This window comes from Albidovulum sediminis (assembly GCF_025380365.1).
Taxonomy (GTDB): domain Bacteria; phylum Pseudomonadota; class Alphaproteobacteria; order Rhodobacterales; family Rhodobacteraceae; genus Albidovulum; species Albidovulum sediminis.
Window position 1 is genome coordinate 2,282,210 of sequence record NZ_JAOCQF010000001.1, and the last position, 57,671, is coordinate 2,339,880.

48 protein-coding genes and 1 tRNA gene (2 of these 49 running past the window's edge) are annotated in these 57,671 nt (G+C 66.8%); 14 read left to right on the plus strand and 35 right to left on the minus strand.

Annotation, left to right across the window (positions count from 1 at the left end; translation table 11 throughout):
* Positions 1-254 carry the 3' portion of an ornithine cyclodeaminase family protein gene (locus N5I32_RS11230; RefSeq protein ID WP_261495742.1) on the plus strand. It extends 664 nt beyond the left edge of the window, so the window shows 254 of its 918 coding nt (coding positions 665-918); the start codon falls outside the window, past its left edge; it ends in the stop codon at positions 252-254.
* 28 nt (positions 255-282) lie between these two features.
* Here N5I32_RS11230 and N5I32_RS11235 read toward each other — a convergent pair whose 3' ends face one another.
* Positions 283-1,521, minus strand: coding sequence for an MFS transporter (locus N5I32_RS11235; protein WP_261495743.1), 1,239 nt, complete (start codon positions 1,519-1,521; stop codon positions 283-285).
* A gap of 182 nt (positions 1,522-1,703) precedes the next feature.
* On the opposite strand from N5I32_RS11235, the gene zapE reads away from it, so the two are divergent.
* Positions 1,704-2,795 (plus strand): cell division protein ZapE, encoded by a 1,092-nt coding sequence (gene zapE / locus N5I32_RS11240; RefSeq protein WP_261495747.1) that lies wholly within the window; start codon positions 1,704-1,706, stop codon positions 2,793-2,795.
* A gap of 74 nt (positions 2,796-2,869) precedes the next feature.
* Here zapE and N5I32_RS11245 read toward each other — a convergent pair whose 3' ends face one another.
* From N5I32_RS11245 to N5I32_RS11290, 10 genes are all read right to left on the minus strand, one after another.
* A complete protein-coding gene (locus tag N5I32_RS11245) occupies positions 2,870-3,892 on the minus strand; it encodes an LLM class flavin-dependent oxidoreductase (protein ID WP_261495749.1) in 1,023 nt (340 codons plus the stop codon).
* Positions 3,893-3,992: 100 nt separating this feature from the next.
* Complete coding sequence (locus N5I32_RS11250) at positions 3,993-5,264, minus strand: bifunctional folylpolyglutamate synthase/dihydrofolate synthase (protein ID WP_261495750.1); 1,272 nt, start codon at positions 5,262-5,264, stop codon at positions 3,993-3,995.
* 84 nt (positions 5,265-5,348) lie between these two features.
* Positions 5,349-6,245 carry an acetyl-CoA carboxylase, carboxyltransferase subunit beta gene (gene accD, locus N5I32_RS11255; protein WP_261495753.1) on the minus strand — a complete coding sequence of 299 codons (897 nt, stop codon included), beginning with the start codon at positions 6,243-6,245 and terminating at the stop codon, positions 5,349-5,351.
* A 119-nt stretch (positions 6,246-6,364) separates the two neighbouring features.
* Positions 6,365-7,669: an NAD(P)/FAD-dependent oxidoreductase gene (locus N5I32_RS11260; protein WP_261495755.1), complete on the minus strand. Its 1,305-nt coding sequence runs from the start codon at positions 7,667-7,669 to the stop codon at positions 6,365-6,367.
* 107 nt (positions 7,670-7,776) lie between these two features.
* Positions 7,777-9,375, minus strand: coding sequence for an O-antigen ligase family protein (locus tag N5I32_RS11265; RefSeq protein WP_261495772.1), 1,599 nt, complete (start codon positions 9,373-9,375; stop codon positions 7,777-7,779).
* 46 nt (positions 9,376-9,421) lie between these two features.
* The gene (locus tag N5I32_RS11270) at positions 9,422-10,399 is read right to left on the minus strand and encodes a hypothetical protein (RefSeq protein WP_261495774.1); all 978 of its coding nucleotides are present in this window, start codon (positions 10,397-10,399) and stop codon (positions 9,422-9,424) included.
* Positions 10,399-11,079: a 4'-phosphopantetheinyl transferase family protein gene (locus tag N5I32_RS11275; RefSeq protein WP_261495776.1), complete on the minus strand. Its 681-nt coding sequence runs from the start codon at positions 11,077-11,079 to the stop codon at positions 10,399-10,401. Before N5I32_RS11275 ends, N5I32_RS11270 begins: the two co-directional genes overlap by 1 nt.
* 11 nt (positions 11,080-11,090) lie before the next feature.
* Complete coding sequence (locus N5I32_RS11280; RefSeq protein WP_261495777.1) at positions 11,091-15,680, minus strand: MupA/Atu3671 family FMN-dependent luciferase-like monooxygenase; 4,590 nt, start codon at positions 15,678-15,680, stop codon at positions 11,091-11,093.
* Complete coding sequence (locus N5I32_RS11285; protein WP_261495779.1) at positions 15,677-16,672, minus strand: glycosyltransferase family 2 protein; 996 nt, start codon at positions 16,670-16,672, stop codon at positions 15,677-15,679. The genes N5I32_RS11280 and N5I32_RS11285 overlap by 4 nt, the downstream gene beginning before the upstream one ends.
* Before the next feature lie 3 nt (positions 16,673-16,675).
* Entirely contained in the window at positions 16,676-23,059 is a 6,384-nt protein-coding gene (locus N5I32_RS11290; protein ID WP_261495781.1) for a type I polyketide synthase, read from the minus strand.
* Positions 23,060-23,476: 417 nt separating this feature from the next.
* On the opposite strand from N5I32_RS11290, the gene N5I32_RS11295 reads away from it, so the two are divergent.
* Entirely contained in the window at positions 23,477-24,490 is a 1,014-nt protein-coding gene (locus N5I32_RS11295; protein ID WP_261495782.1) for a glycosyltransferase family 2 protein, read from the plus strand.
* A gap of 33 nt (positions 24,491-24,523) precedes the next feature.
* On the opposite strand, the gene N5I32_RS11300 is transcribed toward N5I32_RS11295, so the two are convergent.
* From N5I32_RS11300 to N5I32_RS11340, 9 genes are all read right to left on the minus strand, one after another.
* The gene (locus N5I32_RS11300; protein ID WP_261495783.1) at positions 24,524-25,669 is read right to left on the minus strand and encodes a hypothetical protein; all 1,146 of its coding nucleotides are present in this window, start codon (positions 25,667-25,669) and stop codon (positions 24,524-24,526) included.
* A 44-nt stretch (positions 25,670-25,713) separates the two neighbouring features.
* Positions 25,714-26,865: a non-hydrolyzing UDP-N-acetylglucosamine 2-epimerase gene (gene wecB / locus N5I32_RS11305; RefSeq protein WP_261495784.1), complete on the minus strand. Its 1,152-nt coding sequence runs from the start codon at positions 26,863-26,865 to the stop codon at positions 25,714-25,716.
* Between the two features lie 13 nt (positions 26,866-26,878).
* A complete protein-coding gene (locus N5I32_RS11310) occupies positions 26,879-27,670 on the minus strand; it encodes a WecB/TagA/CpsF family glycosyltransferase (protein ID WP_261495785.1) in 792 nt (263 codons plus the stop codon).
* Positions 27,671-27,898: 228 nt separating this feature from the next.
* Positions 27,899-29,179, minus strand: coding sequence for a glycosyltransferase family 4 protein (locus N5I32_RS11315; RefSeq protein WP_261495786.1), 1,281 nt, complete (start codon positions 29,177-29,179; stop codon positions 27,899-27,901).
* Entirely contained in the window at positions 29,176-30,024 is an 849-nt protein-coding gene (locus N5I32_RS11320) for a glycosyltransferase family 2 protein (protein WP_261495787.1), read from the minus strand. The genes N5I32_RS11315 and N5I32_RS11320 overlap by 4 nt, the downstream gene beginning before the upstream one ends.
* Before the next feature lie 124 nt (positions 30,025-30,148).
* A complete protein-coding gene (gene xrtD, locus N5I32_RS11325; RefSeq protein ID WP_261495791.1) occupies positions 30,149-31,723 on the minus strand; it encodes a VPLPA-CTERM-specific exosortase XrtD in 1,575 nt (524 codons plus the stop codon).
* A 139-nt stretch (positions 31,724-31,862) separates the two neighbouring features.
* Positions 31,863-33,863 (minus strand): calcium-binding protein, encoded by a 2,001-nt coding sequence (locus N5I32_RS11330; protein WP_261495792.1) that lies wholly within the window; start codon positions 33,861-33,863, stop codon positions 31,863-31,865.
* 121 nt (positions 33,864-33,984) lie between these two features.
* Positions 33,985-34,061, minus strand: a tRNA-Arg gene (locus tag N5I32_RS11335).
* Positions 34,062-34,128: 67 nt separating this feature from the next.
* The gene (locus N5I32_RS11340) at positions 34,129-35,538 is read right to left on the minus strand and encodes a sensor histidine kinase (RefSeq protein WP_261495794.1); all 1,410 of its coding nucleotides are present in this window, start codon (positions 35,536-35,538) and stop codon (positions 34,129-34,131) included.
* 234 nt (positions 35,539-35,772) lie between these two features.
* On the opposite strand from N5I32_RS11340, the gene rpmH reads away from it, so the two are divergent.
* From rpmH to yidD, 3 genes are read left to right on the plus strand one after another with little or no spacing between them, the layout of a single operon-like run.
* On the plus strand, positions 35,773-35,907 hold the full coding sequence (rpmH, locus tag N5I32_RS11345; RefSeq protein ID WP_261495795.1) for a 50S ribosomal protein L34: 135 nt from the start codon (positions 35,773-35,775) through the stop codon (positions 35,905-35,907).
* A gap of 23 nt (positions 35,908-35,930) precedes the next feature.
* Positions 35,931-36,347: a ribonuclease P protein component gene (rnpA, locus tag N5I32_RS11350; RefSeq protein ID WP_261495797.1), complete on the plus strand. Its 417-nt coding sequence runs from the start codon at positions 35,931-35,933 to the stop codon at positions 36,345-36,347.
* Entirely contained in the window at positions 36,344-36,565 is a 222-nt protein-coding gene (yidD, locus tag N5I32_RS11355; RefSeq protein ID WP_261495798.1) for a membrane protein insertion efficiency factor YidD, read from the plus strand. Before rnpA ends, yidD begins: the two co-directional genes overlap by 4 nt.
* An 8-nt stretch (positions 36,566-36,573) precedes the next feature.
* On the opposite strand, the gene N5I32_RS11360 is transcribed toward yidD, so the two are convergent.
* Complete coding sequence (locus N5I32_RS11360; protein WP_261495799.1) at positions 36,574-37,116, minus strand: hypothetical protein; 543 nt, start codon at positions 37,114-37,116, stop codon at positions 36,574-36,576.
* A 127-nt stretch (positions 37,117-37,243) separates the two neighbouring features.
* On the opposite strand from N5I32_RS11360, the gene ttcA reads away from it, so the two are divergent.
* The 5 genes from ttcA (at position 37,244) to yihA (ending at position 43,079) form a co-directional block, all read left to right on the plus strand.
* Positions 37,244-38,113: a tRNA 2-thiocytidine(32) synthetase TtcA gene (ttcA, locus tag N5I32_RS11365; protein WP_261495801.1), complete on the plus strand. Its 870-nt coding sequence runs from the start codon at positions 37,244-37,246 to the stop codon at positions 38,111-38,113.
* A gap of 72 nt (positions 38,114-38,185) precedes the next feature.
* Entirely contained in the window at positions 38,186-39,709 is a 1,524-nt protein-coding gene (locus N5I32_RS11370; protein ID WP_261495802.1) for a putative bifunctional diguanylate cyclase/phosphodiesterase, read from the plus strand.
* A 123-nt stretch (positions 39,710-39,832) separates the two neighbouring features.
* The gene (gene yidC, locus N5I32_RS11375) at positions 39,833-41,677 is read left to right on the plus strand and encodes a membrane protein insertase YidC (RefSeq protein WP_261495803.1); all 1,845 of its coding nucleotides are present in this window, start codon (positions 39,833-39,835) and stop codon (positions 41,675-41,677) included.
* Positions 41,674-42,432, plus strand: coding sequence for an MOSC domain-containing protein (locus N5I32_RS11380; protein ID WP_261495809.1), 759 nt, complete (start codon positions 41,674-41,676; stop codon positions 42,430-42,432). Before yidC ends, N5I32_RS11380 begins: the two co-directional genes overlap by 4 nt.
* On the plus strand, positions 42,429-43,079 hold the full coding sequence (gene yihA / locus N5I32_RS11385; RefSeq protein ID WP_261495813.1) for a ribosome biogenesis GTP-binding protein YihA/YsxC: 651 nt from the start codon (positions 42,429-42,431) through the stop codon (positions 43,077-43,079). Before N5I32_RS11380 ends, yihA begins: the two co-directional genes overlap by 4 nt.
* Before the next feature lie 87 nt (positions 43,080-43,166).
* Here the strand turns inward: yihA and N5I32_RS11390 are convergent, their stop codons facing one another.
* On the minus strand, positions 43,167-43,898 hold the full coding sequence (locus N5I32_RS11390; RefSeq protein ID WP_261495814.1) for an SDR family oxidoreductase: 732 nt from the start codon (positions 43,896-43,898) through the stop codon (positions 43,167-43,169).
* 134 nt (positions 43,899-44,032) lie between these two features.
* Here N5I32_RS11390 and argB point away from each other — a divergent pair, with 134 nt between their 5' ends.
* Genes argB through N5I32_RS11405 form a run of 3 tightly spaced genes read left to right on the plus strand, consistent with a single transcriptional unit; the run spans position 44,033 to position 46,076 of the window.
* Entirely contained in the window at positions 44,033-44,911 is an 879-nt protein-coding gene (argB, locus tag N5I32_RS11395; protein WP_261496010.1) for an acetylglutamate kinase, read from the plus strand.
* The gene (locus tag N5I32_RS11400) at positions 44,908-45,561 is read left to right on the plus strand and encodes a ferredoxin (protein WP_439648188.1); all 654 of its coding nucleotides are present in this window, start codon (positions 44,908-44,910) and stop codon (positions 45,559-45,561) included. The genes argB and N5I32_RS11400 overlap by 4 nt, the downstream gene beginning before the upstream one ends.
* Positions 45,558-46,076, plus strand: a complete 519-nt coding sequence (locus N5I32_RS11405) for a SixA phosphatase family protein (protein WP_261495815.1) — start codon at positions 45,558-45,560, stop codon at positions 46,074-46,076. The genes N5I32_RS11400 and N5I32_RS11405 overlap by 4 nt, the downstream gene beginning before the upstream one ends.
* A 51-nt stretch (positions 46,077-46,127) precedes the next feature.
* Here the strand turns inward: N5I32_RS11405 and N5I32_RS11410 are convergent, their stop codons facing one another.
* From N5I32_RS11410 to N5I32_RS11470, 13 genes are all read right to left on the minus strand, one after another.
* A complete protein-coding gene (locus N5I32_RS11410) occupies positions 46,128-46,922 on the minus strand; it encodes an amino acid ABC transporter ATP-binding protein (protein ID WP_304504771.1) in 795 nt (264 codons plus the stop codon).
* A 10-nt stretch (positions 46,923-46,932) separates the two neighbouring features.
* Positions 46,933-48,411, minus strand: a complete 1,479-nt coding sequence (locus N5I32_RS11415) for an amino acid ABC transporter permease (RefSeq protein ID WP_261495816.1) — start codon at positions 48,409-48,411, stop codon at positions 46,933-46,935.
* A gap of 1 nt (position 48,412) precedes the next feature.
* Entirely contained in the window at positions 48,413-49,690 is a 1,278-nt protein-coding gene (locus N5I32_RS11420; protein WP_261495817.1) for an amino acid ABC transporter permease, read from the minus strand.
* A 137-nt stretch (positions 49,691-49,827) separates the two neighbouring features.
* Positions 49,828-50,844 (minus strand): amino acid ABC transporter substrate-binding protein, encoded by a 1,017-nt coding sequence (locus N5I32_RS11425; protein ID WP_261495818.1) that lies wholly within the window; start codon positions 50,842-50,844, stop codon positions 49,828-49,830.
* A gap of 218 nt (positions 50,845-51,062) precedes the next feature.
* Positions 51,063-51,779 carry an ATP12 family chaperone protein gene (locus N5I32_RS11430; protein ID WP_261495819.1) on the minus strand — a complete coding sequence of 239 codons (717 nt, stop codon included), beginning with the start codon at positions 51,777-51,779 and terminating at the stop codon, positions 51,063-51,065.
* On the minus strand, positions 51,776-52,447 hold the full coding sequence (locus N5I32_RS11435; RefSeq protein ID WP_261495827.1) for an HAD-IA family hydrolase: 672 nt from the start codon (positions 52,445-52,447) through the stop codon (positions 51,776-51,778). Before N5I32_RS11435 ends, N5I32_RS11430 begins: the two co-directional genes overlap by 4 nt.
* Positions 52,444-53,490: an RluA family pseudouridine synthase gene (locus N5I32_RS11440; protein ID WP_261495829.1), complete on the minus strand. Its 1,047-nt coding sequence runs from the start codon at positions 53,488-53,490 to the stop codon at positions 52,444-52,446. Before N5I32_RS11440 ends, N5I32_RS11435 begins: the two co-directional genes overlap by 4 nt.
* Positions 53,487-53,864 (minus strand): fluoride efflux transporter CrcB, encoded by a 378-nt coding sequence (crcB, locus tag N5I32_RS11445; RefSeq protein WP_261495831.1) that lies wholly within the window; start codon positions 53,862-53,864, stop codon positions 53,487-53,489. The genes N5I32_RS11440 and crcB overlap by 4 nt, the downstream gene beginning before the upstream one ends.
* A 111-nt stretch (positions 53,865-53,975) precedes the next feature.
* Entirely contained in the window at positions 53,976-55,286 is a 1,311-nt protein-coding gene (locus N5I32_RS11450) for a replication-associated recombination protein A (protein ID WP_261495833.1), read from the minus strand.
* A gap of 55 nt (positions 55,287-55,341) precedes the next feature.
* A complete protein-coding gene (locus tag N5I32_RS11455) occupies positions 55,342-55,929 on the minus strand; it encodes an acyl-homoserine-lactone synthase (RefSeq protein WP_261495834.1) in 588 nt (195 codons plus the stop codon).
* A gap of 59 nt (positions 55,930-55,988) precedes the next feature.
* Complete coding sequence (locus N5I32_RS11460) at positions 55,989-56,600, minus strand: autoinducer binding domain-containing protein (RefSeq protein ID WP_261496015.1); 612 nt, start codon at positions 56,598-56,600, stop codon at positions 55,989-55,991.
* A gap of 435 nt (positions 56,601-57,035) precedes the next feature.
* Positions 57,036-57,455: a 50S ribosomal protein L17 gene (gene rplQ / locus N5I32_RS11465; RefSeq protein WP_261495835.1), complete on the minus strand. Its 420-nt coding sequence runs from the start codon at positions 57,453-57,455 to the stop codon at positions 57,036-57,038.
* Between the two features lie 118 nt (positions 57,456-57,573).
* A protein-coding gene (locus N5I32_RS11470; RefSeq protein ID WP_261496016.1) for a DNA-directed RNA polymerase subunit alpha crosses the window boundary here: on the minus strand, positions 57,574-57,671 show its 3' portion. 919 nt of this gene lie beyond the right edge of the window; only the last 98 of its 1,017 coding nucleotides appear in the window; the start codon falls outside the window, past its right edge; its stop codon occupies positions 57,574-57,576.

Sequence of the window (57,671 nt, forward strand, 5' to 3'; positions counted from 1 at the left end):
CGGTGATGCGCCGTGCCCGCATCTTCGTCGATGCCCGCGCCACCACGGTTCACCACATCGGGGAAATCATCGACCCCATCGCAGCGGGCGCGATTTCCGAGGGCGACATCCTTGGCGATTTCTACGATCTGGCTGCGGGCGCCTTCACCCGCCGGTCAGACGACGAAATCACGCTGTGCAAGAACGGCGGCGGCGCCCATCTTGACCTGATGACGGCGCGCTACATCCTGAACGCGGTCCACAGCGCCGGCTAGCCACTGGTCTGCCGGCGGTGCCCCGTCCTCAGGCCGCCTGCGGCACCAGCGACCGTTCGCGGATCGGCAGGTGGACGATCGCCGAAAACGCGCCAACCGCCACGCCGATCCACCAGACCGCCGTGTAGGACCCGTAGACGTCATACATCCGCCCGCCCAGCCAGACGCCGAGGAAGCCGCCCAGCTGATGGCTGAAGAACACGATGCCGTAGAGCGTGCCCATGTAGCGCAGGCCGTAGATATGCGCGACAAGCCCCGAGGTCAGCGGCACCGTCGCCAGCCAGAGCGCCCCCATGGCAAGCGAGAACACCACGACCGAGGCGGGCGTGATCGGCAATAGGATGAAGACCGCCGCGACGATGGTGCGGCCCGCATAGATCGCGGAGAGCAGGTATTTCTTGGTGTAGCGCTTGCCCAGCCAGCCCGCAAAGATGGTCCCGCCGATATTGGCCAGCCCGATGAGCGATATCGCCACGGCCCCCAGAGCGGAGGTGGACGACACACCCAGCCCCGCCAGCATCCCGGTGGGGCTGATCGGGCCGCACATCTCGGTGATCATCGCGGGGAAATGCGCCGTGAGGAACGCCAACTGGTAGCCGCAGGAAAAGAAGCCCAGGAAGATCAGCGAATAGGACGGGTCGCGGAACGCCTTCTTCAGGACCGTCCCCATGCTTTCCTCAAGCTCCGCCCGGCTCGCCCGTTCCGGCGCGCGCATCATCGGCAGCGCGAAAAGGCTGGCCAGGATGGCCGCCGCGAAGATCAGGAACACGGTCTGCCAGGGGAAGAAGCCCAGCAGGAATTCAGCCGTCGGTGCGCCGAAGACCTGCCCGGCCGAACCCGCCGCCGTCGCGACGCCCAGCGCGACGGACCGGTTCTCGGGGTGGGCGGCGCGACCGACCACGGCAAGGATGACGCCAAAGCCGGTGCCGGCGATGCCAAAGCCGACGAGGATTTCCAGGATCTGGTGCTGCCCCGGCGTCACCGCGAACGAGGACAGGACCAGCCCCGCTGCATAGGTCAGCGCCCCGATCACGATGGCCCTGCGGTCGCCAAAGCGTTCAGCCAGCGCGCCGAACAGCGGCTGGCCGATGCCCCAGGCCAGGTTCTGCACCGCGATCGCCAGCGAGAAATCCGCGCGAAGCCAGCCGTACTCGGACGCGATGGGGATCTGGAAGACCCCGAAGCTTGCCCGGATCGAAAAGCCGATCATGATGATGATGCAGCCCGCGATCAGGACGGGCGTGAAAAGCGGCGCGCGGGCGGGCATGGGAACTCCGAAGGCAGGAGGGGGGCAGGAGGGACGCGCGAAGATGCCCCGCCGCCGCGCCTTCGTCAAATCGCCAATTGTGATCGGAACAATTCACCTTGGCGATGACATGCGTGTGCGTGCGCGACGATGGCCCTACCCTCCCCCTTTTCACTTCCCGGCCATCCAGCTATCGGATGGGGATGAGCGAGAGCCTGACGGATATCTACGACCGGATGACCCATGCGGGCGCCTTGCGCCAGGATGCGGCGCAGCGCGCCGTCCTGCCGGAGCTTGACCGCATCCGCGCCGCGCTCGAGGCGGGGAACGGCCGGCGGAAAGGTCTTCTCGGCGGGCTCTTCGGCAAGGCGCCCGAGATGGTCAGGGGCCTCTACCTCTGGGGCGGGGTCGGGCGCGGCAAGTCGATGCTGATGGACCTTTTCCACGCCCATGTCGCGATCGAGCCGAAGCGGCGCGTCCATTTCCACGCCTTCATGCAGGAGGTGCAGGCTGCCCTTCACGCAGCGCGCAAGACCGGGGTGGACGACGCGATCCGCCCCGTCGCCGACGACATCGCCGGCAAGCTCCGCCTGCTTTCGTTCGACGAGATGCAGATCACCGACATCGCCGACGCGATGATCGTCGGGCGGCTTTTCCAGATGCTCTTCGACCGTGGGGTGACGGTTGTCACCACCTCGAACCGTGCGCCCGACGATCTCTACAAGGACGGGCTGAACCGCCCGCTGTTCCTGCCGTTCATCCAGCTCCTGAAGGAGCGGATGGCGGTCGTCGAGATCGAAAGCGAAACCGACTATCGCCAGCACAGGCTTCAGGGCGCGCAGGTCTATTTCGCACCCGCCGACCGCACCGCGCGCGAGGCGCTGGGCCGCATCTGGGCCGAACTGACCGGCGGGGGCGGTGACGCGGAACTGAAGCTGACCGTGAAGGGGCGGGAGGTCGTCATCCCCGACTACCACGCTGGCGTGGCGCGCGCCTCGTTCTGGGACCTCTGCGGCCGCGCGCTGGGGCCGGCCGACTACCTTGCCATCGCCGGGGCCGTCCGGGTCCTGATCCTTGAGGACGTGCCGCGGCTGTCGTCCGAGAACTACAACCAGGCGCGGCGATTCGTGACGCTGATCGACGCGCTTTACGAAGCGAAGGTGCGGCTGATCTGTTCGGCGGCGGACGACCCGGAACGTCTTTACACCGAAGGCGAGGGATCGTTCGAGTTCGAGCGCACCGCCAGCCGCCTGCGCGAGATGCAGGCGGCGGACTGGGGAACCGGCCCGCGCTGATGTCCCGCGGCAGCGCCGGGCGTGCCGGGCTCGATGCCCGGACGGCCGGCGGCTCCCCCGGCGCGCGGGGCGCCTTACCCCAGCATGTCGCGCACCAGCGGGATGACACGGGTGCCGTAAAGCTCCACCGACTTCATCAGCAGATCGTGCGGAATCGGGCCGGAGGAATACTTCATCTCGAACCGGTCGAGGCCCAGCGCGCGGACGGTGGCCACGATCTTTCGCGCGACCGTCTCCGGCGCGCCGACATAGAGCGCCCCGTGCGCAATCTCGCGCTCGAACTGGTCGCGGCTTGTCGGCGGCCAGCCGCGCTCTCGGCCTATGCGGTCGTGCAGCGCCCGGTAGCCCGGCCAGATGCCCTCGCGCGCGGCCTCGTCCGTCGCGGCGACGAAGCCGGGGGAATGGACGCCCACCGGCAGCGCGGGCCGCCCCGCCTGCTCCAGCGCCTGGCGGTAAAGCTCGACGAAGGGGCGGAACCGCTGCGCCGCGCCGCCGATGATGGCCAGCATCATCGGCATCTCGTAGTGGACCGCGCGCATGACCGATTCCGGCGTGCCCCCGACCCCGATCCAGGTCTTCAGCGGCTGCGCGAGTGAGGGGTGGACCGCCTGCGCCCTGAGCGGCGGGCGGGTGGTTCCCGACCAGCTGACCTTCCGCTCTCGCAGGAGCCGCGCGAACAGGTCGAGCTTCTCGTTGAACAGCGTCTCGTAATCCCCAAGGTCGAAGCCGAAGAGCGGAAAGCTCTCGGTGAAGGAGCCGCGACCCAGGATCACCTCCGCCCGACCGCCGGACAGCGCATGGAGCGTCGAGAAGCGCTGGAACACCCGGATCGGATCGTCCGAGGACAGAACCGTGACCGCGGTGCCCAGCCTGATGCGCCGGGTGCGCGCGGCGATCGCGGCCAGCACCACCTCTGGTGCCGAAATCGCGAAGTCGTCGCGGTGGTGTTCGCCGAGGCCGAAGAAGTCGACGCCGACCTGATCGGCGAGCACCGCCTCCTCGATCACGTCGCGGATGACCTGGTCCTGCGGCTTCAGTGCGCCATCGGCGCCCAGGGTCACATCGCCGAAGGTATCGAGGGCAAGTTCGAGGGCCATGTCGCGCTCCGCTGATCCGGCCCAAGGCATAGCTGCACGCGGCCGCGCACGGAAGTGCAGCGATGCACAGGGCATCGCCGAACCGGCGCGGTCGGCGGGATCAGCCGTTTTCCCTGAGGACGCCGCCGGCGAGATAGAGCGACCCGCAGATCAGGATGCGTGCCCCGGCATCGCGCGCGGCGATGGCACGGACCGCTTCCAGCACGCTGCCGGCGGTTCCGGCCGCGATCCCCGCGCGCGCGGCGGCGGCCTGGGTTTCCTCGGTGCTGAGCGTGTTCGCCTCGCCGGGGATCGACACCGCGGTCAGGCTTTGCGCCTGCGCCGCGACCGGGCGCAGATACCCCGCGATATCCTTGGTGTTGAGCATGCCGAGGACCAGATGTGTCGGCTTCGCGGGCATCCGCGCCAGCGTCGCCGCCACCGCGACCCCGCCGGCCGGATTGTGGCCGCCGTCGAGCCAAAGCTCGCACGTCCCCGCGGCATCGACAAGCGGCCCCCGCGTCAGGCGCTGCATCCGCGCGGGCCAGAACGCCCGGGTCACCGCCGCCTCGCAGGCGGCCTCATCCGCGCCGAGATGGCGCAGCGCGGCAAGGGCGGCGCCGGCATTGTCGATCTGGTGGGGTCCGGGCAGGTTCGGCAAGGGCAGGTCGAGAAGGCCGTTCTCGTCCTGGAAGACCAGTCGTCCGCGTTCTTCCCAGGCGTGCCAGTGCTGACCGTGGGCAAGGAGCGGCGCGCCGAGACGGGCGGCCCTCTCCTCGATCACGCGAAGGCCCGCCTCCTCCTGCGGGCCGACCACACAGGGCACGCCGCGCTTGAGGATCCCGGCCTTTTCGCCGGCGATCTCGGGCAGGGTTTCGCCGAGATACTGCTGGTGGTCGATGGACACCGGCGTAATGATCGTCAGGCGGGGCTTCTCCACGACATTTGTCGCGTCGAGCCGGCCGCCGAGGCCGACTTCGAGCAGCGTCCAGTCCGCCGGCGTGCGCGCGAAGGCGAGAAGCGCCGCGCAGGTCGTGATCTCGAAATAGGTGATCGGAATGCCGCCGTTCGCCGCCTCGCATTCGGCGAGGATCTCGCTCAGCCGATCCTCCGAGATCAGCTCGCCAGCCAAGCGGATGCGTTCGTGGAAGCGCGCGAGGTGGGGCGAGGTGTAGGCGTGGACGGTGTCGCCCATCGCCTCGAGCCCGGCGCGGATCATCGCCTGGGTTGAGCCCTTGCCGTTGGTGCCGGCGATGTGGATGACTGGGGGAAGGTCGCGTTCGGGATGGCCAAGGGCCGCGAGAAGGCGCCAGACCCGGTCGAGCGTCAGGTCGATGATCTTGGGATGCAGGGCCATCATCCGCGACAGGATGACATCGGAACCCTGGGACATGGCGGCCTCGCTGCGGTTGCTCCGGCCGGGCCGGGGGGCCGTCTGCCCCCCGGACCCCCCGAGGATATTTGGGAAAAGAAGAAGTTATGTCGTCTCGGTCTTGGGCGCGGGCAGGTCGCCCTTGATGGCGGGCGACTGACGGGTGAGCATCCTGATGATCGTGACCAGTTCGTCGCGCAGTTTCGAGCGGTGGGTCACGCGGTCGAGCATGCCGTGGTCAAGAAGGTATTCGGCCCGCTGGAAGCCTTCGGGCAGCTTTTCCCGGATCGTCTGTTCGATGACGCGGGGGCCGGCGAAGCAGATCAGCGCGTTCGGCTCGGCGATCTGCACGTCGCCCAGCATCGCATAGGAGGCGGTGACGCCACCGGTGGTGGGGTGGGTCAGGACGACGATGTAGGGCAGGCCCGCGTCCTTGAGCATCTGCACCGCGACGGTGGTGCGCGGCATCTGCATCAGCGACAGGATCCCTTCCTGCATCCGCGCCCCGCCGGCGGCGGAGAAGAGGACGAGCGGGCGCTTGAGCTTGGTGGCGCGTTCGGCGGCGGCGATGATCGCGTTGCCGACATACATGCCCATCGAGCCGCCCATGAAGGAAAAGTCCTGGGCGGCGGCGACGATCGGCGTGCGGCCGATCTCGCCCTCGGCGACCAGCATCGCCTCCTTCTCGCCCGTCGTCTTCTGCGCGGACTTCATGCGTTCGGGGTATTTCTTCTGGTCGCGGAAGTGGAGCGGGTCGGCGACCGGTTCGGGAACCTTCACCTCGGCGAAGATGCCGCCGTCGAAGAGGGCGGCGAAACGCGCGCGCGGCGTGATCGCCATGTGGTGATCGCAGTTGGTGCAGACGTTCTGGTTGTCGGCCAGTTCGCGGTGGAAGAGCATGGTCCCGCATTCGGAGCACTTGGTCCAGAGGTTCTCGGGCACCTCGCGGCGCGAGAAGAGCGAGTTGATCTTCGGACGGACATAGTTGGTGATCCAGTTCATCTCTCGGGGTCCCGCTCTGTCGTGTCAGGCGTTCCAGATAGTCTGGTCGGGGGTGAAATGCAATCGTGCGGCCAGCGGTGCCACGGGCCAGCGCCGGCCGGTGGCTGGCAGCGGCGGCATCAGATTCCGAACCGGTCGCGGATGCGGTAGGCGGTTACCATCGGTGCGAGGAACCAGGGGTTGCCGGAATAGAGCGGGCGGGTCGGGAACGGCCTGCGCTCATGTCCGCACTCCGCCTCCCCTTGCCCGGCGGCCCGGCGGCCAAGCTTCATGCCGAGGTAGCTCGCCATGCCCACGCCGGAACCGCAGTAGCCCATCGCGTGAAGGATGCCGTCGGTTTCGCCGACATGGGCCAGCGTGTCGAAGGTGTAGCCGACGAACCCCATCCAGGAATGCGAGACGCGGACCTGCGCCAGTTCCGGGAAGAGCCGTGCCAGTTCGGCATGCAGTCGCGGCGCGCTTTTCATCGGGTCGGTCTCCTTGACCGAAACGCGGCCGCCGAAAAGCACGCGCCGGCGGTCGGGCGACGGGCGGTAGTAGTAGACGAGCTTGCGGGTGTCCGTCACCACGCGGTCGGTCGGGAAAAGCCTGTCCATCACCTCGGGCGCGATTGGTTCGGTCGCAATCATGTAGGACCCGATGGGGATGACCCGGCGGCGGTGCCAGGGAGAAAGCGCGCCGCTGTAGCCGTTGGTTGCAAGGATGACGCGGGTGGCGCGGATGCGGCCGCTCGACGTGGTGACGGTGGTGCCGGTCGGCGACGGGTCGAGGCCGGTGGCCGCGCAGTGCGGAATGATGATGGCGCCGGCGGCCCGCGCGAGGTCGAGGAGACCCGCGTGATAGCGCGCCGGGTCGAGGCTGGCGTGATGGGGATAGACGCATCCCCCGTGATAGGCGCGGGTGCAAAGCTCGCGAGCCATGGCGTCCCTTGGAACCATGAAGGCATCGGTCGCGAAAACCGGGTTTCCCGCCGCGCAGTCGTGGGCAAGCTTGTCATAGGACCTGGGCAGATGCGCCCCGTGAAACCTGCCCACGATCCGATAATCACATTCGATCCGCTCGGCCCGGACAAAGTCGCCGATGAAGGCGAGGGACGCCTGCCCGTCGTTCAGGATCGCGCGGGCGGTGTCTTCGCCATGGCGCCGGGAAAGCTCCGCGAAGCCGGGCTTGATGCTGGTGGAGATCTGGCCGCCGTTGCGGCTGGAACAGCCCCAGCCGGCATCCCTTGCGTCAAGGACAACGGTAGAGAGGCCGGCCCGGGCAGTCTGGATGGCGGCATGTAGCCCGGTATAGCCTGATCCGACGATCACCACATCGGCCCTTGCCGGGGGATCGGCGCGGGGTATGTCCGGGCGCGGCGTCCTGTCCCACCAGAAGGGTTCCGCACGGAAATCGGGCGTGAACAGTTGGTCCGAAACCGGCATGCGGCCCTCCTCCGGCGTGTCGCTCGCGGCAACTCTTGCGGATCGGCCCACGCGCGGTCAAGCGCGCCCGTGGCAGGCAGGCGCGTTGGGTCATTCGCATTGGCCTCTCAGCCCCGGGTGCGGGTGAATCGGAGGGGCGCGCGCGCCGCGGCTGGCGACGGCGGAGGTTCAGGTGGCGCAGGCTCGGATTGCGGCGCAGGCTCGGGCACCCGCGCAGCAGGGGAAGGCGACGGCCGTGCGGCATACTCCCGGCAGGCGAATCCCGCCAGCGAACCCGCGATCAGCCAGGTGACGGGCACGATCGTTGCATTGGGAATGGCATCCAGCAGGTTGGCCGCCAGGATCAGGCACAGGCCAGCCGTCACGAAGGTGAGTTGCCCGGCCTTCCTGCGGCGCGCAAGGAAGATCAGCGGCACCGCCAGAAGTCCGTAGCGCGCCAGGTAGCCGAGCCAGCCCGTGACCCCGATCGTGATGATCCAGTCGCCATCGGTCACGCTGTCGTCGTCTCCCGTCACCGGGTCGAAGATCCGGTTTCTGCCCCAGCTTCCCCATCCGAAAAGAGGCTTGAGGTTGGCCCGCGCCAGAAGCTCGTCTTCGTTGTCCAATCGGTACTTGAAGGACGCGGCGCGTTCGGCGTTGAAGGAGTTGACCGTCTCGTAGACATACTGGACGGGCGACAGTCCGCTGCCGCGTAGGACGGGATAGATGATCACCAGCGTTGCGATCACCGCAGCGAAGACCGTGATCGGCCTCTTGCCCGCGGCGATGAGAACGGCACCGAAGCCGATCGCGATCGCAAGCGCCCCGAGAGACTTCGACAGGACAAGGGTCATGAACATCCAGGCCGCCGCCAGGATCCAGTTCGCACTTCCCTTCCGTTCCGCTCTGGCCTGCCGCCAGAGCGCGACGGCGCCGAAGACCGTCACGGCAAGGTACATCGACAGGGCAAGCCCATGGCCCAGAAACACGATCGGTCGGAAACCGCCCTCGCGCATGTGCTGGGAGAACTGGTGCTGAAAGAACCCGTAGATCCAGGTGTTGAGCTGCGGGCTCATCCGCACTTCGAACAGCGCACCCAGCGAATAGACCAGCCCCGATAGGACAAGCAGCATGGTCAGCACATGTTGTTCCCTAGGGCCGGCCATGTAGCGCCAGCCGATCAGGAACGGCAGAAGGTATATTCCCTCGGCCAGGGCCATCGAGAATGCATCGTAGAGCCGCAGCCCGGGCAGGAACCTCGGGCCGAAGACCAGCGGCTCCGGATTGGTGAGCGCGGTGAAGAAAGGGGCGATCAGGGTCAGGACAAACAGCGACAGAAGGATCGCGCGGGCGACCCTGTCCCGGCCGGCCGCTTCAGCGAATTGCCCGCCCTGCGCATCTCGGTTCTGGATCGTGACGCGCTGGCCGGTCCCGTGTTCCGCAATCGGCCGCTGACGTGTCGCCTGAAGCACTGCCGCGCCGCCGCTGCCCGCGCGAAGGGCCCGGTCCGGCATGACAAGGCAAAGGATCCCTGTGAACATGGCGGGGATCAGTGTCTTGTCCACCACCGGCAGGATCGGCAGATCAAAGCCCGCCCGAACCGGCAGGAACAGGTAGCCGCCGATGATCGACAGCGCGATCGCATGCGCCCGGGGAAGAAGCGCGAAGAAGCAGACCATGACCAGAGGCCAGCAGAAAAGCGCGATATAGGCAAAGGAGTTGGGCATCAGCCTTGGCGCGCCCCCGTTGCTCGATCTGTTTGCCCGGCTACCGTCAATTCCGTGCCAGTCCCGTTTCGGGCAAGGTGCCGGCCACCTCGCGTATCATGAGCCACAGGGCGCGCCGGTCCAGGTCGGCCGGAAGGTCGGCCATGGTTCCGTCGGCGCGCCGGATTTCCTGCATCAGTCCCGGCGGCTCGACCCCGTATAGAACCGCATGATGGGTCAGCGCCACCAGAAAACACCCCAGGTCGCCGATGTGGATCGGGTCCAGGTCGCCGTTCGCGGTCCGTGCGAAGAACTCCTCGCGGCTGCGTATGCCGGGAACCGTTCCCGACTCGGCCGCGCGGGCGATCCGGGCCAGGGCCTGCCCCGCGGGGATCAGATAGATGGGCGCGCCACCCTGCCAGGCTGCCGCCCCGCGCATCATCTCTCCGATCCAGTAGCGGGGCAGGTCGCGGTCAAGACGGACCAGCCAGCCGCCCTCGTCGTTCAGCCAGTGCCAGGTTTCGTAGAGATAGACCCGCACGTCGGGGTTTCCCTGCCGGGCGAGCCCTGCCCAAAGCGCCAGATAGGCGGGGCCTGCCTCCTCCTCGATCGAGGTCCGAATCTCGACGCGTTCGGTCAGGATCACCGCGTCGTAATCGCCGCTGGCGAGCGCCTCCTTCGCGGGGCGGAACCGGTCGTGGGCATTGTCCTCGGCATATCCCTCGATCGGGATGTGGTCTTCCCAGTGCGCTCGAAGCGTCGTTCCCCGGCCGATCTGGCTTTCATAGCGGTGCCCCGGACCTGCAAGCTGCGCAAGCATGGCCGGCATGTCGTGGCCGACGAGGCTGTGACCCAGGTGAAAGACGCGCAGCGGACGGGACGGCGGATCAAGCGGGCGGTCATAAGCCCTGTTGAACGCGTCCCAGTCCAACGGGCGCCGGGCCGGTGGCAACGTCGGGTCACGTCTGAGGCGACGCCAGGCGACGGCCCCGGCGGCCAGCGCCCCGGCAGCGACCAGTGCAGCGAAGATCAGCGACCGGCGCATCATCCTTCGCCCGCCGCACCAACCTGCGCCGTCACACAGAAAGCCGCGAGAAGCAGCCCCCCGCTCCGGGCCGCGCGCCCCTCGATCCGGGCACCCGCGGCAAACGGTGCCACCTTTCGCGTGAAGGTGGCTGTCAGACGGTCCCCCGCACCCACCGCGATGTCGAGTGTATCAAACCCGAAGAGCGCTTGCGTTAGCGCATACTGGCATTTGTAGGCCGCTTCCTTGGCCACGAAGATCAGCCGGGCGGCCCGGGCGGGGTGGGCCATGGCCGCGCACCAGCGCCGCTCCTCGGGGTTCAGGACAATCTCTTCCACGCCCGCCGGCAGGGGTTCGTCAGGCTCCGCGTCTATGCCGACCGCAGCAAGGGCCGTCACCGGGGCGACCGCCGCCATTGCCAGGGCGCCGGTATGGGTGATCGAGCCCGTGACCGCTTCCGGCCATTCCGGGGAACGGTCGGCGCGCATCGGTATCGCTGACGGCGGCAAGCCAAGTTCGGCCATCGCGCGGCGCGCGGCACGTCTGCCGGCGGCGAACTCCGCCACACGCGCCGGAACCGCTCGGCCCATGGCGACCTCTTCCGTTGGCCAGAGCCCGTCGGTGTTCCGCACGACAGGGGCCATGGCGACGGCGGCGCCGGCCGGCAGAAGCGTGCGCATCGCGGCGGAGATGTCGGCCACGACCCCCATCCTCATGCGCCGCGACCCGCGCGAAGCGCACGACGCTTCGACATCGCATCCGCCCGCATCGCCGCGCGGTCATTCGGGACGGCCGCCATGTGCAGGCCGGGCGCGTTCGCGGGGCGCGCGTCCAGATGACGGGCCAGAGCCGAAAGGGTCGGGAAGCGGAAGATGTCGGTGATCGACAGTTTCGTGCCGCCGAGCGCGGCGCGGATGTCGCGATGCGCCTGCACCGCCAGCAGCGAATGCCCCCCGAGGGCAAAGAAATTGTCCTCGGCTCCGACCTTGGGCAGGTTCAGGATGCGACACCAGATGCCGGCGATGGTCTCCTCGACCCCGGCGGCAGGTGGCACGAAGTCAGCTGTGGCCACCTCCGCCGCAGCCTGCGAGGGTGCGGGAAGTGCCTTGCGGTCGACCTTTCCGTTGGGCGTCAGCGGCATTTCCGGCAGGCGGACGACATGCGCGGGCACCATGTGGGCCGGAAGCCGGGACTTCAGGTCGGCCGCAAGACCTTCGGCCGCGAATCCCTCCGCCGCGGTCACGTAGACCACCAGACGCAGGTCGCCCGGAACATCCTCGCGCGCGACGACCACGGCCTGCCGCACGAAGGGCGCCGCTTCGGCAGCGGCTTCGATTTCACCCAGTTCAATCCGGTAACCGCGGATCTTTACCTGATGGTCAAGCCGTCCCAGGAAGTCGAAGCGCCCGTCCGCGCGCTGCCGTACCAGATCGCCGGTGCGATACATGCGACCACCGTTGAACGGGTCCGGGCGGAACCGCTCCTCGGTCAGGTCGTCACGCTTCCAGTATCCGCGCGCCACTCCGTCGCCGCCGATCCACAGCTCGCCCGCAACGCCCAGCGGCACCGGAGCGCATTCCGGATCGAGAACGTAAAGCCGGGTGTTGGCCACGGGATGGCCCACCGGGGCGACGGCAGCCCCGGACTCGGCCGGCCCCACGGCAGACCAGATCGTCGTTTCGGTCGGGCCGTACATGTTCATAAGACGCGCCCGCGTCGCCTCGGAAAGATCGGCGACCAGCGCCCCGGGAAGCGCCTCGCCCCCGATCATCAGGTCGGTGAGCCCGCCAAGGGCCAGACGCGACTCAGCGTTCGTCACCAGCATCCGCGCCATTGACGGCGTGCATTGCAGATGCGTGACGCCATGCCGGGCGATCTGCGCGGCGATGGAGTAGTCCTCCGCCTCTGCCGGCGCTGTGTCGTTGGCGCGGCGCAGCACCTCGGCCAGCGGAACCAGACCGTCAAGAACGGTCTGAACCGGAATACCGTAATCGATCAGGCAGGCGATTTCCCCCACCCCGATGCGCTTCAGTTCCTCCACCCGCACGAGGCAATCCTCGACGGTGCCGAAAAGGCCCGAGTCCTCGAAGTAGCGCTGGAAGGCGAAGTCGAGCACACCCTCCAGCTCCTCCTCGCTCAGCGACCGCAGGTCGATGTCCATCGGGTTGGTGACGCCTTGCGGCTTCTTGAAGGCGGGGAAGGCCCAGGCATATTGCTTGATCAGCCCCGCGGCCGAACGCAGGTAATCCTTCATCGGCCCGCGTGCCGTCTCGCGCGCGGCGTCGCGGTCGGCGGCAACATAGGTGTGCAGCATCAGCGTCACGGTGTGACGGGCCGGATCGTGCCCCGCATCGCGCAGCGCCTGGTGGTAAAGCCGGATCTTGCCCGCCACCTCCTCGACCGACTGGCCGAGAAGATGGGTCAGCACGTTCGCGCCGACCGCCCCGGCCTCGCGCCAGGTTTCGGGGTTGCCCGCCGTCGTTACCCAGATCGGCACCTCGCGCGATACCGGGCGCGGCTGCGTCACCACCGCGAAGGGCTTGCCGGACGCCGTGGGAAACTCCACCGCCTCGCCGCGCCACAGGCGGCGGACCTTGTCGATGGCGTCGAACATCGCCGCCTTGTTCGCGGGTGGCGTGTTTTCCGGCCTGAGCACGAAATCGTCGGGTTGCCAGCCCGAGGCGATGGCAAGGCCCGCGCGCCCGCTCGTCAGGTTGTCGATGACTGCCCATTCCTCGGCGATGCGGGCGGGATGGTGCAGCGGCGCGACGCAGGACCCCGCCCGCACCGAGAGGTTCTGCGTCACCGCGGCGACCGCCGCGCCCGTGACCGAAGGGTTGGGATAGGGGCCGCCAAAGGCGTGGAAATGCCGCTCGGGCGTCCAGACGGCGCAAAATCCGTTCCGGTCCGCGAACTTCGCCCCCTCCAGCAGAAGATCGTACTTGGCCGGCCCCACCCCGTCGTCGTTGCCCCAGTAGTAAAGGCTGAACTCCATCCCGCGGAAGGAAGGGGCCGCGGCCCCGCCGGACACCATCGCGCGATCTGCATCGCCCATGATCACCACGCGGAAGCCGCGCGCCAGCGTCCAGAACAGTTCGAGCACCGAGATGTCGAACGACAGCGATGTGACCGCCAGCCATGTGCCGGGCGGGTCGTGGCGCACGTGCGCGTCCATGCCCACAAAAAAGTTCTGGACGTTCCGGTGCTCGATCATCACGCCCTTGGGGCGTCCGGTCGAACCCGAGGTGTAGATCATGTAGGCCAGGTCGGTTCCGGCCACCGGCACCTCGGGGTTCCGCGTCCCCGCCGCACCCAACCGCGGATCGTCGTCGATCGTCAGGACCACGGCGTCGCTGGCGGGCAGGCTGCCGGCCAGCGCGCTTTCCGTCACGATGACCGGGCATCCCGAATCCTCGACGTAAAGCGCGATGCGGTCGGCCGGATAGGCCGGATCGAGCGGGACATAGGCACCGCCTGCCTTCTGGATCGCGAGCGCACCGACCAGCAGGGACGGCGAACGCCGGGCACTCAGCCCCACGAGCGTTCCGGGGCCGACCCCCATGTCACCCAGGACATGGGCGACGCGGTTTGCCCGTTCGTTCAGTTCGCGATAGGTCAGGCTCTCACCCTCATGGATCAGCGCCACCGCATCCGGCGTGCGCGCCACCTGCGCCTCGAACGCGCGATGGATGCAAAGATCGGGGTCGAAATCGGCGTCGGTCCGGTTCCATTCCTTGAGCAGCAGCGCCGCTTCGCTGTCCGGCATCGGTGGCAGCGACGAAAGGCCGGTTCCGGACTGCGCTTCGTCCAGCACTCGGGCCAGATGCGAAATCCGGGCCGCGAACATGGACGCCGTCGCCGGATCGAGACGTTCGGCGTCAAAATGCAGGCCCGCCCCCTCCGCCGAAAGCGACAGCGTGACGACACTGCCCTCGACCGGTGCATCCGCCCCGAGATTGAGCGCGACCGCCGGTGGAGCGGACCTGCCGATGGAGGGATCGCGCAGAACAAGGTCGCAGGCGAAGGCCGGGCACTTCACTGCGCTGGCAAGGTCCGACCTGAAAGCCTGAAGAAAATCGCCGGCGGCAGATTCCGCCCCGGCGCGCAGCGGCACCCAGTCCGACAGGTATCCCTTCGCCTGAGGGCCGCCGGCCAGATGGAAGGCCAGATCCATAGGCTCCCCACCACCATAGGCGCGCGCGAAAAGCGCCAGTGCAACCGCGCCCCGGGCTGCATCGCCGCCGGCGATGTCGCACGCGATCCGGCGCCAGGAAGTTCTGCCGGTAGACGGCCGGGCCAAGGGCAGGTCCACCGGGCGAAGGGACCGCATCCGTTCGCGCCAGTAGCCTTCACCTCGAACGACCGCAGCCAAGGCCTCGGTCAGCGCGGCCGCCTCGTCATCGGCTGGCGCGGACAGCAGCTGCCCCACCAGATCGAGCGTGCGCGGGCTGACCGGCCGGCCATCCATGTCACGCAGACCGCTGAGCATCACGGCGCCCTGTCCGCAGGCAACCGCAAGCCCTTCGTCATCGGCCGAGAGGACCAGCCCCGCCGGTCCCTCCCCCTGTGCCGGTTCGGCGGCCCCGACCGCCAGGACCCTGCCGCCCGCGGCGATCTTCGGCACTGCGAGCGGGTTCCAGTAGCCGCCATGGTCGAGCGCGCGCACGAAACGCGCCACGTTATCGGCGGTAGCGGCAAAGTCTATCACCGCTGCCGCACGGGGCCGGTCGTCACGACCGTGCCAGGTGCGGTGCGTCAGATCCTGCGCGCGCGGCTGCAGCGTGCCCGCCCCGATCGACGCGACCAGAGCGCCGAAGCTTTCGATCGCCGCCTCGAAACACCGGGTGTTGAGCGTCAGTGCCGTTTCCGCGGGGCCGATGTCGAATTCCCGCGCCTCGAGGATGGCGCCTTCGTCAATCCCGCCCTCGATCAGGTGCCAGGCGATACCATGGTGCGTTTCACCCTGAAGCAGCGCCCAGACAGGTGCATTCAGCCCGGCGTGCCGCGGCAGAGGCCCGTCGTGAAAGTTGATCGCCCCATTGCGCGCGGCCGCCACCATGGCCTTCGGCAGGACGTGCAGGTTCGCGACGGAAAAGAGCCAGTCGTAACCCGCCCCTTCAAGCCGGTCTGCGACATCCGCCGATTGCTCATCTGCCCGCAATCCTCGGTCGCGTGCCCAGCGTGCGACATCCGGACTGCGCGTCACGACCGCAACCACGTCGTTGCCCGCCGCGATCCAGAGTTCCGCGCACTGGATGGTCAGGGATTCGCTGCCGACGAAGAGAGCCGAAGGGCGTGTCATGAGTCACTCCGTACCGGGGCGGCACCTGGCGTTGCCAGATCGGCCACGCCGATTCGCCAGCGGGTTCTGAAACCATGCGCAAGCAGATCGCGCAGGAAATGGGGCGGGTTCTGTTGCGCCCTCCGGCTGACAAGCCGACGCAACCCGAGCACGAGGCATCCGGCGGCTCGCGCCATCGTCGCGGCAATGGCATATCCGCGCCCATGGTTCTTTGCGAAATAGAGGAACCGGCTGTCGAACCAGTACCCCGGCAGGCGCCTGAGGTTGGACACGCCGGTCGATACGGAGCCGATGTGGGTCACATCGCTGTCGTGCACATGGTCCGTCGCAAAGCCTGCCCGCGCGGCCCTCAGGCAAAGGTCGGTTTCCTCGAAGTAGAGAAAGAACGCCTCGTCGAAAAGGCCGATGCGGTCCAGCACCGACCGACGGATCAGCATGGAGGCCCCCGAAACCCAGTCGACACGCGTGGTTTCGGACGGTGTCGGCAGGGGCACGATCCGATCGGCCAGAAGGTGCGAGATCGGGCCGGTCTTGGCGGCATCCTCGAACTCCGACCCGAGGCTGAAGAACCGAAAGGCCGAGGCATGCGGGGCGCCGTCCGGGCCATGCACATGGCTGCCCGCGATGGCCGTTTCCGGGTGCCGCCTCATGTGGTCGAGCAATGCCCGTATCGCCCCTCTGGCCGGAAAGGCATCCGGGTTCAGCACGTAGACGAAATCGGGCGCCGACCCGTCGGGCAGGCCCGCCCTGATGGCAACGTTGTTGCCCGCGCCATAGCCGCCGTTGCGGCCGGACTGGATCACGCTGACCCGGAGAAGGCCAAGCCGCGCGACACCGGAGCGCAGCGCCTCCTCCGACCCGTCGCCCGAGGCGTTGTCGACGATGGTGATGGCGCCCTCGATGCCTTCCATCGCCGCTGCGGCGGCCCTTGCCGCCTCAAGCGCCATCTCTGCGGTACGCCAGTTGACGATGCTGACAAGAACGGTCGCCATGGCTCACTCCGCCGCCGAACGCATCGGATGCGCATCTGCGTCGGCACTGTCGAGCACCTGCCGCAACTTCTGCGCCAGAACGCGAACGTTCGGTTCCAGCACCATGGTGTCATGGTCTCCGGGAATTTCGATGACTTCGAGGTTGTCGGCGTAGCGGCCAATCCCGTTGTCGTCATAGACGTAGCACCGGTCCTGATCGACCCAGCGCCCTCCCCACACCTGCCAGTGAAGATCAACCGGCGGGCGCAGGAGCGCGGTGCGGCCACGGCGTGGCGTCATCTCGAACTTCACGACAGCGCGCAGGAAGGCCTTCTCGACCTCGGTCAGCAATGCCTCGCGCCCGGTACCCTGTTCGGCGCCCTCGCGCTGCGCCTGCTTCCACGCCGCGCGGTCCCGATACCATTGGAGAAGATATCCAGGCCCCGCGGCGCGGAACTGGTTCAGCTTGATGCGAAGACGATCAGCCGCGCTCAGGTCCGGACGGGTGGGCAGCGGCGTGTCGAGCAGGACGAGAAGCGACACCTCCTCTCCCTCCTCCTCCAGCTGGCGGGCCATCTCCCAGGCGGTCAGACCGCCACCCGAATAACCACCAAGCACATAGGGCCCGTGCGGCTGCACCTGCCGGATCTCGGCCAGGCAATCGCGGGCGGCATCGACGAGGGATTCGTGCGGTGCATCCTCGTCGTAAAGGCCGCGGGCCTGAAGCCCGTACCAGGGCCTGTCCCCGCCCAGCATCTTGGCGAGGAAGCGCAGGTTCAGAATGTTTCCCGACATCCCGGCGACGATGAAGAACGGCGCCTTGGGCTTTCCTTCCGCCTTGTTCATGGGAACCAGGTGGGTGAACCGGCGCTGCGGAATCACGGCGGCACCGGCCCCGTCGGTCGACTGCTCGGATGGCCCCACGCGCGCCTCGATCAGGGCGGCACAGGCGGCGATCGTCGGCGCCTCGAACAGCACCGAGATCGGGAAGTCGACGGCATAGGTCTTGCGGATCATCGCGAACAGCCGGACCGCGATCAGCGAATGGCCGCCGAGGTCAAAGAAACTGTCCTCGACCCCGACCTGCGCGACGCCCAGAAGGTCTTGCCAGAATCCGACCAGCGTCCGCTCGATCTCGTTGCGGGGCTCGACATAGGCCGTATCGAGCGCCGGCCGCTCGAATCCCTGCCCTCCGCCGGTCTCGGCAGGGCGAAGCGTGTCGGCCTGCGCGACCAGCGCGGGCAGATCCATCGAGGATACGACGACCTGCGGCAGGCCAAGCGCCAGCGCGCGACCGAACGCCAGGGCTCCGTCCCTTGCGGGGATGCCCTGCGACAGGTTGTGGCGCAGACGCTCTTCGGCGGCGGAAACCGGGCGAAGGGCGGCAGGCCCGTCCTCGGGGAACTCGACATCCTGCGCGGACGGAACGGCTTCAAGGCCCAGCACCCCGTCCATCCGGCGCATGGTGAACCCTTCGATGTCGATGCACACCGCCCCCGTGGCGTCCATGATCGTCACGTCGAACCGCGCAAAGGACGTGTCCGCCCGATTGTCGTCCGCATTGCGGACCCAGCTGACCACCTCGGCGGGCAAGGGCCGGTGGACGCGGATCGACGCGTAGGACAGCGGCACCCAGAGATGCGTCGGCGCATAGCCTGCGACAAGGTCCATCGCCCAGCCCGTCGCCAGGTCCATGAGCGCGGGGTGGATGACGCAGCCCGCTTCCAGGTCGGAGCGGAACGTCTCGGGCAGCGACAGATGCGCGACCCCCTCGCCCTTGCCGAAGGCGCGGCGATTGACCACGCGCCAGCGCGGGCCGAAGATCAGGTGTTCTTCCTGTGGGGTCCGCAGGCCCTGCCCCACCTCGACCTTCGCCCCGCAGCGCGAGAGCAGACCGAGCACATCCAGCCGTCCTGCCGGGGCGGCAAGGGGAAGTATCCGAGCCTCTGCGTTCAGGCCAAAGCCGGTGCGCCCGTCGCGTTCGACGCTGCTTCGCACGTCAAGGCTGTAACCGCCATCCTCGCGCCGAATCCGCGCGCGCACCGCCCGCGATCCCGACTCCGGGACCGTCAGCGGATGCAGGAAGTAGAGATCCCTTATCTCGAACGGGCCGGTCTCGTCCTGCGCCCTCATCGCCTCGGCCGCCAGTTCGATGAACCCGGTTCCGGGCAGAAGCGCCTGCCCCGCCCTGGTGCGGTGGCCATCGAGGAACCATCGCGCCACGGACCAGTTCGCCGTGAAAACGCGCGCGCCTGCCGCATCGAATGTCGCGGCATCCAGCATCGGCATGACCAGCGGCTCCACAGGCGCGGGCACGGGTGCCGCATAGGCCCCGGCCGCCATGCCGACATCCGACCAGATGCCCCAGTTGACCGCAACGACGCGCGTCCTGCCGCCCGCACGCGAGCGGGCCCAGGCGTTGAGGAACTCGTTCGCGGCGACATAGTCGACCTGGCCCGCCGGCGCGATCACCGTGGAGGTAGAGGCGAAGACGACCATCAGATCCAGGCTGCCGTCCGGAAACACCCGATCCAGTACCAGCGTGCCATGCACCTTCGGGGCAAGGACATCCTCGACGCTTTCGGGCGACTTCGCGAGGATCGGCGCGTCGTCGACCACACCCGCGGCGTGGATCAGCACGTCGACGCGGCCAAACGCGGCCTCTACCTGGCGCCGGGCCGCCTCCATATCCGGCAGGTTGCAGACGTCTCCGACCACGACGACGGGCGTGGCGCCGAGCGCTTCGAGACGGCGCAGCGCGCGGATCCGCTCGGCGCCCGCGTCCTGCGGCGGATGGGCGCGCAGATAGGCCTCCCAGCCCTCGCGCGGCGGAAGCGGGCGGCGCGTCAGAAGCGCGATCCGCGCGCCGCGTTCCACGACCAGGTTTTCGGCCAGCGTCAGGCCAATGCCGCCGAAGCCGCCGGTAATCAGGCAGACCGCACCCTCGCGCACGGGGTGTTCGGCATCGCCCAGAACAACAGGGCGCCAGGTCAACTCGTATCGCTTGCCCTCGCGCAGCGCCGCGGTCAGGTTCGACGGATCGGCCAGCAACTCCTCGATCACGGAATCCGCGATCCGGTCCATCCCGGCATCGCCCTTCGCAGCCGCGGGCAAGGCCACATCGAGCGCGCTGCAGGTCACGCCCGGAAATTCCCTTGGAATGACGCGCAAGGGACCGAAAACCGTGGCCTTTTCCGGATCGGGCAGCCTTTCGTCGCGGACCTGCTGAACGCCGGTGGTCATGCAGGTCAGGTGCAGGGGATGCGGCAGGTCTGCCTCGCTCATCGCCTGGGCGAGCGACAGGAGGCTCTGGAACCCCTGCTCCTGGTTGCGCATGAAAAAGCTCGATCCCAGCCGGAAGGTGCGCTCGGCTGTGACAAGCCAGAAATGTGCGATGCGATCCGGCTTGAACCCTTCGGCCGCCAGAACCTGGAACAGCCGGTCGTAGTCGACGCGCCCGCGCTCGGGCGAGATGCCATAGCTGTCGTCGCCAAGCCGCGCGAAGGAAAAGCCCACCCGAACCTCGACCACACGATGCCCGGCAGCGCGCAACCGCGCCACGACACGGTCCGACAGGCCGGTGTCATCGGAAAAGACCAGCCAGTCGTGGCGGGCGGCCTCTTCCAGCCGGTCGGCCTCGACTTCGCACTCGGCGGCACGCGGGCGCCAGTGCGGCTTCCAGCCCCACTTGCCGATATCCTCGATCCGCTCGGGCCAGCTTTCCTCAACCGGAGCGGCCGTCTTGCCGGGTTCGATGAAATAGGATTGGCGCTGGAACGGATAGGTCGGCAGCGGCACGCGATTGCGTCGCGCCTCACCCCAGAGCGGCGCCCAGTCCACCGGCACGCCCAGCGCCCAGAGACGGCCAAGCGTGGTGACGAACCAGATGTCGTCGGCGATTTCGTGGTCCTGGTGGCGAAGTGAGGACAGAACCTGGTTCGCCGGTACGCCGTTCGCCTGGATCAGCGACGACAGGGCGCGCCCCGGCCCGACCTCAAGGAACACCCGTCCGGGCCGCGCCATCAGCGTTCTGGCGCAGTCCGCAAACATCACTGTGTTGCGCAGGTGACGAACCCAGTAATCGGGGTCGGTCGCCTCGGCCGCCGTCAGGACCTGACCGGTGCGGTTCGAGATGATGGGCAGGGTCGGCGCGGACAGCCGGATCGAGCGAAGGTAGGCGCCAAAGCGATCCAGGATCGGCTCCAGCATCCGGCTGTGGGCGGCAATGTCGATCTGCACCCTCTGGGGCTCTATCTCCCGCGCTTTCAGCGCCGCCTCCAGCGCATCGAGCGCCGACTGCGGCCCGGAGACGACGCAGAGATCCGGCGCATTCACCGAAGCCATGTCCAGATCGCCGGTCAGCAGCGGCCGCAGTTCAGCCTCCGGCAAGGGGACCGACAGCATGCCGCCCGGCGCGATGGTGTCGAACAGCTGGCCGCGCAGGTGCACAAGGCCAATGCAGTCCTCGAAGGACAGGACGCCGGCAAGGCAGGCCGCGGTGTTCTCGCCCATCGAATGACCGACCAGCGCCGCCGGCTCCACCCCCCAGCTCATCCACAGCTGGGCCAGCGCATATTCGGCGATCATGATGAGCGGCAACTGGACCGACGGCCGCTTCAGCCGCTCGACCGCCTCGGCGCGGGTTTCGGGTCCGGGCAGCCAGATCGCGCGCAGATCATAGTCGAGTTTCGGCTGGAGGTGATCGAGTCCGCGGTCCATCCATTCGCGAAAGACGGGTTCGGTCTCGTAAAGATCACGCGCCATGCCGGCGTATTGCGCGCCGCCGCCCGGGAACATGAAAACGACCTCGGGCCGGGCGCCAAGGTGGGTATGGTTGAAGACGCGGCGGGTATCGCCGCTTTCCAGAAGGTCGGCCGCTTCCTGATGGCTGGCGGCCACCACGACCCGGCGCCGGTCGAATGCGCGGCGGCCTTCCTTCTGCGTCCAGGCGATATCGGCCAGAGACTGTTCGGGGTGCACGCGCAAATGCGCGGCCAGATTGCCGCTCGCCTCGTCAAGCGCGGCTTTGGAGCGTGCCGACAGGACCAGAAGCTGAAATGGCCAGTCGCTGTCTTCCGATGCGGCGCGGGCAGGTGCCTCTTCCAGCACCGCGTGGGCGTTGGTACCGCCGACGCCAAGGCTGTTGACCGCGGCCCGGCGCGGCGCGCCAAGGGCCGGGAACTCCGACAGGCGGTCATTCACGCGGAAGGGCGAGGTCTCGAAGTCGATGGCCGGGTTCGGTTTTTCGTAGCCCAGGGACGGTGGCATCTGGCGATGATGAAGGGCCAGCGATGCCTTGATCAGGCTCGCCACGCCCGCCGCGGTGTCCAGATGGCCGATGTTGGTCTTGACCGAACCGATCCGGCAGAAACCCTCTTTGTCGGTCGTCTCGCGGAAAGCCTGCGTCAGGGCCGCAACCTCGATCGGGTCGCCCAGGTAGGTGCCGGTCCCGTGGCACTCGACATAGCCGATCGTTCCGGCATCGACACCGGCCACCGCATGCGCCTCGGCGATGGCGCGGGCCTGCCCGTCGACCGAAGGCGCCAGATAGCCGGCCTTGTCCGACCCGTCGTTGTTGATGGCGCTGCCCCTGATCACCGCCCAGATGTGGTCGCCGTCCGCGATGGCATCGCCAAGCCGGCGCAGAACCACACAGCCCGCGCCGGAGCCAAAGACAGTGCCCTGCGCGCGGTGGTCGAAGGCGTGGCAGTGCCCGTCCGGGGACAGCACTTCGCCCTCGGCATAAAGGTATCCGCGCGCATGTGGGATTTCGATCGTCACACCGCCCGCCAGCGCCATGTCGCATTCGCCGTTCAGAAGCGCCTGCGACGCAAGGTGCACGGCGACGAGCGAGGTGGAGCAGGCCGTCTGCACCGACAGGCTTGGCCCCTTCAGATCGAACACATGGCTGACGCGGGTGGACAGGAAATCCTTGTCGTTCCCGGTGTGCCTGAGCAGGAACATCCCTGTCGATTGCACGAGGTCGGGGTTCGAGCAGACGTTGAAGTAGAAATAGCTGCCCATGCCGCAGCCGGCATAGACGCCTACAGACCCCGCGAACCCTTCGGGCGTGTGCCCGGCGTTCTCCATCGCCTCCCACGCGGTTTCCAGGAACTGGCGGTGCTGGGGGTCCATGATTGCCGCTTCCTTGGGCGACAGCCCGAAGAACTCGGCGTCGAAGCGCTCGAACCCCTCAAGCGTCGCCGCGGCGCGTACGTAGTTGGGCGCCCGCATCCGCGCCGGGCTTTCCCCCGCCGCCGCAAGTTCGGCCTCGGTCAGTTCGCGGATCGATTCGACCCCGTCGCGCAGGTTCCTCCAGTAATCCTCGACCGAAGGGGCACCCGGCAGATGCGCGGCCATGCCGATGATGGCGATGTCATTGTCGCCTGCGGGAACCCTGTCTGACATTTCAGCCGGCACTCTTACCTCTCACACCCAGGCGGAGTGTAGCATCCGGCCGCGCGAGTCCAAGGCCTTGGCAACGCCTCGCACAGGGCGCATGTCGCCCCCGAAGGCCACACGATGTCGGAACATTATGATTCCGTTGACTGACCACCATCCGTGCATCCCGGTCCTACGTGCCATCCCCCACCGAACGCTGTCGCCAGCGCAGGAACAGTATCCCAGTCAAAATTGACTGTGCAGCGCCTGGAAACGAATTGCCAGCCGCGGCGTTTCAGCCACCATCGCCGCAAGACTGCGGCGCATCTCCATATTCCCCCTCAAACCTTGCCAAGTGCATCAGAGAGAAGAAGAAATCTCTGGACATGCAGAGCAGGGCGGGCCTTCCCTTTCGTCACCAAGAACGCTGCCGGCAAGGAAACGATGACGACCCGCCATCCCGAGAGGAAACCCGAATCGGACAATGCCCCACCCAGGGTCGCGGCCGTGATCATCGGGCGCAACGAAGGCGCGCGACTGGTTGCCTGCCTCGCGTCGGTGGTCCCGCTGGTCGTCCGGACCGTCTATGTCGATTCGGGCTCGACCGATGACAGCGTGGGCGAGGCGAGGCGCGCCGGTGCCGAAGTCATCGAACTGGACCTGTCGCGCCCCTTCACCGCCGCGCGTGCACGCAACGCGGGCCTTGCCGCGCTGCGCACCGGACCGCAGGTCGACCTTGTGCAGTTCATCGACGGCGACTGCCGGCTGGACCCCGGCTGGATCGGGCATGCGCTGACCTTTCTGGCGAGGACGCCCCGAGCGGTGGCCGTCTGCGGACGTCTGCATGAGGTTGATGTCAAAGCCTCGATCTACAACCGCCTTTGCGACTGGGAATGGGATACGCCGGTCGGCCGGACCGACGCCTGCGGCGGGATCGCCATGATGCGCCGCGAGGGTCTGGCCGAGGTCGGCGGTTTCCGGGAAGATCTGATCGCGGGCGAAGAACCCGACCTCTGTCAGCGCCTGATCGCGCGGGGCGGAGAGGTCTGGCGCCTCGACGCCGACATGGGCTTCCACGATGCCGCGATCTACCGGTTCGGTCAGTGGTGGCGGCGCAATGTCCGCGCCGGGCATGCCTTTGCCGAGGTCGGACGCCTCCACCCCAACCTCTATCCCGCGGCGCGGCGGCGCATGGTGTTCTGGGGCCTCGGCCTGCCCTTGGCCGCGGTGGCGGGCGCGCTCTGGTTTCCGCCGGCTGTCCTTGCGGTGGGTGCCCTCTATGCCGCCTCTGCCGGCCGCTCCACCCTTCGCTTCCGGCGCCGCGGGTTTGCGCCCGCACAGGCGGCGAAGGCGGGGGCGCTGCTCACGCTGTCGAAGTTCTGCAACCTGCAGGGGGCGGTCCTTTACCTGCTTCGGCGCCTGCGCGGTGAAGCGAGCCGCATCATCGAATACAAGTGACCAGCCCGCCCCTGCACCCCCGGGGACCGCACGCTATCCGGCGAACAACTCATCCTCGGGCAGGCTTCTTTGCCCCATGTGCCAGCGTTCCCGCTCAAGCAGGGCGTCAGCGAAGAACTTCGTCGCCCAGTTGGGATACTGAAGCGGCGCATAGGCGCCCTGGATCGGGTAGGACCCGGCGATCGCGCCGCTGTGCCTTCTGGTTCCCCGCAGGGTCTGGGTCGCCGCCACCTGCGCGATCAGACGCTCGGCCAGCGGCACGTAGCGCTCGTTCCCCGTCGCCGCGGCAAGACGCAGGAAGATGATCGCGATCTGGGCGCAGCCCGTGAGGCAGATATGGCGCGAGCGGAAGTCCCACTCGGGGCCGAGTTCGGCGGCCAGCCAGCCTTCGCGCTCATAGACCGACGCGATCTGGTCCGCCGCCGTGGTCACCGCGCGCAGGATGTCATGACGGCCCGTCAACTGGTGGATCTGGAACAGACCACGCAGGACATAGGCGGTGCCGTGGGTGTTCGCGTTGCCGCCCGGCTTGAAGGCGTTCTGGGTAAAGAAGCCGTTGGCCTGCTGCTGCGCGATCGCCCAGTCGGCATTCGCAAGGCCCGCTGCCTCGGCCCCGGCGTCGCCCGCGATCCGGCCGTAGGCGACCAGCGCCCAGGCTGATCGCACGTTGTAGGTGTGCAGCATGCCGTGGCTGACATGGCGGGCGAAGGCGCCGTCGTCATCCAGCGCGCCGCGCAGGAAATCGGACGCCTTCCGCGCCGCCGCCGCAATCCGGTCGTCGCCGCCCCGGCGCAGCAGGGAATTGAAGCCCAGAAGGATCATCCCGGTGTCGAACACATCCGGATCATCCTGCAGCCCGAGTTCGTAGCCCGCGAATCCGCCATCCGGCCGCTGCACGCCGGTCAGCCACTGGCCCATGCGCACTGCCGCGTCGGCATAGCGCGCATCGCCGAAACGGTCGCCCAATGTCAACAGCGTGGGGATGATATAGCCCGTCGTTTCAGGATAAGGCGGCATCCAGCCCTTCAGGAAACGATACCCCTTCGAGGACGCCTCGCCTCCGCAGGCATCGACGGACCGCATCAGCCAGCCGGCAGCGGCCGCAAGATGCGCCGGATGGGCGGTTCTTTCGGGCCGCGCGGACAGGATCGGGGCCAGTCCCGATACCGTGTCGGTCAACGATTTCACCAGAAAATGCACTATCACCAGAATACCTCGGAAAATCAGGTGCCTACCGCCCGGGTACGGGCGGCTCCCGCGCGGGACAGGATCGCATCGGCGATCTGTCGCGCCGCGGTCCCGTCGCCATAGGGATTGGCGACACGGCTCATCGCCCGGTAGGCCAGCGGGTCGTCCAGCAGGCGCCGGGTTTCCTCCACGATGCGCCGGCTGTCGAGCCCGATGAGCCGCGCGCATCCCGCCTCGACCCCTTCCGGTCGCTCGGTCGTGTCGCGCAGCACCAGCACCGGCTTGCCAAGCGCGGGTGCTTCCTCCTGCACACCGCCGGAATCGGTCAGCACGACCTCGCACCGCGCGAGCATGGCAACGAACTCGGCATAGCCGAGCGGATCGAGAAGGCAGATCGACGGATGGGTGCCCAGCGCCGCGCGCACAGGCCCCGCGACGCGCGGGTTCGGATGCACCGGCAAGGCGATCACCACGTCGCCGCGATCGGCGATCTGGATCGCCGCGCGGCAGATCGCGTCGATCCCCTCGCCCCAGTTCTCCCGCCGGTGCGCGGTCATCAGGACCAGCCGGCGCCCCTCGTCCAGAAGCGCGCGCAACCGGGGATGACCAGGCAGCGGCGAGACGGCAGCCGCCGCCAGCCGCGCCCGCACCGAATGCAGCGCGTCGATAACGGTGTTGCCCGTCAGGTAGATCGCGTGCGGGTCGATGTTTTCCCGCAGCAGGTTGTCGCGTGCCGCCGCGGTCGGGGCGAAATGCATGTCCGCAATCACGCTGACGATCCGCCGGTTCGCCTCTTCGGGCCAGGGCGAAAGGATTGTGTCCGTGCGCAGACCGGCCTCGATATGGCCGACGGGAATCCCTCGATAGAAGGCCGCCATGGCTGTCGCCATTGCCGTCGTCGTATCGCCCTGCACCAGAACCCGGTCCGGGCGCACCTGGTCCAGAACCTCGCCCACGCGGTTGAGGACATCGGTCGTGATGTCCGTCAGCGAGGGCTTTTCCCGCATCAGGTGCAGGTCGATGTCGGGGACCAGCCCGACCAGTTCCAGGACCTGGTCCAGAATGTGGCGATGCTGGGCGGTGGTGCAGGCAACGACCTCGACACCCGGGCGGCGCCTGAGTTCCTCGATGACGGGAAAGCACTTGATGGCCTCGGGCCGGGTTCCGAATACGACGAGGATTTTCATGTTCGTGTCGGGCTCATCCGTTCTGACGCCTGCTGAGGGGATGGACCAGCCGGCGCAGCAGCTCCGCCAGCAGGAGGGTAGCGAAGCGCGTGTTGGTGACGAGGTAGCGCCAGAACAGCCGGCGCGGTTCCTGAATCACGCGGAAAAGCCATTCCATGCCCATGGACTGCACGAACCGCGGTGCGCGCCTTACCTTGCCCGCAAGCACGTCGAAGGCGCCGCCGACACCCATCTGGAACGGCACGCCCAAGGCGTCGCGATGGTCGAACAGGAACCGCTCCTTGATCGGGCTGGTGATGCCCACGAACAGGCAACTGGCGCCCGAGGCGCGAATGTCGGCAACGATCTTCGCCTCGTCCTCGCGCTTGAAGTAGCCGTTCCGGTAGCCTGCGACCACGAGCCGGGGGTGGGTTTCGCTGAGCCGCGCGACGACGGTTTCCACAATCTCCTGGCGCGCGCCAAGGAAGTAGGGGCGATACCCGGCCCGCTCGCACAGGTCGATGGTGCGCATCATCAGATCGACGCCGGTGACGCGCCCCCCGGTGGCGATGCCCAGAAGCCGGCAGCCGAGCATCACGCCCGCACCGTCGATGCAGATGATGTCGCTTGCGCCGACATGATGCGCAAGGTCGGGGTCGGACCGCATCTGGATGATCTTCGCCACGTTGATGTCGCAGTGCTGAAGCCGCTGTCGGTCGCGCATCGAACGGTTGGCAAGGGCGAGCGCGCGTTCCATGTCGACGCGATGGAAGGGCGCCCCCAGGAACTCGGCCCTGGGCAGGTCGTGGTGAATGACCTCAGCCATGCGCCAATTCCGGCTGCAGACAGGGATTGTTCGCACCTGCGGGATGATTCTCGGGTGACGGGTTTCGCGTTTCCGGGATGGTGCAGATGGCTGCCGCACCAGATCTTACAAAAACTGCATACATTTCAAACCCTTGCACTCACACACAGACAGACCGGCGGCTCTTCCCGTTCCGCAGCTCGATTTTCCCCGTTTTTCGCAAGGCCGACAAGCCGCCCCTACGCGACGTCAGGCCTGCGCAACTTCTGCCGCAGAAAAAAGTCGGGCCAGTCCGGCGGCCTCGGTGCGGATGTCGAAGTCCGCCTCGACCTTTCGCCGCCCAGCGCGGCCCATTTCGCGCCCACGTTCGGGCAGGTCGAACAGCGTTCTCAGCGCGGCGGCCAGCGCCTCATCGTCGCCCGGTGGCAGGACAAAGCCGCTGACGCCGTCCTCGACCAGTTCCGCCACACCGGCCACACGGCTCGCAATGACCGGAATCCGGCTTGCCATGGCCTCCATCAGGACAACCGGCACGCCTTCGGCAAAGCTGGGCAGGACCAGAACGTCCGCCTCCTCCAGATGTTCGGCGACCTCGTCCTGATTGCGATACCCCAGGAACCGGATGCGGTCGGACAGACCGGATGCCGCCGCCATTTCCCTGAAGGATGCCATCGCGGGGCCGTCGCCCACCAGGTCGAGCCGCGCATCGGCGTGGTCTGGTGCGACCGCGGCGAAAGCCCGCAACAGGACAGGCACCCCCTTGACCGGATCCATGCGCCCCACGAACAGCGCCCGCCTTCCAAAAGCCTCGCGCGACTTCCGGCCATAGCGTTCAGGCTCGACCCCGCAATGGACGATCGCGAACTTGTGCCAGTGCGCGGGGTCGGAAAACAGCATCATCTGGGACCGGCAGAAGTGGCTGATGCAGGCGACGAAACTGGCCCGCGCGACCTTCTCGCCGATGTGCCACTTGTGCGCCTCGAAGAAAATCGCTGGCCCGTGCTCGGTGAAGCTGAAGGGAATGCCCGACATGACGCTGGCCAGCATCGCCACAGAACAGGAGGAGTTGGCGAAGTGGTTGTGCAGATGCGTCACCCGCTCTCGTCGCAGGTGGCGGGCCAGAACGGCCGCCTCGGCGAAGTAGAACGCCTGCCAGACCATCGCCTTGAGGCCGGGAGAGCGGGTGCGCCAGGCAAGGCCCAGGGCCTCGAACCAGCGCGCGGGGCTGCGACCCAGGATCGCGGCATGCGCCGCAATGAGCCGGAGCGGGTTTCGCGCCGTCTCGAGGATGCAGAAGGTCTGCGCCTGTTCCGCCAGTTGATCTGCGCCGACGACATCCTTCGCGGGGGCCCGGCGCACAGTGCAGGTGATCACATCGACCCCAAGCGCGCGCAGGGCTGCAACCTCGCGCTGGATGAAGGTGTGGGAGACCTTGGGATACTCACCGGTCAGATAGGCGATGCGCCCGCGCGGAACGTCGGCCCGCCGGACTGCCTGCGCATCGTGGCCGGTTGCTACCGCGTTCCTCATCTGCCGCGGCTCCATTCTGTGCCCTGGGGCCGGCTTCGAACCAGCAGGTGCACCGCCGCGTAGACCGCGAATCCCGCGGGATCGCGTGCCGCAAGGCGCAGGACACCGGCCTTGCCAAGCCGCGCCTTGCCCTCGTTGCCGAGAAGCGCGGGGAAAAGCCGGGCGATTTCGACCACTCCGGCGTCCTGCCGCCGCCGCACCCGGACAAGGTTGCGCAGACCCTCCGCCATCGGCCAGGAAAACCGGGCCGCGACCTCCACCCGCTCCTCCGGGGTGAAATGAAGCCGGACGTAGGTGTCATCGGAGATGATGTCCGGGAACGCGCCCCACCGCGCGCGCCCTGCGGCGTTCACCGCGAAGAAGCCCGCCCCGACGGCGCCGCCTTGCATGAAGGGCAGCCGGCACCAGAGCCGCGCATAGGCCCTGGTGATCCATGATCTGGCCCGCGCCACCGTCAGCCGCCCCGTCGCATAGATCGGGCGGTCGGTCTCCAGCGTCCGAACGATCTGCGGCAGGAGCGCGGGCTCGCAGACGATGTCCGCATCCAGATAGGCGCGCATGCCGCCCTGGGCCGCCGCATCGGCGCGGTTGATCGCGCCGGGCTTGCCAGGCACGGGGCTGGACAGGCAGCGCAACGGCCAGCCGCGCGCGGCGAACCGGGTGACATAACCTTCCACGATCGCCTCCGTCTGATCGGTGCAGGCGTTGGCGGAGACGATGATCTCGACCCCGGCGGGAAACGGTTCCTGCGCCAGCAACGACTCGAGACACGCGCCGATATAGCGCTCCTCGTTGCAGGCGGCGATGATGACGCTGAGGCGGTCGGGCGATGTTCGTGCCGTCATTAGAGGCGATACCCCTGTCGCAACTCGCATGAACTCCCGCGCGCCGGGGAAGGACAGTGTTTCACCCACCCGCCCGTGGGGCGGACTTGGGGCGGACACGGACAATGATATCGGGTCATGGCCCTCACTCCCCCGGCAGCGCGCGGGCCAGCGCAATGTCGGCCGCACCCAGCATGGCTTGCAGGCGCGCCTCGGCGTCAACCTCGGTCTCGCCGGGCCGGATCGGCGTTGTCAGCCGCACCAGTGCCCCGTCGCTGCGCCCGCTTTTCAGCTTGGCCAGGGTCAGGATCAGCTTGGAGCGGAAGGCCGACGCGGTTCTTTCGCCCTGCTGGTCATACCAGTAGTAGACAAGCATCCGTTGCAACCCCTTCTGGACCAGCGCCCGGTTGAGGGTGAAGCTGCCCCCGGCGCCCTCAGCCCCGATCTGGCGCAGCGAGGCGATTTCCCAGCCGCCTGCGGGAAGGCAGACCTCGGGCGAATGCGTGCCACCCCGGCTTTGATCGACGTACCAGGCGGTGAACAGTTCGACCCAGCCCTCCGCCGCCGGGCCGTCATAGGTCCGCAGGATGTAGTCGTCGGCGCGCAGGACACGCTCCACCGCCGGATCCAGACGGTTTTCCGCGCTCATCGTCCAGTCGGAGAGGGTGCGCGGGAAAAAGCTGAAGCCGTCGCGCGGAATCGGCGCCGGGGCCCGTTCCGGTATGAGCGTGACAGTGACAGCCAGCGCCAGCATCATCGCGGCAGGCAGCGCCATCGCCGTGGCGCGCCCCAGCCGCGCGACCTGCGGCCAGAGCCCTTCGGTGTCCAGATCCAGCGCCTCGGCCAGGCCCGGGCGGTCGGGATGGAAGAGGAGCAGGATCCGCGCCAGCAGGAACAGCAGCACGACGCAGGTGACGAAGATCACCCATCCCTCGAGGAAGTGGGTGATGCCTTCGACGTGCGCCAGCCCGTAGCGATCCACGACCAGCCCGGCAATGCCGATACGAACCGAATTCATCAGGACCGACAGCGGCGCGGCAGCGATCAGGAGCACCGCCTTGTGCCACATCGGGCCACGATAGAGCACGGCGAAGATGTAGGAAAAGCTCAGGATCGGGAACAGGTAGCGCAGGCCCGAGCAGGCCTCTGCGACCTCGAGCTTGTAGACGCCAAGGTCGATGATGTTGCCGTCCAGATAGACCGGCACCGCCATCAGCCTGAGGAAGAGAACACCGAGTTCGGAAGACACTCCCTGAAGCCAGGTCGACACGCCGTAGTAAAGTGCGCCGGGCAGCGGCAGCATGTAGATCAGGTGGAAGACCGGCGGCCACAGGTGACGGCCGCGCGGCCATCCGAATCCGATCAGGAGCATCGCGCCGACCCAGAGAATCATCGCATAGGCCACGAAGTCGGTGATGCGGATAACCCGGCCGAAAACCGCAAGCAGCACCGCGAGCGCCAGAAGCGCGAATCCCGGCAACCGGTCGCGCACGCTTGCCTGAGCCGCCGGAACGCCTTTCAGCTGTCGGAGCAGAAGAAAGCCTGAAACGACGGGGATCAGCGGCCCGTGGCTGTATTCCGGCTGCGCCCAGGCCTCCAGCAGCGCCTCGGTCCCCGGGTGGAAGAAGAAACCGGCACCGATGAGCGCAAGCGCCAGCCACAAAAGCGCCGCCGGGCGCGCCGCATCCCGGAGATCGATGGCAGGGGCCGGCGTGGTCACGTCTTTCCTTTCGGTCGCGGGCGATGACAGTCCTTGTCTAGCCGGTGTCGCCCGCCCGTTCAAACCTGCAGGGAGGTCGGCATGCGGCTAAAAACCAAACGGCCCGCCCCCATTCGATTGGACCGCCTCAGGAAACGATTCAGTTGGCGACGATATCCTGCAATTCGCGGGTCTCACCGGTGCCGAAGACGATCCGTTCCACAGAACGAAGGTATTTGTCGCCCTCGGCGCCCGAGAGGCGGATGCCCGCACCCTCGCGCCGCGCCGCGTAGTCGCCGGGCGCGCCTGCCACGACGACGGTGTCGGTTCCCGCCCCTCCGTTCAACCCGTCCGCCCCCGCGCCCGGAATGAAGGTGTCATCGCCGGCGCCGCCGATGAGGTAGTCTTCTTCCGGCGTACCGGCCAGGGTTTGACCCTTGCTGCCGGCCCAGACCGTCACCCCCTGACGAAATTGCGCGCCGCCGCCCTCGCCCCACCAGGACCCGCCGTCCGCGGACAGCTGTTCGAGCCTCCGCGAACGAGGGGTGCTGTCGCCGAGAAAGGCATAGAGACCCCAGGAGCCCCATTTTGACGGCGCTCCAACATCGATGAACTGCATGAAGGGCCCATCGCCGATGGCCTTCCAGCCCCGCCAGAGATCCGCGTACAGGGCTGCCATGTCCTCGCTGCGCACATAGTCCTGCATGAATGTCTGGAGCCGCTCGGTTTCCGCCTCGCTCATGCCCTGGATCGCGAAAAGGTGGTGTACGTGCTGGCCGCCTTCGTAGAGTGTCAATTTCAGCCCGTGCCGATGGGCGACCGTCCGCTGTTCGGCAAGACTGGCAAGCCGCGCGGGAATCGAGTCGTCGACACCCTGGTCCCCAAGGCGCGCCGTCAGCCAGGACGCGGCGGCCGAGGGCGACCGCCTGACCCGTTCGAGCAACTCGGCGCGCACCTCGGGGCTGCCCATCGCGCTTTCGCCGAAATAGGAGGTGACGGCGAATTCCTCGAATACGCTTGCGGGCGGGACGTAGGCATCCGGCTCTTCCTCCCGCCAGGCGCCTGCGGTGATCAGTTCCTCGGTCAGCCAGCTGTTGACGGTCTGCCCGGCCAGCACGTTCACGAGCCTGTCCGCGCCTGCGTCGCCAAAGACCCGCTGCCAGATCAGCGCCATCTCCGTTGCACGCTTGGCGTGATAGTAAAGGCCGGCCTCCCGCCGCCATTCCTTCTGCGCGCGTTCATCCACCCAGTCGGACTGTTCGAATCCGCCGTTCCAGACTTCGTTGGAAAACTCCACCCGGACCTTGAGGCGCGGGTCAAGGTGATCGCGGACATAGGTAGCAAAGGCGCTGACGTATTCGTCATCGGCCATGTGCGGCAGCGTGAACCAGGGTTCGGCGCCGATCTCGTTCGCAAGCCGCACCATGATCTCGACAGGCACCCCGATCGCGGCCCAGGTCGCGTCGCCGGTCAGGGGTCTGTCGTCCCATCTTTCGATCTCCGAGCCGTTGGTCTCCATCCAGTCCATGAAGCGCAGTTGGCGGGCGTCCCGGATCACCCGCAGCCAGTCCGGGTTGAAGATCGCGCCCGCCTGATAGAGCGAAAGCCGGTCCTCGCGAATAATCCGGATGTCGCGGACATAGTCGCCGGAGCCCGCCGGATCGGTTTCCAGAATCTCGAGCCAGAAGCCCTTTCCGGAAGGGTTGTCGAAGACGATTCGGCCGGGCGAACTCTCGACCTCCTCGGCGTTCCCGCCCAGTTCGATCCGTCCGGTTCCCTCGTAGGTCAGGACGTAGCGCCCCGCACGCGAAGCGGTGGCGCCGCTTTCGGCCGACCAATCGAATCCCGCGCGCAGCAAATCGGCGCCTCGCGGGATGCGCCTGGGCCATCCCGCATCATCAAGCAGACCGCCAGCCCGCAGATCGTCATTGCTGAGGGTTTCCCAGTCCTCATCCGTGCCGGCGATGAAGGGCCGCATGGTACGGCCGATGTCGAGGAAGGGCATGTTGCTTCCCCAGTCCCGCACATCGGCCAGGTTGAAGGCGACCACGGGATCGTCCAGCCCCTGCGATGGCATGATCTGCTGCGCATTCGCCGGAGCCATCAGTCCGGCGATGGCTGCGATCGCGGCCATCAGTTCGAATCCCGGACGTGCGCACATCCTTGCTCTCCCCCATTTGCCATGCCCGCGCGGCCATGATGGACGGGTCTTGGGACCGTGTCCACCAACACCCTGGGAAACAATTCCCCTTGTAAGCAAACCGGCAAGGACTTTTGGGAAGTGGCGCACCCGAAGAGATTCGAACTCCTGACCCCCAGATTCGTAGTCTGGTGCTCTATCCAGCTGAGCTACGGGTGCGTGCGGTTGGCATTTAGCGGCGTGGCCGGGGCATTGCAAGGGCGAAAACGCTGAAACCCGGCGATCGTCAGGATGCCTCCAGGCCGGGTGCAGCGGCCTTGGCGCGCGGCACCGTCAGGCGGAAGAGCGTCCCGGTGCCGTCCGACCGAACCAGGTCGAGCCGGCCACCGTGACCGCGCACGAGTTCGGCGGCAATCGTCAGGCCAAGCCCGGTTCCGCCCTTGCGCGCGCCCCCCTGGAAGGGCTGGAAAAGATGCTCCCTGGCACGCTCCGGCAGGCCGGGGCCGGTGTCCCCGACACTGACCCACCAACCATCGGCACCCTCTCCGATGGCGATTTCTATCGTGCCGGGTTTTCCCGTCGCCTCGATCGCCTGGCGCGCATTGCGCACCAGGTTGGTCAACACCCGGTAAAGCTGTTCGCGATCCGCCCGCACGGAGACATCGACGGCCACGTCCGTCACGATCTCGACCAGCGCGCCGTTCGCCGCCAGGCCTTCCGCCTCGGCAACCTCCCGCACCAGGGCAGCAAGGCTGAAGCGCGACAGCGTCGGGGGCGGCTCCTCTGCCTTGCCGAAGGCCAGCGTCGTCTCGCACAGCCCCACCGCCCTGCTGATCGACCCGACGAGCTTGGGGGCCGCGCGCTTGACCATCGGGTCGGCGCTTTCCTCCATCCGGTCGGCAAAAAGCTGTGCCGTCGAAAGCATGTTGCGCAGATCGTGGCTGACCTTCGCGACGGCCCCCCCAAGCTGGGCCAGACGCTCCTTCTGGCGGAGCGACTGGGTCAGCTGCTTCTGCATCATCTGCAGCGCCTGCTCGGCCTCGCGCAGTTCGAACACCGCCGACCGCGGTTCGATCACGCGGCGCGCGTCTTCGGGGGCTTCGGCGTAGGCGCACATGCTTTCGACCACGCGCTTGATCGGCATCACCAGAAGCGAGCGCACGGCAAAGAACAGCAGGGCCGCCGTCAGAACCGAAATGGCCGCCGAAAGGCCGAGGATGCGGATGCCATAGTCGACCATTGCCTGACGCAGGGGACCGGTGGACATCGTCGCCTCGATCAGCAGGCCCGCCTGCTTCACCGGATCGCCGATCACCCGGATGACCCGGTCGCGCGGATCGAAGATGCAATGCACGGCGTCCCGGATCAGTTCCCAGGCCGAGGCGTGGCGCAGGTCGTAGGTCTCCTCGATCGGGCCGGGAATGGGCGAGGAGAGGACAAGCTGGCGGATCTCGTCCCGGCGCAGGACCACGTTGAAGACCTCGGCATTCGCAAGAAGCTCGCGCTCGACCGCCTCGTCGATCATCTCGCCCGCGGCCAGCAGCGAAAGCGAGGCGATCTGGGCCCGTTCCAGGCGCGACAGGATGTAATCCTCGCGGAAGCGCGCCACCGAGGGAACAAAGATAAGAACCTCGGCCAGCATGACGAAAACCATCGTCAGGAGCAGGAAGCGGCCTGAGAGCGTGTTCAGAAACATTCGAACTTTCCCGGCGGGTGACCGGCGCTGAAGGATTTCGCCCATGGCTAGCAAAGTCGCGCGAGATTGAACAGGGACTTGCGCGGTGACGCTACGGCCATGGGGTGGCGCCACGGCGAAAAACCACGCAAGACACGTTGACTTGGAACCCCGGCGCGTCTATGAGCCGGGCTTCGAATGACAGCGGCCTTCGAATCCGTTCGGGTTTGGGCTGCCCCTACCGGAGTTGAAGCGATGAAGCGCACCTTCCAACCGTCGAACCTCGTCCGCGCCCGCCGCCACGGCTTTCGCGCGCGCATGGCGACCAAGGGCGGCCGCAAGGTTCTGAACGCGCGCCGCGCGAAGGGCCGCAGGGTCCTTTCGGCCTGAGGCCAGAAACCGGACAGGACGGCATGACGCCGCCGGTGGCTCCCGTGGACGGGCATGACCCTGAAACGGTGACGCCGCCGGCGGTTTCCGTTTGTCTGCAAGTGCTGCGCAAGCGCGCGGATTTCCTGCGCGCCTCGCAGGCGCGACGGCAGGGGACGCCCTCCTTCCTCCTCCAGGCCCGAAAGCGCCGGGACGAGGAAGACGGCCAGGCGATCCGGGTGGGTTTCACCTGTTCGAAGAAAGTCGGAAACGCCGTCGCCCGCAACCGCGCCAAGCGCCGCCTGCGCGAGGCGGCGCGCCTTGCCCTTCCCCTTAACGGGCGCCCCGGATGGGACTATGTTCTGGTCGGGCGCCGCGACGACACGGCCAATCGGGATTTCCAGCTTCTTCTCGGCGATCTCGTTCGCGCGCTCGAACAGGTCCACGCGAAGGGAAGATGAGCCCGCTCGCCCACATCGTCGCGCTGCCCGTCCGGGCCTACCGGCTGCTGTTCAGCCCGTGGGTCGGGCACGGCTGCCGCTATCATCCGACCTGCTCGGCCTATGCGCTCGAGGCGCTGGAGCGGCACGGAGCATTCAAGGGCAGCTGGCTTGCGGCGCGGCGGGTGCTGCGCTGCCATCCGCTGGGCGGGTCGGGGATCGACAACGTTCCCGATTGAGGCGCCGCTCAGACCTTCCTCAGCCCCGCCTCGATCGTTTCGAACATGATCCAGAACAGCACGATCATCGGCAGCATGGGCAAGAGCGCACCCGCCGGGTGATCCGCCTCGGTCCCCTTCTTGACCATCTTGAGGAGTGAACCCAGCGGTTTCGGCGGCTGCCGGATCTCCACCTTCCAGTCGCGGACCCGCTTGGTCAGGAACGCACGGTCATCGACGGCAGACCGTTTGAGCAGGCGCTTGGCGAAGTCCAGGCGCTTGGCAAGGTCGGCCATTGCGGCATCCAGATCCTGAAGCGATCCGATGGCCTTGACCGACTCCTCCGACAGGGCAGCGGCATCGAAGGCCTTGCCGTCGCGGGCGGCGTCACGCGCTTCCTCCGCGCCGTCGAACGCTTTGTCCAGCGCTGCGCGGATCTTGGTCAGATCCATATCCGCACGCAGGTACTTCTTAACCGTCTTGCGCAGTTCCTTCTGAAGACGCTTGAGCGATTTCTTCAGCCCGCGCAGGTTCGCGCGCGCCTGGGCATCCTCCGCTGAAGCCTTCGCCATTCCCTCTGTCCTCACGCGCCTGGCGCCCCCGGCATGACCCTAGCATTGCGCCGTGCGCCCGCATAGCCCCGCAAGCCGCCCGCCAATTCCCCTTGGCGGCGCGGCGCGGACAGGTTAGGGGACGGCCATGCTGGACGATGCTGACGACATCCATCCGCTTTTCGCGGGCGCCCCCTCCTCGACGGAGTTCAAGAAACTCCGCAAGCGGATCGTGCGCGAGGTGCGCGATGCGATCGAAACCTTCGCGATGATCGAGCGCGGCGCGCGCTGGCTGGTCTGCTTGTCCGGCGGCAAGGACAGCTACACGCTTCTGGCCGTGCTTCACGAACTGAAGTGGCGCGGTCTCCTGCCGGTCGATCTGCTGGCCTGCAACCTCGACCAGGGGCAACCGGGCTTTCCGGCGACGGTGCTGCCGGAGTTCCTGACCCGGATGGGCGTGCCGCACCGGATCGAATATGCCGATACCTACTCCATCGTCACCGACAAGATCGCGCCGGGGGGGACGATGTGCTCGCTCTGCTCGCGGCTCAGGCGCGGCAACCTCTACCGCATCGCGCGGGAGGAGGGGTGTTCCGCCGTGGTGCTGGGCCACCACCGCGACGACATCCTCGAAACCTTCTTCATGAACCTCTTTCACGGCGGCCGCCTTGCCACGATGCCGCCGAAGCTGCTGAACGAGGACGGGGACCTGTTCGTCTACCGCCCGCTCGCCTTCGTCGCAGAGGCCGATTGCGAACGCTTCGCCAAGGCGATGAACTATCCGATCATCCCCTGCGACCTGTGTGGTTCGCAAGACGGGCTGCAACGCCAGCAGGTCAAGCAGATTCTCGACGGGTGGGAGGCGCGCAGTCCCGGCCGCCGGCAGGTGATGTTCCGCGCCCTGATGAATGCCCGGCCCTCGCACCTGCTCGACCCCGCGCTGTTCGACTTCGCGGGCCTTGTGCGCGAGACGGCGGGAATCCCCGAGAAGCCGCGCAGGATTGTTGGCGACGGTTAATCTCCCGGTCACCGGCGCGCTCTAACGTGGCCTCGCGGGGCCGCGGACCGGCCCGCTTGCTTCGGATGCGCCATGACCGCCTTTCCCGTAAACGCGCTGACCCGCCTGGACCGGCGGTTTGGCCGGCCCGGCCGCGCCTCTCTCCTCGGGGTCGCGACTGCCCTTCTCTGCCTGTGGATGCGGGTGCCGCCTTTTCCGGCCCTGGCGATGTCCTTGCTGCCGCTTCTGACACTGTCCTTCGTGCGCCGGCCTTCGCCCATGGCAGAGGGCGGCAGCGATCCTGTCAGCGGCGCGGCGCTCCGCCCTCATATGGTCGATGTGCTCGCAGGCCATCTGGACGGCGGGCCCATCGCGGGACGGGACTGCGGATGCGTCGTGCTCGGCCTCGACGACGCGGCGACGCTTGTCACCTTGCATGGCCAGGCCGTTCACGACCGCGTCTTGCGCAAGATTGCCGAGCGGCTGGGGGCCGCGCTGCGCGAGCATGACGTCGTCGCGCGGCTTGAAGGGCCAAGGTTTGCCGTTGCCGTCGCGCCCGCGCGGATGAACCTCGAAGCGGCGATCCAGATTGCCACCCGCCTGCAGGCCGCCGTCGCAGAACCGCTTAGCATCGACGCGACCACCATCCACATCTCCGCCAGCGCCGGTTTCGCGATGCCCTCGCGCCTGCCCGCGCGGGATGCCGCCACCCTTCTGGCCGCGGCGGAGCTTGCGCAGGAAGAGGCGCAGCGCCACGGCGAGGGGGCGCTGCGCGCCTACAGCGCAGAGATTGCCCGCGGAGCCGCAGATCGCAGCGCCTGCCGCACCCGTATCGAAGGCGCGCTCGATTCGGGCGAGATCGTTGCGTACTTTCAGCCGCAGGTGGCGGCCGATTCAGGTGTGGTCACCGGTTTCGAGGCGCTGGCGCGGTGGCTCCATCCCGACCGCGGCATACTGGGCCCGGGGGAGTTCCTGCCTGCTGTCCTCGCTGCCGGACTGTCGCAGCGGTTGGGCGACGTCATGATCGACCGGTCGCTTCGGGCGCTGTCCGAGTGGGATCGCCTTGGCCTTCGCGTTCCGGCGGTTTCGGTCAACTTCACGCATGACGAACTGCGCGACCCCGGGCTTGTTACCCGGCTGCGCTGGGAACTCGACCGCTTCGATCTTGCACCCGCCCGGCTCTGCATAGAGGTCCTGGAATCCGTGACTTCGACCGGCGGCGACGATATAGTTGCCCGCAATCTCGAAGCGCTGGTGAGACTTGGCTGCCGGATCGACCTGGACGACTTCGGAACCGGAAACGCGTCGATCGCGGCGATCCGCAGATTTCGGATCCATCGCCTGAAGATCGACCGCTCCCTGGTTTCGGGCATCGACCGCGATGCAGAACAGCAGCGCATCCTCGCCGCCGTCCTGTCGATGGCGGAGCGGCTCAGGATCGAGACGGTTGCCGAAGGCGTGGAGTCCCCGGCAGAGCACGCGCTGCTCGCGCAGCTCGGCTGCGACCACGTCCAGGGGTTCGTCGTTGCCCGCCCGATGGCTGCGCCAGAGGTGCCGGGCTGGATCGCGTCGCGGCGCACGAACTTCGGTGCGCCCCAGACGCTCCGAAAGCTCTGATCCGCGCCGAACGGCACTGCCCTCGGGGCACCGCTCTTCCGGCATCGCAGGAAACCGCTTGACCTTTCAGCGCCCGTTCTGTTGAACCGGCGCTGATCTCGGCTGACTGGTGGTGTGTCCCCGATGGACGATCAGAACAAGAACCTCATTCTCGCGACGGTGCTCTCGGCACTGGTCATCTTCGTATGGTACACTTTCTTCACTCCACCGATGCCGCAGCCCGATACCTCGATCGCGCCGGACGTCGCGGCGACCGCGCCGGCGCCCGCGCCGCAGGCGGCGCAGACCACGCCCGCGCCCGAGGCGGCCGCTGCCGCGTCTGCGCCGCGGGTCACGATCGACACACCGCGCCTGCTCGGCTCGCTGTCGCTGGCCGGCGGCCGGATCGACGACCTGCAGCTGCGCGACTACAAGGAAACGCTTGAAGCCGACTCTGCGGATGTGCGGCTGTTCGCCCCGGTCGGCGGCGCAGCGGACAGTTCCGCCAAACCCTATTATGCCGTTTATGGCTGGCAGGCCGCAGGCGGGCTCGATCCCAAACTGGTGCCAGATGCCCGCACGATCTGGTCCGCGCCCGAGGGTGCGAAACTGTCGATCGATACCCCGGTCACGCTCAGCTGGGACAACGGCGCGGGTCTGATCTTCCGGCGCACTGTATCGCTCGACGCGGACTACATGTTCACCATCACCCAGTCGGTCGAGAACACCACCGGCGCAGCGGTCCGTCTTGCCCCCTACGGCATCATCGCCCGCCACGGCATTCCCGACGCCCAGCGCATCTACGTGCTGCACGAAGGCCTGGTGCGCGGCGCCGACGGCACGCTTGAGGAAATCAAGTACGACGACATCCCCGACCTCGCCCCGGTCGAGGGCGAAGGCAACGCCGAGATCATCGACGTTACCCAGGACGGCTGGATCGGCTTTACCGACAAGTACTGGATGGCCACGCTGATCCCCGCGCCCGGCCAAGCCTTCACCTCGGTCGTGCGCTATGCCGCCGCCAACGACATCTACCAGGCCGAGACCCGGCTTCCGGTGATGGAGGTCGCGCCCGGCGCCCGCGCCGAAGCGACGACGATGCTCTTTGCCGGCGCCAAGGAATGGGAAACAATCAAGCGCTACGAAAACACGCCGGGCTGGCTCGACCGGCTGGCGGGCATAAACCCCGACCCCGCCCGCCCGAAGATCCAGGGCTTCATCGACTCGATCGACTGGGGCTGGTTCTTCTTCCTGACCAAGCCGATGTTCTGGCTGCTGCACGTGCTGCACGAGGTCATCGGCAACATGGGCTGGGCGATCATCGCCTTGACCTTCGTTATCAAGACGCTGGTCTTCCCGCTGGCACGCAAGTCCTACATCTCGATGGCGAAGATGAAGGAACTGCAGCCCGAGATGGAGGCGATCAAGGCCCGCTCCGGCGACGATCGCCAGAAGCTTCAGCAAGAGATGATGGCGCTCTATAAGAAGGAAAAGGTGAATCCCGCCTCGGGCTGCCTGCCCATCCTCCTGCAGATTCCGATCTTCTTCGCGCTCTACAAGGTGATCTACGTCACCATCGAGCTGTATCAGGCCCCCTTCGTCGGCTGGCTGCGTGACCTCTCCGCCCCCGATCCGTCTTCGATCCTCAATCTCTTCGGGCTCCTGCCCTGGGCCACGCCGGAACCGGGGTCGCTGTTCTTCATCTTCTCGCTCGGCGTGCTGCCCATCCTTCTCGGCATCTCGATGTGGTTCCAGCAGAAGCTGAACCCGGCACCGACGGACCCCGCCCAGGCCGCCATCTTCGCCTGGATGCCGTGGATCTTCATGTTCATGCTGGGATCGTTCGCCTCGGGCCTGGTGCTTTACTGGATCACCAACAACACCATCACCTTCGCCCAGCAGTACACGATCATGACGATGCACGGGAAACGCCCCGACCTCTTCGGCAACATCAAGGCGGGGATAAAGCGCGGCCCGACGGGCAAATGACCGCGCAGCTCGCCCTCATCTGCCGTCATCCGATCAAGTCCGTCGGCTATGAGGAGATCGTGGACGCTTCCCTGACCGAGGGGCGGGCGCTTCCCTTCGACCGCGAATGGGCGGTCGCACACGAAAAGGCGAAGTTCGGCCGGACGCTTGCCGAATGGGCGCCGAAGACCAACTTCCTCAGGGGCGTGACCGGCCACCGGCTGATGACCATCCGCGCGGTGACTGACGCCGGGAGCCGCCGGGTCACGCTGACCCATCCGGACGCGGCACCCATCTCCGTCGCGCCCGACGACGCGTCGGATGCGCAAAGGCTCCTCGACTGGCTCTCCCCCCTCTGGCCGGACGACCGGCCCGCGCCGACCTTCGTCGGCCGCGTCCCCGGCCAGGCGATGACCGACTGGCCCGACCCCTTCATCTCGGTCCTCGGCCTCTCCTCGCTGAGAGAGCTTTCCGCGCGCGCCGGCCGGGATCTGTCACCCCACCGCTTCCGCGGCAACCTGTGGATCGAAGGCCTGCCCCCCTTCGCAGAGTTTGACCTGATCGGCGCCCGCATCCGGATCGGCAGCGCCGAGCTGGAGATCCGCCAGCGCATCACCCGCTGCAAGGCGACCACCGTGAACCCCGACACCGGCGTGTCGGATACCGACACCTTGTCAGCCCTCCAGACCCATTGGTGTCACCAGGATTTCGGCACCTATGCCGTGGTCACGCGCTCCGGCGATCTCACCCTCGGCGATGCGGTGACCGTGCTGTGACCCTTTCCTTCCCCCTCGCCCCGGAACCCGACGACTTCGCCCGCGAACGCGGCCGCCTGCTCTTTGCCGGCGATGTCGGCTTCCTCAAGGGTGTCGTCGCGATGGACGGCCTGCCCCCCGCCGACCGGCTGGAAGTCTGCTTTGCCGGCCGGTCGAACGTGGGCAAGTCCAGCCTCATCAATGCGCTGACCGGGCGCCGCAACCTTGCGCGCGCCTCCAACACGCCGGGGCGAACACAGGAAATCAACTACTTCACCACGCCGGGCGGCCCCTACCTCGTCGACCTGCCCGGCTACGGCTTTGCCGAGGCGCCGCTTCAGGTGGTGAAGAAGTGGCAGGCGCTGCTCAAGCAATACCTCTCCGGCCGCCAGACACTGCGCCGCGCCTTCGTCCTCATCGACACGCGCCATGGCATCAAGGCGGTGGACGAGGAGATCCTGACCCTGCTCGACAAATCCGCCGTCACCTTCCAGGTGGTGATGACCAAGGCCGACAAGGTCTCGCTCAAGGACCGCGACAAGATACTCGCCCAGGTTCGGGCGGCGCTTGCGAAGCACCCGGCGGCCTATCCGGAAATCGTCCTCACCTCATCGGAAAAGGGCGACGGGATCGAAACGCTTCGCGCCCTCATCGCCGCACTCGAATAGCTCCTTCATCTTGCCGCAAATGCCTCGGGGAGGTCGGGAGGGGCAACGCCCCTCCGGCGGGTCGCCCGCACATGCGGGCGAAATCGCTCAGACGTGCTGGCCCGCGTTCACCTCGATCTCGGTCCCGGCGACATAGCTCGACGCGTCCGTGCACAGGAACCAGATCACATCGGCCACCTCGGACGGCTGACCGAGGCGCCTGAGCGGCAGTCCCTCGACGATCTTCTCCGTCCCCGGCGACAGGATCGAGGTTTCGATCTCGCCCGGTGCTATGGCGTTCACCCGCACGCCGAGGGGCCCGAAGTCATGCGCCATCTCGCGCGTCAGCGCCTTCAGCGCCGCCTTGGACGTCGCGTAGGCCGCGCCTGCGAAGGGATGCACCCGGCTTCCGGCGATCGAGGTAACGTTGACCACCGCGCCCTTCGCCGCCGACAGCTCTTCCCTCAGCCCGCGGGCAAGCACGATGGGCGCGAAGAAGTTGACGTGGAAGACCTTGCCCCAGTCGCGCAGGTCGGTGTCGATCGAATTCAGCCGGCCGCCGCCCGGACCCTTGGGCGAGATACCGGCATTGTTGACCAGTGCATGAAGCCGGCCCCCCACCTTCGCGCGGATCACCTCGATCGCGGCCATGGTCGCCGCCGGATCGGCCAGGTCGATCACGATGTGATCCTCACGCCCGCCGCCCCAGGGGCAGCCTTCGGGAAAAGGATGGCGCGAACAGGTCAGGATGCGCCAACTTTCGCGGGCGAAGCGCTTCACGGTCGCGTGCCCGATGCCGCGCGATGCACCCGTCAGCAGCAATGTCTTCTGTTCGGCCATGCCCTTCTCCTTCCATCGCGGCAAACCTATGCGATCGCGGGCGAAAGGCAACTCCTCCAAAGCCCTTGGCAGGGGGGCTGCGAGGGGCTAACAAACGCGACGAACCCCCGGGGATGCCGATGAGAAAGCAAGACATGAACCGTGACTGGATCGCCACCGCCCGGACGCTTTCCGAAGCGCTTCCCTACCTTCAGCGCTACGCCGGCGCCGTTGTCGTCGTGAAGTTCGGCGGCAATGCGATGGGCGACGATGCGGCGATGGCGGAATTCGCGCGCGACATCGTCCTGATGCGCCAGGTCGGCGTGAATCCGGTCGTCGTGCATGGCGGCGGTCCGATGATCAACGATCTTCTCGGCAAGCTGGGTATCAAGTCCGAATTCGTCCGCGGCAAGCGTGTCACCGACAAGGCCACGGTCGAGGTGGTGGAGATGGTGCTGTCCGGCCTCGTCAACAAAAGGATCGTCCAGGCGATCAACGATCAGGGTGGCCGCGCCGTCGGCATCTCGGGCAAGGACGACGACCTGATCGTGTGCGAACCCGACGACCCCGAACTGGGCTTCGTCGGCCGCCCGGTCGAGATGAACGTGCAGATCCTGCGCGACCTTTTCGGGGCGGGGATGATCCCGGTCGTGGCCCCCGTTGCGACGGGGCGGAACGAGAACGAGACGTTCAATGTGAACGGAGACACCGCCGCCGGCGCCCTTGCCGGCGCACTGAAAGCCGATCGGCTGCTTCTTCTGACCGACGTTTCCGGCGTCAAGGACGAAAGCGGGTCGGTCGTGACCCAGCTTTCCCCGCAAGAGGTCCGCGACCTGACGGCGCGCGGCGTAATCGCGGGGGGCATGATCCCCAAGACCGAAACCGCGCTCGCAGCCCTTGAGGCCGGGGTGCGTGCGGTGGTGATCCTTGACGGGCGGGTCCCCAATGCCTGCCTGCTGGAGCTGTTCACCGACCACGGCGCGGGCTCCATCATCCGCTCGACCGAGCCGCGCGTGAAGCCGCGCGGGCAGTGACGACGCTGGACGAGATCGCGGCGCTGGCAGAACCGCACCGGCTGGCGGTGTTCGGCGCGCTGCATCCCGACGCAGGCGACGACGCGCCGGAGGGCACCGGAACGATTGTCCTGTTCGGCCCTGCGGAGCCCGGATTCTGGCCTCACCTGACCGCCCAGCCCGAGTGGCAGGACGCGCAACCCGACCCGGTCGACCGCTGGTCGAAGCGTGTCCTCGGCGCGCTGGCAGCCCGGCTTGGCGGCACCGCCATCTTTCCCTCCGACGGGCCGCCCTATCCGCCGTTCTTCCGCTGGGCGCTCCGGTCTGGCCGCGCCTGGGCCTCGCCCGTGCGCATCCTCGTCCATGACAGTGCCGGGCTCTGGGTCAGCTACCGCGGAGCGATCGCGATCAAGGGGCGTCTCTCCCTGCCGCCGGCACCCGCCTGCCCCTGCGACACCTGCGTCGGGAAACCCTGCCTCGATGCCTGCCCGCCGCGGGCGCTTGTGGGCGAAGGCTACGACGTCGCGGCCTGCCACGCGTTTCTGGACACCCCCGCCGGGGGAAACTGCCTTTCTGGTGGCTGCCACGTTCGCCGCGCTTGCCCGGTGTCGCAAGCCTATGGCAGGCTGCCTGAGCAGTCCGAATACCATATGAGGCAGTTTCACAGATGACACCCGCCGGGCACCGCCGCCTGATCCTGACGCGCCACGCCAAATCCGCATGGGACGATCCGAAGCTTCAGGATTTCGACCGGCCTCTCAACCGGCGGGGTCGTCGCGCGGCGCTTGAGCTTGGCGAATGGCTGAACTCGCGCGGATATGAGCCGGACCAGGTTCTGTGCTCACCCGCCGCGCGCACCCGCGAGACCTGGGCCACGGTCGCCGCCGCCCCGCTCGAGGTGATGCCAAGCGTCGAGTATCCGGATACGCTCTACCACGCCGACGCCGAGACGATGCTCAACGTGCTGCACGGGGCGACGGGCGAGTGCGTCATGATGATCGGCCACAATCCGGGCATCGCCGCGCTTGCCGCCGCGCTGCCCGCGCGCATTCCGGTGGACCCTGATTTCGCGCGTTATCCGACCGGGGCCACGCTGGTTGTCGATTTCGACACACCGGGCTGGAGCGGGGTGACGTCCGGCCAGGGATCGGTGCTCGACTTCTTCATTCCTTCGGGTCGCGACTGACCCAGCAAGCGGGCCGCCCCTGAAAGGGGGACGGCCCGTTATTCTGGCCGTTCAGTGCCCGAGGATCTGGCTCAGAAACAGCTTGGTCCGATCGGACTGCGGGTTGTTGAAGAATTCCTTCGGCTCGTTCTGCTCGACGATCTGGCCCTGATCCATGAAGATCACGCGGTTGGCCACGGCCTGGGCAAAGCCCATTTCGTGGGTGACGCAAAGCATGGTCATCCCCTCCTCGGCCAGTTCGATCATGGTGTCGAGCACCTCCTTGATCATCTCCGGGTCAAGCGCCGAGGTCGGTTCGTCGAACAGCATGATCCGGGGGCGCATGCACAAGGACCGCGCGATTGCCACCCGCTGCTGCTGGCCGCCCGAAAGCTGGCCAGGATACTTGTGCGCCTGTTCGGGGATCTTCACCTTCGACAGGTAGTGCATCGCGGTTTCCTCTGCCTCCTTCCTGGGAACCTTGCGGACCCAGATCGGGGCGAGCGTGCAGTTCTCCAGGATCGTCAGGTGAGGGAAGAGGTTGAAGTGCTGGAACACCATGCCGACTTCGGAGCGCACCTTGTCGATGTTCTTCAGGTCGTTGGTCAGTTCGGTCCCATCCACGATTATATGGCCAGACTGATGCTCCTCCAGCCGGTTGATGCAGCGGATCAGGGTGGACTTACCCGACCCTGAAGGGCCACAGATGACGATCCGTTCGCCGCGATTCACCGTCATGTTGATGTCACGAAGCACGTGGAACGCCCCGTACCACTTGTTCATGCTGGTGATCTGGATCGCGACCTCGTCCGACACTTGCATGTGGCTGCGGTCGATCTCACGGGTGATGGCATGCGGGTCCGACATGGGAACCTCCTTAACGGTGATCGCGTTTCAGCTTGCGTTCGAGGTACATGGAATACCGCGACATGCTGAAACAACAGGCAAAGAAGATGAGGCCGACGAAGATGTAGGGCTCCCAGTAGATGCCCTTCCATTCGATCGCGGCACGGACGACCTTGGTGACACCCTGAAGGGGGTCATGCAGGCCCACAAGCGCGACAAGGGTGGTGTCCTTGAAGAGACCGATGAACGAGGAGACGATCCCCGGGATCGAGATCTTCAGGGCCTGCGGCATGACGATCAGCCGCTGCGCCTGCCAGTAGTCGAGGCCGAGCGCGTCGGCCGCCTCGTACTGCCCACGCGGCAACGCGGCGAGGCCGCCCCGGATCACCTCGGCGATGTAGGCCGCCGAGAAGAAGGTCACGAGGATGATCACGCGCAAGATCAGGTCGAAGTTCGACCGCGGCGGAAGGAAGTACTGCAAGAGCAGCGATGCGGTGAAAAGCATCGTGATCAGCGGAACGCCACGGATGAACTCGATGAACCCGACAGACAGGGCCTTGATCAGCGGCATGTCGGACCGGCGGCCAAGCGCCAGCAGGATGCCCATGGGCAACGAAGCGGCGATCGCCGTCACCCCGATCACGAAGGCCAGCAGGAAGCCCCCGAATTCGTCGGAATCGACGTGCGCGGTTCCCAGCGGCAGGATCGAGTGCAGCGCGCCGGTGACATGCGACTGGACCACAAGCCACCAGATCGCGGCGACCACGACCCCCGCGCCCGTCGCCACGACGACGCCCAACTGGGCCTTCGTCAGGTTGTAGACGACCGCCAGGATCGCAAACCCGGCAAGTGCGCCCACGGGACCCCAGATCGAGCCGCCCCACAGAAGGTAGAAGCCGATGGCGGGATAGAGCAGGGTCAGGATCAGAAGCCGCCGCGGCGCCATCCAGGCCACCGCCGTCAGGCCGGCAAAGACGATGACGGCCGCGAGAAGCGCGAGGCCCCCGGCTTCGCTGCCCGCGATCGTCTGCGGGAACGAGGCGGAAACACCGGCAAGCGCGAGGATCGTCAGCACGCCCGCCACCGCGGTCATGCGCATATTGATCGTGCGATTGCCGAAGTAGAGAACCGGCGCCAGCGCCACGAACATGAGCCCGAAGGCCATCGTCGGCCGCCAGAACAGTTCCTGCGGATAGAAGCCGAACAGGTACTGGTGCCAGCGTTCCCGCACCATGGCCCAGCAGGCCCCGGTCGCCCCCTCTCCGTGTCGGGCCGCGACGATCTCGCGGCATTCCGCCATCGAGTTGGCGTTCCAGACCCCGTTCAGAAGCCAGGGAAGCGCCGACTTGACGATCAGGAACACGGCAAGCACGCCGACGATGGTCAGGAAGGTGTTGAGAGGGCCCGAGAACAGGTTTTCCCGCGCCCATTTGATTGCACCACGCTCGGAGACGGGCGGCTCCTGCGGAGCCAGCATGTCCTTGCGCACGAAGGCCGCTTTGGTCGGCATGTCAGCGCTCCTTCAGCTTCATGGCGGTGTTGAAGACGTTCATGCCCGACGAGATGATCAGGCTCAGAACCAGATAGATCGCCATCATCAGGAGCATGCATTCAAGCTCGCGCCCGGTCTGGTTCAGGGTGATCCCGCCCAGGGTTCCCTTCAGATCCAGATAGCTGATCGCCATGCCAAGCGTCGTGTTCTTGGTCAGGTTCAGATACTGGCTGATAAGGGGCGGCACGATGACACGCAGCGCCTGCGGCAGAATGATCAGGCGCATGGTCTTGCCCGGCCTCAGGCCAAGGGCATAGGACGCCTCGGTCTGCCCGCGCGAGATGGCGAGGATACCGCCGCGAACCGCCTCGGCGATGAAGGCGCCGGTGTAGAGCGAGATGGCGATCAGAAGCGCCGTGAAGGAATGCGCGACGTTGATCCCGCCCTGGAAGTTGAACCCCTTGAGTTCTGGGTACTCGAGGTGAAACCCGAGCGCGTAGAGGAACACGATGATCGGGACGAAGAGGATCAGCAGGCTTTTCCACCAGACGACGGGCCGGATGCCGGTTTCTTCCTGAACCGCCTTCGCATGGGCTAGCAGCCGGCGATTGATCCAGACACAGACGGCGATCAGGGCCAGGGCCGCGACAACCGAAAGGTTGATCGGCACGTCAAGGACGCTGACATGACCCAGGGGATGATCGAGGAACGGGCGCGGGATGTTGGTGCCGCGGTTGGTCACCGCGATCGAGTCGAAGAATATCTTCGAGGCCGCAGGGGTCTGCCCCGCCGCCACCATCTCGTCGGTTGCCCTGAAGTCCCTCGGCGCAGGGGCGGTTTCCGAGAAGATCACGAAGACCAGGATGATCCAGAGCAGAAGCGGGATGTTGCGGAATGTCTCGACATAGGCCGTCATCAGGCGCGACACGACCCAGTTCTTCGAAAGCCGCAGGACCCCCACGAAAACCCCGATGAAGGTCGCCAGGATGCAGCCGAAGAAGGCAACTATGAGGGTGTTGAAAAGCCCGACGAACAGCGCGCGTCCGTGCGTGCTGTCGTTGGTATACGGGATCAGCTGCTGATCGATGTCGTAGCCTGCGCGCTGGAACAGGAAGCTGAAGTTGATGTCCTTGTCCTTGGCCGCGAGGTTCACGATCGTGTTGTTCAGGAGCCAGCCAAGGAAGGCCAGGAACAGGATCAGAACCGCGATCTGGATCGTGTAGGATCTGTAGCGCGTGTCATAGACGAGCATGCTCAGCCGAAAGGATTCCTTCGGCACGCTTGCGACATAAGCCATGAAATTCTCCCCGACGATAGCCCGTTTTCAGTACCGGGCCCCGGTCCGCCGGGATTCTGTCGCCCCCGCTGAACCGATCGTTCTGTTCGCTTGACGAAAAGGGCGCGCCTTACGGCGCGCCCGGTCTTTCCGGCCGATCAGCGGAACGGCGGGGCGTATTGCAGGCCGCCCTGGGTGTAGAGCGCGTTCAGCCCGCGGGCCAGGCCGATCGAGGTACCTTCGCCGATGTTGGCGGCAAAGATCTCGCCGTAGTTGCCCGAAGCCGCGATCGCACGCTTGCCCCATTCCTTGTCGAGACCCATCATCGCACCCAGATCCCCCTCAAGCCCGAGGATGCGCTTGACTTCCGGGTCGTTGGTCGACGCGGCGACTTCCTCGATATTGGCTTGGGTGATGCCCTTTTCCTCAGCCGCGACGAGCGCGTAGTAGGTCCAGCGCACGACGTCGCCCCAGTTGCTGTCGCCATGACGCACGACCGGGCCAAGCGGCTCTTTCGAGATGATCTCGGGCAGGATGATGTGGTTTTCCGCATCCGGCAGCGTGGCGCGGGTCGCGGCAAGGCCCGAGGCGTCGGTGGTGAACGCATCGCAGGCACCGGCCAGATACTGGCGCTGGGCTTCGGAGTCGTCGGCCACGGTTACAGGCGTGTAGCTGATGTTGTTCGACTTGAAGAAGTCGGCAAGGTTCAGCTCGGTCGTGGTGCCGGTCTGGATGCAGATCGTCGCGCCGTCCAGTTCCTTCGCCGACGAAACGCCCAGATCCTTGTGCACCATGAAGCCCTGGCCGTCGTAGTAGTTCACGGCGACGAAATCGAGCTTGAGGTCGTTGTCGCGCGAGAAGGTCCAGGTCGAGTTGCGGACCAGAAGATCGACCTCGCCCGAGGCGAGCGCGGTGAAGCGGGTCTCACCCGTGGTCGGCACGTACTTGACCTTGTTCGCGTCGCCCAGCACGGCCGCGGCAAGCGCCTTGCAGATCGCCACGTCAAAGCCCTGGTAGTTACCGTTCGCATCGGGTGCGCCGAAACCGGTCAGGCCGGTGTTCGAACCGCAGATCAGCTCGCCACGCGCCTTGACGTCATCGAGCGTCCCGGCCGATGCGAACCCGGCCAGCAGGGCCGAAGCCGCCAGCGTGCCAAGCATTACAGATTTTTTCATTTTTACCTCTTCCTGGGTTTCCACCCTGTCCGGGCGGTTCTGGTTCGGCCTTGAGGCCGGATGATCTTGTTGGAGTGGCTAACTCCAATAGCGACAAGTTTGAGAATATTCCGTCCTTGGCGTCAAGCCGCGATCCGGAATCGGCGCCCCTACGTCAAGTGTTTTGTCCATGTTAGCCCAAACAGGCGAAGGTCCCGGATTCATGCGGGAAAGATCGTTCAAGCCGACGCGTCGAGAAGTTTAAGGAAATTATGCGCAGACTTGAAGTCCACGGCCTTCTTCGCTGCCGCGGCCTGCGCTTCCTCGTCCGCACCCCAAAGCTCCGCCTGCCAGTCCTCATCGATTCGACTCGATGTCCAGGCTTCATCCGGCGACAGGCGGCCATGCAGAACCGCGAGTCCGAGGAGGAGAGATCCGGAAATCCCCACGAATTCGTGCAGCGCGGTCAGCGTGAAGGGCGATTGCGCATGCACCTCTCGCGACAGGGCTGCCAGGCTTTCCGTGGGCTGCACGATCGGCACGACCCCCCGGGTCCGCCGAAGCGGCGCGGCAAAGCGGGTTTCGGCCCAGTCCAGGATCGGCTCCCAGGCGGCGGCCTGCCGCTCGGCCAGCGCCTCGGGCGCCTCGGCCCGGTAGCACAGAAGGTCAGACGCGCCGTAGGCCGCGATCAGGTCCGCGACCTCCGCGAACTGAGGGGTGACCTTGTCGATCGCGGCGTTCGCCGCGCGGGTCATGGGCATCGACAGGGGATCGATCACCCCGACCTGCGCCTGCCATTCGGCGACGATGGCACGGGCGAGCGCCTCGGTCGGAACGATCAGGGGTGCCTTGGCCGGTGTCCTCACCTGCCGGGCGTCGAGCCAGACCCCCCAGCCACCTTCCGCCGGGCGGACAGTGGCATCGGTCCAGAACCGTTTCGACTTCCACCCGCTCATGACGCCCCCCACAGATCGGCAAGGGCCGCATGCAGATCACCAAAGGCGTCGAGGACGCGCCCCGCCCCCGCGGCGCGCAGCGCATCGGGTCGGTGATAGCCCCAGGAAACGCCGATGGCCGGCATCCCGGCTGCCCGCGCCATCTCGATGTCATAGGTCGTATCGCCAAGCATCACCGCATCGCGCGCGTCCACGCCGGTTTCTGCCAACGCGGCCAGCAGCATGGAGGGATGCGGCTTGGACGGATGGTCGTCAGCCACCTGACAGCTCGCGAAACACCCGGACAGGCCATGCGCCTCAAGGATATGCATGAGGCCCCGGCGCGACTTGCCGGTGGCAATTCCCAACAGCACATCGTCCCGCGCGCCAAGCGCGGCCAGCATGTCCGCCGCGCCGGGAAAAAGCGGCGACAGGTGGCCCGCCCGCAATTGCCCGAACGCCGTCTTGTAGGCCTGCGTCGCCGCTTCCTGTTCCGGGGTTGCACAATCGGGCAGGAGCCGCGCGATCGCCTGCCCGAGCGACAGGCCCACGATCGAAAGCACCACCTCCCGCGCTGGCAGGGGGCGGCTCACCGCGTCGAAGGCTGCCGTCATGGCCGCGACGATATGGTCCTGGCTGTCGACAAGGGTGCCGTCCACGTCGAAGACGACGAGCTTGCGGGCCGTCATGCCGTCTCCTCGAACGGATCGGCCGGAGCATCGCCCTCGGCCCAGCCGACCGTCTTCCACGTCCGCTTCATGTGGTCGGGCAGGGGCGCGGTCAGCGTGATCCGCTTGCCGGTCACCGGATGGTCGAAGCTGATCGAACGGGCGTGCAGGTGCAGCTTTCGGCTGATCTCGCCACCCAGCTGGGCGCCCCAGCCGTCGCCGAGGTTCTCCTGCCCTGACCCGCCATACTTGCCGTCGCCGACGATGGGGTGGCCGATCTCGGCCATGTGCGCGCGAAGCTGATGCGTGCGCCCGGTCACCGGCACGAGCGCGACCCAGGCCGCACGGCTGCCTAGCGCGTCGATCACCGCATAGTCGGTCGTCGCGCGCTTGGCGCCTTCGGTCTGGTCGACCTTCGAGGGGTGGATGGCGAGCATCTTCTCTCCCTCGCCGCCGCGGCCGTGGCCCGGCGCCTTGACAAGGCCGAAGCGGATCGTGCCCATCCGTGGCGAGGGCACGCCGGCGACGGCCGCCCAGTAGATCTTGCGCGTCGTGCGCGACCGGAAGGCCTCTGACAGGGCGCGCGCGACACGGTCGGTCCGCGCAAGCAGGAGAACACCGGAGGTGTCCTTGTCCAGCCGGTGGACCAGTTTCGGGCGATCCTTGTAGCCGAACTTCAGCGCCTCGGTCAGGCCGTCGACATGGCGGTGCCCCTGCCCCGACCCACCCTGCGAGGGCAGCCCGGCGGGCTTGTTCAGCGCGATGACATGTTCGTCCTTCCACAGGACCGCCGACTGGATCAGGCGGACGTCGGCCTCGGGCAGGCCCGGGGTCGCAACCCGTTCCGGGGGCGCCTCGGGTTGCGGCAGCGGGGGCACGCGCACCTGGTTGCCAGGCAACAGGCGCGTTGACGCCTTGACGCGCCCGCCGTCCACCCGGATCTGGCCGGTGCGGCACAGTTTTTCGATGGCGCCCTGGGTTACCTGCGGGAACTGTCGCTTCATCCAGCGGTCGAGCCGGATGTCGCCCTCATCCTCGCCCACGGTCAGGACCTGCACGCTCATGCGAAGACCCAGCGCGCGGCGGACATGCCCGCGACGATGCCCGCCAGCGACAGGACGACCGACCCCGTGACATAAAGCGCCGCGACACCGGCCTGCCCACGCTCCCACAGCGTCAGCGCATCGAGCGAAAAGGCCGAGAAGGTGGTGAAGCCGCCGAGGATCCCTGTCATCAGGAACGGCGCGAGGCGGTTGGCATCCCTGTGGGCCAGGGCCACAACGATGACACCCATGAGGAACGAGCCGAACACGTTGACGATCACGGTCGCCCAGGGAAAGCCCGGGCCGATGAGCCGCATCGCGGCGACATTCGTCATGTATCGGGCCGAGGCGCCGATCGCGCCGCCAAGGGCCACCTGGAACAGGGTCTGGATCATGGCGCCTTCCTGTGGCGGGGCCGCGGCAATGTCAACCGGTTAGGGGGGGCGCTGCCCCCCTCTGCCCTGCGGGCATTCACCCCCCGGAGTATTTCGGCCAGAATGAAAGCCTCATTCCTTCCTCTTGTCGCGCAGCCTGGCGAACCAGTCGAGCCGCTTGCGCAACTCCCGTTCGTACCCACGCTCCACCGGTTGGTAGAAGACCGGGCGGCGCATCCCTTCGGGGAAGTAGTTCTGGCCAGAGAACCCGTCTTCGGCGTCGTGATCGTAGGCATAACCCGCCCCGTAGCCCTGTTCGCGCATGAGCCTGGTCGGCGCGTTCCGGATGTGTTTTGGCGGCGGCTCCGAGCCGGTCCGGCGGGCGGCGTCGCGGGCGGCCTTGTAGGCGACATAGCCGGCGTTCGACTTGGGCGCGAGGGCAAGGTAGGTCACCGCCTGCGCGAGCGCCAGTTCGCCCTCCGGGCTGCCCAGACGCTCATAGGTCTCCCAGGCGTGCAGGCAGATCGTCTGGGCCTGGGGATCGGCCAGTCCGATATCCTCGACCGCCATGCGGGTGATGCGGCGGGCGAGGAAGCGGGGGTCTTCGCCCCCTTCGAGCATGCGGGCGAACCAGTAGAGTGCCGCGTCCGGGTCCGAGCCGCGGACCGACTTGTGCAGCGCGGAGATGAGGTTGTAGTGCTCCTCTCCGGACTTGTCGTATTTGGCCGCGCGCCGCATCAGGCGCTGGCCAAGCGCTTCGGTCGTCAGCGGCTGGTCCGGTTGCCAGGCGGCCACCTGTTCCACCAGGTTCAGAAGCGCCCTCCCGTCGCCGTCGGCCATCTCCAGAAGCGCCTCACGCGCCTCGGGGCGCAGGGGAAGGGCGCGGCCGAGTTCGCGTTCCGCCCGCTGTGCCAGGCGTTCGAGATCGGCCAGCGTCAGACGATCCAGAACGATGACCTGGGCCCTGCTCAGGAGCGCGGCATTGAGCTCGAACGACGGGTTCTCGGTGGTGGCGCCGACCAGAAGGATGGTTCCGTCTTCCATGTGAGGCAGGAACCCGTCCTGCTGGGCCTTGTTGAAGCGGTGGATCTCATCCACGAAGAGCAGGGTGCCGCGACCCTGCCGACGCCGGAGCCGTGCGGCCTCGAACACCTTCCTGAGTTCCGGAACGCCGGTGAAGATCGCGCTGATCTGGACGAATTCCAGATCGGTCGCATCGGCAAGAAGGCGCGCGATCGTGGTCTTTCCCACCCCAGGCGGGCCCCAGAGCACGAGCGAGGACAGGCTTCGGGCGGCCAGCATTGACCCGAGCGGCCCCTCGGGCCCCAGAACCTTTTCCTGCCCGATGACATCTGAAAGGCTGCGGGGCCGCAGACGGTCTGCAAGCGGCCGGGCGGCCACGGTCGCAGGGGGTGTCGCATCGGTGTCGAAGAGATCGGCCATGGCGCGACATTACCGCCCCGCAGCAACGGGCGGAAGGGCGCAGGTGCGCCGGACCTCAGTGCAGGGTCGAGGCGAAGCGGATCGAGACCGCCTGATAGTCGATCCCGTCCAGGTCCATGACCCGCCCGGCCGCGCTCATGTCAAGGCGGCAGCGCGCGGCCCACCGGGTCCAGTTCGTCGGAAGCAACGCCAGCATCTGGGTGATGCCATATTCCCGTGCGGTGCGGGACATTTCCTGCACCATCCGGAAATGGACACCGCGCCGGATCGAGGCGGGAACGGACTGCATGACGAAACCGCGCGTGACCTCCCAGATGCGTGGGTCTACAGGCGCTTCGAAATCCAGCAAATCGCTTGGGATTGTATCCAGAAGACCGCGCTGCGCGTCGCGAATCATGTAGCTGTAGATCCCGCAGCGCGCTGTGGTCGGCGTCATCCGCAGCCCGCCCAGGACCTCGCCATATTCATGGACAGCCAGCCAGCGGCTGGCGGGGGTGTCGTACTGGTCGTACTCCATCCCCATCGCCTCGGGCAGATTCCACTTCTTGTGCACGATGAAGGACTGTCGTCGCGCACGCATGAAGTTGGCGAAAAGCTCGCCATGGTTGTGCAGATTAGCAAAAGAGAGGGTCGTGCTTTCCATTGCCCACCGTAGCCCGCCTCTTGTTTAGCTCTAAGTCCGTGTGAACACGACTTCTTTTTTCAGATCAACCGATAATCACGTGCACGCTGTACTGCTTCCGCAGTTGTGCGCGCCAAAAGAGCCTGCCGAACGGAGTTCAGACGGGCCTTCAGCGCGCTTTCGGAAATCTTCAGTTTCGCTGCTGCGGCGGCATAGCGATCACCGTCGGCAATCAACCGCAGCGCGTCGACCTGAGCCTTCGACAGCCTCGTCGGCGGCTCGGTCATGTCGTGGAGATTGGTGATGATCGAGGCGAAGGCTTCGATCTCCGCATCGGTGAATTCGCGGTCCGACCGGCTTGCAGACGCGATCGTGCGCGACTTGATCGGGCCGCAGGCCACGGCGAAACCGTAGATCATGCCGAATTCCCGCGCCTGGCCGAGGATGTCGAACGGGTCGGGGATGGTGATCTCGCTCCAGCGGGCGGTGCCGGTGGTGCTGAAACCCCAGGCGATGATCGGGTCGCGCAGTGCGAAAGCCTCTTCGGTGTAGCGATCCGTCCATTCCCTTGGATAGGTCTGGTGGTGCAGGAGCGGCAGCGCGAAACGGATGTGCAAGGCAAAGAAAAATCCGCCCGGAGACATCAGGGAGAGGCGGTGAAGATGAAGTTCTATACCGGAACGCAAGGACATGATGATTGAATGAGTTACCCTATGGACATGTCCTTTTAGACAAGTTGCCTTTTGCGCGGTCAACTGTAAATTATGAAGCATGTCCAGCAGGTTGAAAGTGTTGCAGTTGCAGCGATCAACCCGGCCCCTTGAAAGAGGGGCAAGAAACTGCGGGACATGTTGGTGCGGTACGGGTGTTGGAGTTTGTGGGTGCAACTCCGGTTGCGAAAGGTCTGCTGCCAGACCTGATCGGCTTGCGTGTCGAATGGACCACGACGGCCAACATAGGATCGAACCAGGAAACGAATCAGCGTTTCTGAGTGCTTGAGTGTGTGAATCTGGCCCGTATGGCCAACAAACAGAAACCCCCGCAGAGCTCGTACTGCGGGGGTTTTCGTTTTGATTCCGGTGACTTGAGCGTGCGGCCGGATCCAGGTCCGGCCGCGCCTGTCCGAATCAGGCTTCGACGGAGTCTTCGGCCGCGGTGCGCGCCTTGTCGGCAGCGCCCTTGGCGGCGGGGTCGCGATCCACGAACTCGATGATGGCCATCGGGGCCATGTCGCCGTAGCGGAACCCGGCCTTCATGATTCGCAGGTAGCCGCCCTGACGGTCCTTGTAGCGCGGGCCCAGAACCTCGAAGAGGCGCGCCACGAGCGCGTCCTGCTTGAGCTGCGAGGCAGCCTGGCGACGAGCGTGCAGGTCGCCGCGCTTGGCCAGCGTGACCAGCTTTTCGACGATCGGGCGCAGTTCCTTGGCCTTCGGGAGGGTGGTCTTGATCTGTTCGTGCTCGATGAGCGAACCGGCCATGTTGGCCCAAAGGGCCTTGCGGTGTTCGTGGGTGCGGTTCAGGCGGCGATAGCCGCGGGCGTGACGCATGGTGATCTCCTATCGTATCGTTTTGCTTTGTGTTGCCAGCCTGCGTTGGACTGGCGTCGTTGGGGCGGGATTGCCCGGGTAGCAGGTCAGGCGCGGATCAAGCCGCGCCCTTCCGATATCAGAACTGGTCCTCGAACCGCTTGGCGAGATCCTCGATGTTCTCCGGCGGCCAGTCCTCGACTTCCATGCCAAGGTGCAGGCCCATGCCCGAAAGCA

Coding starts and splice junctions, on each gene's coding strand:
- crcB (WP_261495831.1), bottom strand. CDS start 53,864: ATGATCCAGACCCTGTTCCAGGTGGCCCTTGGCGGCGCGATCGGCGCC.
- N5I32_RS11315 (WP_261495786.1), bottom strand. CDS start 29,179: ATGAGGAACGCGGTAGCAACCGGCCACGATGCGCAGGCAGTCCGGCGG.
- N5I32_RS11310 (WP_261495785.1), bottom strand. CDS start 27,670: ATGGCTGAGGTCATTCACCACGACCTGCCCAGGGCCGAGTTCCTGGGG.
- N5I32_RS11420 (WP_261495817.1), bottom strand. CDS start 49,690: ATGGCTTATGTCGCAAGCGTGCCGAAGGAATCCTTTCGGCTGAGCATG.
- yidD (WP_261495798.1), top strand. CDS start 36,344: ATGAGCCCGCTCGCCCACATCGTCGCGCTGCCCGTCCGGGCCTACCGG.
- accD (WP_261495753.1), bottom strand. CDS start 6,245: ATGAACTGGATCACCAACTATGTCCGTCCGAAGATCAACTCGCTCTTC.
- N5I32_RS11450 (WP_261495833.1), bottom strand. CDS start 55,286: ATGGCCGATCTCTTCGACACCGATGCGACACCCCCTGCGACCGTGGCC.
- N5I32_RS11430 (WP_261495819.1), bottom strand. CDS start 51,779: ATGAGCGGGTGGAAGTCGAAACGGTTCTGGACCGATGCCACTGTCCGC.
- N5I32_RS11410 (WP_304504771.1), bottom strand. CDS start 46,922: ATGTCGGACCCGCATGCCATCACCCGTGAGATCGACCGCAGCCACATG.
- N5I32_RS11440 (WP_261495829.1), bottom strand. CDS start 53,490: ATGAGCGTGCAGGTCCTGACCGTGGGCGAGGATGAGGGCGACATCCGG.
- ttcA (WP_261495801.1), top strand. CDS start 37,244: ATGCTGGACGATGCTGACGACATCCATCCGCTTTTCGCGGGCGCCCCC.
- N5I32_RS11265 (WP_261495772.1), bottom strand. CDS start 9,375: ATGCCCAACTCCTTTGCCTATATCGCGCTTTTCTGCTGGCCTCTGGTC.
- N5I32_RS11370 (WP_261495802.1), top strand. CDS start 38,186: ATGACCGCCTTTCCCGTAAACGCGCTGACCCGCCTGGACCGGCGGTTT.
- N5I32_RS11380 (WP_261495809.1), top strand. CDS start 41,674: ATGACCGCGCAGCTCGCCCTCATCTGCCGTCATCCGATCAAGTCCGTC.
- N5I32_RS11415 (WP_261495816.1), bottom strand. CDS start 48,411: ATGCCGACCAAAGCGGCCTTCGTGCGCAAGGACATGCTGGCTCCGCAG.
- zapE (WP_261495747.1), top strand. CDS start 1,704: ATGAGCGAGAGCCTGACGGATATCTACGACCGGATGACCCATGCGGGC.
- N5I32_RS11280 (WP_261495777.1), bottom strand. CDS start 15,680: ATGACACGCCCTTCGGCTCTCTTCGTCGGCAGCGAATCCCTGACCATC.
- wecB (WP_261495784.1), bottom strand. CDS start 26,865: ATGAAAATCCTCGTCGTATTCGGAACCCGGCCCGAGGCCATCAAGTGC.
- N5I32_RS11330 (WP_261495792.1), bottom strand. CDS start 33,863: ATGTGCGCACGTCCGGGATTCGAACTGATGGCCGCGATCGCAGCCATC.
- N5I32_RS11340 (WP_261495794.1), bottom strand. CDS start 35,538: ATGTTTCTGAACACGCTCTCAGGCCGCTTCCTGCTCCTGACGATGGTT.
- N5I32_RS11360 (WP_261495799.1), bottom strand. CDS start 37,116: ATGGCGAAGGCTTCAGCGGAGGATGCCCAGGCGCGCGCGAACCTGCGC.
- rplQ (WP_261495835.1), bottom strand. CDS start 57,455: ATGCGTCACGCCCGCGGCTATCGCCGCCTGAACCGCACCCACGAACAC.
- rnpA (WP_261495797.1), top strand. CDS start 35,931: ATGACGCCGCCGGTGGCTCCCGTGGACGGGCATGACCCTGAAACGGTG.
- N5I32_RS11260 (WP_261495755.1), bottom strand. CDS start 7,669: ATGCCGGTTTCGGACCAACTGTTCACGCCCGATTTCCGTGCGGAACCC.
- N5I32_RS11435 (WP_261495827.1), bottom strand. CDS start 52,447: ATGACGGCCCGCAAGCTCGTCGTCTTCGACGTGGACGGCACCCTTGTC.
- yidC (WP_261495803.1), top strand. CDS start 39,833: ATGGACGATCAGAACAAGAACCTCATTCTCGCGACGGTGCTCTCGGCA.
- rpmH (WP_261495795.1), top strand. CDS start 35,773: ATGAAGCGCACCTTCCAACCGTCGAACCTCGTCCGCGCCCGCCGCCAC.
- N5I32_RS11285 (WP_261495779.1), bottom strand. CDS start 16,672: ATGGCGACCGTTCTTGTCAGCATCGTCAACTGGCGTACCGCAGAGATG.
- N5I32_RS11290 (WP_261495781.1), bottom strand. CDS start 23,059: ATGTCAGACAGGGTTCCCGCAGGCGACAATGACATCGCCATCATCGGC.
- N5I32_RS11320 (WP_261495787.1), bottom strand. CDS start 30,024: ATGACGGCACGAACATCGCCCGACCGCCTCAGCGTCATCATCGCCGCC.
- N5I32_RS11460 (WP_261496015.1), bottom strand. CDS start 56,600: ATGTCCTTGCGTTCCGGTATAGAACTTCATCTTCACCGCCTCTCCCTG.
- N5I32_RS11245 (WP_261495749.1), bottom strand. CDS start 3,892: ATGGCCCTCGAACTTGCCCTCGATACCTTCGGCGATGTGACCCTGGGC.
- N5I32_RS11250 (WP_261495750.1), bottom strand. CDS start 5,264: ATGTCCCAGGGTTCCGATGTCATCCTGTCGCGGATGATGGCCCTGCAT.
- N5I32_RS11270 (WP_261495774.1), bottom strand. CDS start 10,399: ATGCGCCGGTCGCTGATCTTCGCTGCACTGGTCGCTGCCGGGGCGCTG.
- N5I32_RS11295 (WP_261495782.1), top strand. CDS start 23,477: ATGACGACCCGCCATCCCGAGAGGAAACCCGAATCGGACAATGCCCCA.
- N5I32_RS11455 (WP_261495834.1), bottom strand. CDS start 55,929: ATGGAAAGCACGACCCTCTCTTTTGCTAATCTGCACAACCATGGCGAG.
- N5I32_RS11390 (WP_261495814.1), bottom strand. CDS start 43,898: ATGGCCGAACAGAAGACATTGCTGCTGACGGGTGCATCGCGCGGCATC.
- N5I32_RS11235 (WP_261495743.1), bottom strand. CDS start 1,521: ATGCCCGCCCGCGCGCCGCTTTTCACGCCCGTCCTGATCGCGGGCTGC.
- argB (WP_261496010.1), top strand. CDS start 44,033: ATGAACCGTGACTGGATCGCCACCGCCCGGACGCTTTCCGAAGCGCTT.
- N5I32_RS11405 (WP_261495815.1), top strand. CDS start 45,558: ATGACACCCGCCGGGCACCGCCGCCTGATCCTGACGCGCCACGCCAAA.
- N5I32_RS11425 (WP_261495818.1), bottom strand. CDS start 50,844: ATGAAAAAATCTGTAATGCTTGGCACGCTGGCGGCTTCGGCCCTGCTG.